General features: G+C 64.0%; 48 protein-coding genes and 1 pseudogene (2 of these 49 only partly in view). 36 read left to right on the top strand and 13 right to left on the bottom strand.

The features are described from left to right. The 11 genes from AC5ZGW_RS20045 to AC5ZGW_RS19995 all read right to left on the bottom strand — a co-directional run. Positions 1–218, bottom strand: partial view of a UvrD-helicase domain-containing protein gene (locus AC5ZGW_RS20045; RefSeq protein ID WP_165435112.1) — the 5' portion only. It extends 1,762 nt beyond the left edge of the window; only the first 218 of its 1,980 coding nucleotides appear in the window; its start codon is at positions 216–218; the stop codon falls past the left edge of the window. Between the two features lie 4 nt (positions 219–222). Continuing rightward, positions 223–2,181, bottom strand: a complete 1,959-nt coding sequence (locus AC5ZGW_RS20040) for an ATP-dependent nuclease (protein ID WP_130224759.1) — start codon at positions 2,179–2,181, stop codon at positions 223–225. Positions 2,182–2,206: 25 nt separating this feature from the next. Beyond that, a complete protein-coding gene (locus AC5ZGW_RS20035; protein WP_130224757.1) occupies positions 2,207–3,223 on the bottom strand; it encodes a nucleotidyl transferase AbiEii/AbiGii toxin family protein in 1,017 nt (338 codons plus the stop codon). Next, entirely contained in the window at positions 3,216–3,809 is a 594-nt protein-coding gene (locus AC5ZGW_RS20030; protein ID WP_130224755.1) for a DUF6088 family protein, read from the bottom strand. Before AC5ZGW_RS20030 ends, AC5ZGW_RS20035 begins: the two co-directional genes overlap by 8 nt. Before the next feature lie 283 nt (positions 3,810–4,092). Continuing rightward, the gene (brxL, locus tag AC5ZGW_RS20025; RefSeq protein ID WP_130224753.1) at positions 4,093–6,177 is read right to left on the bottom strand and encodes a BREX system Lon protease-like protein BrxL; all 2,085 of its coding nucleotides are present in this window, start codon (positions 6,175–6,177) and stop codon (positions 4,093–4,095) included. Between the two features lie 11 nt (positions 6,178–6,188). Beyond that, the gene (gene pglZ, locus AC5ZGW_RS20020) at positions 6,189–8,690 is read right to left on the bottom strand and encodes a BREX-1 system phosphatase PglZ type A (protein ID WP_130224751.1); all 2,502 of its coding nucleotides are present in this window, start codon (positions 8,688–8,690) and stop codon (positions 6,189–6,191) included. A gap of 4 nt (positions 8,691–8,694) precedes the next feature. Next, a complete protein-coding gene (pglX, locus tag AC5ZGW_RS20015; RefSeq protein WP_245474600.1) occupies positions 8,695–12,246 on the bottom strand; it encodes a BREX-1 system adenine-specific DNA-methyltransferase PglX in 3,552 nt (1,183 codons plus the stop codon). Further along, entirely contained in the window at positions 12,246–15,791 is a 3,546-nt protein-coding gene (gene brxC, locus AC5ZGW_RS20010) for a BREX system P-loop protein BrxC (protein ID WP_130224749.1), read from the bottom strand. The genes pglX and brxC overlap by 1 nt, the downstream gene beginning before the upstream one ends. 7 nt (positions 15,792–15,798) lie before the next feature. Continuing rightward, on the bottom strand, positions 15,799–16,392 hold the full coding sequence (locus AC5ZGW_RS20005) for a DUF1788 domain-containing protein (protein ID WP_130224747.1): 594 nt from the start codon (positions 16,390–16,392) through the stop codon (positions 15,799–15,801). A gap of 23 nt (positions 16,393–16,415) precedes the next feature. Then, positions 16,416–17,003 (bottom strand): DUF1819 family protein, encoded by a 588-nt coding sequence (locus AC5ZGW_RS20000; protein ID WP_130224745.1) that lies wholly within the window; start codon positions 17,001–17,003, stop codon positions 16,416–16,418. Positions 17,004–17,032: 29 nt separating this feature from the next. Next, positions 17,033–17,956, bottom strand: a complete 924-nt coding sequence (locus tag AC5ZGW_RS19995) for a BrxR family helix-turn-helix transcriptional regulator (protein WP_207230976.1) — start codon at positions 17,954–17,956, stop codon at positions 17,033–17,035. A gap of 129 nt (positions 17,957–18,085) precedes the next feature. Between AC5ZGW_RS19995 and AC5ZGW_RS19990 the strand changes: the two genes are divergently transcribed. The 31 genes and pseudogenes from AC5ZGW_RS19990 to AC5ZGW_RS19840 all read left to right on the top strand — a co-directional run bounded on the left by AC5ZGW_RS19990 (position 18,086) and on the right by AC5ZGW_RS19840 (position 52,851). Further along, the gene (locus tag AC5ZGW_RS19990; RefSeq protein ID WP_165435110.1) at positions 18,086–18,229 is read left to right on the top strand and encodes a hypothetical protein; all 144 of its coding nucleotides are present in this window, start codon (positions 18,086–18,088) and stop codon (positions 18,227–18,229) included. Between the two features lie 21 nt (positions 18,230–18,250). Next, positions 18,251–20,908 carry a PD-(D/E)XK nuclease family protein gene (locus AC5ZGW_RS19985; RefSeq protein WP_130224743.1) on the top strand — a complete coding sequence of 886 codons (2,658 nt, stop codon included), beginning with the start codon at positions 18,251–18,253 and terminating at the stop codon, positions 20,906–20,908. Continuing rightward, positions 20,908–24,303: a UvrD-helicase domain-containing protein gene (locus AC5ZGW_RS19980; protein WP_496113950.1), complete on the top strand. Its 3,396-nt coding sequence runs from the start codon at positions 20,908–20,910 to the stop codon at positions 24,301–24,303. Before AC5ZGW_RS19985 ends, AC5ZGW_RS19980 begins: the two co-directional genes overlap by 1 nt. Before the next feature lie 13 nt (positions 24,304–24,316). After that, positions 24,317–27,658, top strand: coding sequence for a DEAD/DEAH box helicase (locus AC5ZGW_RS19975; protein WP_130224741.1), 3,342 nt, complete (start codon positions 24,317–24,319; stop codon positions 27,656–27,658). Between the two features lie 75 nt (positions 27,659–27,733). Beyond that, a complete protein-coding gene (locus tag AC5ZGW_RS19970) occupies positions 27,734–28,231 on the top strand; it encodes a hypothetical protein (protein WP_130224739.1) in 498 nt (165 codons plus the stop codon). A 226-nt stretch (positions 28,232–28,457) separates the two neighbouring features. Continuing rightward, the gene (locus AC5ZGW_RS19965) at positions 28,458–29,399 is read left to right on the top strand and encodes an ArdC family protein (RefSeq protein WP_130224737.1); all 942 of its coding nucleotides are present in this window, start codon (positions 28,458–28,460) and stop codon (positions 29,397–29,399) included. Between the two features lie 191 nt (positions 29,400–29,590). Further along, the gene (locus AC5ZGW_RS19960; RefSeq protein WP_130224735.1) at positions 29,591–29,827 is read left to right on the top strand and encodes a hypothetical protein; all 237 of its coding nucleotides are present in this window, start codon (positions 29,591–29,593) and stop codon (positions 29,825–29,827) included. An 81-nt stretch (positions 29,828–29,908) separates the two neighbouring features. Next, positions 29,909–32,059 (top strand): ParB/RepB/Spo0J family partition protein, encoded by a 2,151-nt coding sequence (locus tag AC5ZGW_RS19955; RefSeq protein ID WP_130224733.1) that lies wholly within the window; start codon positions 29,909–29,911, stop codon positions 32,057–32,059. 93 nt (positions 32,060–32,152) lie between these two features. After that, positions 32,153–32,568, top strand: a pseudogene (locus tag AC5ZGW_RS19950) (hypothetical protein). Continuing rightward, the gene (locus AC5ZGW_RS19945; RefSeq protein ID WP_130224731.1) at positions 32,565–32,822 is read left to right on the top strand and encodes a DUF6117 family protein; all 258 of its coding nucleotides are present in this window, start codon (positions 32,565–32,567) and stop codon (positions 32,820–32,822) included. Before AC5ZGW_RS19950 ends, AC5ZGW_RS19945 begins: the two are co-directional and overlap by 4 nt. 180 nt (positions 32,823–33,002) lie before the next feature. Then, positions 33,003–37,322 carry a strawberry notch family protein gene (locus AC5ZGW_RS19940; protein ID WP_130224729.1) on the top strand — a complete coding sequence of 1,440 codons (4,320 nt, stop codon included), beginning with the start codon at positions 33,003–33,005 and terminating at the stop codon, positions 37,320–37,322. Further along, positions 37,322–38,359 carry a DUF7146 domain-containing protein gene (locus AC5ZGW_RS19935; RefSeq protein WP_207230975.1) on the top strand — a complete coding sequence of 346 codons (1,038 nt, stop codon included), beginning with the start codon at positions 37,322–37,324 and terminating at the stop codon, positions 38,357–38,359. Before AC5ZGW_RS19940 ends, AC5ZGW_RS19935 begins: the two co-directional genes overlap by 1 nt. Before the next feature lie 314 nt (positions 38,360–38,673). Continuing rightward, a complete protein-coding gene (locus AC5ZGW_RS19930) occupies positions 38,674–39,597 on the top strand; it encodes a DUF2493 domain-containing protein (RefSeq protein ID WP_130224718.1) in 924 nt (307 codons plus the stop codon). 720 nt (positions 39,598–40,317) lie between these two features. Next, positions 40,318–40,485 carry a hypothetical protein gene (locus AC5ZGW_RS19925; RefSeq protein ID WP_165435109.1) on the top strand — a complete coding sequence of 56 codons (168 nt, stop codon included), beginning with the start codon at positions 40,318–40,320 and terminating at the stop codon, positions 40,483–40,485. A 141-nt stretch (positions 40,486–40,626) separates the two neighbouring features. Continuing rightward, complete coding sequence (locus AC5ZGW_RS19920) at positions 40,627–41,067, top strand: hypothetical protein (protein ID WP_130224793.1); 441 nt, start codon at positions 40,627–40,629, stop codon at positions 41,065–41,067. Between the two features lie 584 nt (positions 41,068–41,651). Continuing rightward, positions 41,652–41,975 (top strand): DUF736 domain-containing protein, encoded by a 324-nt coding sequence (locus AC5ZGW_RS19915; RefSeq protein ID WP_130224716.1) that lies wholly within the window; start codon positions 41,652–41,654, stop codon positions 41,973–41,975. Positions 41,976–42,161: 186 nt separating this feature from the next. Then, on the top strand, positions 42,162–42,416 hold the full coding sequence (locus AC5ZGW_RS19910) for a helix-turn-helix domain-containing protein (RefSeq protein WP_130224714.1): 255 nt from the start codon (positions 42,162–42,164) through the stop codon (positions 42,414–42,416). Positions 42,417–42,518: 102 nt separating this feature from the next. After that, on the top strand, positions 42,519–42,785 hold the full coding sequence (locus tag AC5ZGW_RS19905; RefSeq protein ID WP_130224712.1) for a DNA -binding domain-containing protein: 267 nt from the start codon (positions 42,519–42,521) through the stop codon (positions 42,783–42,785). 111 nt (positions 42,786–42,896) lie between these two features. Continuing rightward, complete coding sequence (locus AC5ZGW_RS19900) at positions 42,897–43,205, top strand: transcriptional regulator domain-containing protein (protein WP_130224710.1); 309 nt, start codon at positions 42,897–42,899, stop codon at positions 43,203–43,205. Continuing rightward, positions 43,105–43,671 carry a DUF2285 domain-containing protein gene (locus AC5ZGW_RS19895; RefSeq protein ID WP_130224708.1) on the top strand — a complete coding sequence of 189 codons (567 nt, stop codon included), beginning with the start codon at positions 43,105–43,107 and terminating at the stop codon, positions 43,669–43,671. Before AC5ZGW_RS19900 ends, AC5ZGW_RS19895 begins: the two co-directional genes overlap by 101 nt. A gap of 139 nt (positions 43,672–43,810) precedes the next feature. After that, positions 43,811–44,092: a helix-turn-helix transcriptional regulator gene (locus tag AC5ZGW_RS19890; protein WP_130224706.1), complete on the top strand. Its 282-nt coding sequence runs from the start codon at positions 43,811–43,813 to the stop codon at positions 44,090–44,092. A gap of 19 nt (positions 44,093–44,111) precedes the next feature. After that, complete coding sequence (locus AC5ZGW_RS19885) at positions 44,112–45,272, top strand: replication initiator protein A (RefSeq protein ID WP_130224704.1); 1,161 nt, start codon at positions 44,112–44,114, stop codon at positions 45,270–45,272. Beyond that, positions 45,269–45,907, top strand: coding sequence for a ParA family partition ATPase (gene parA / locus AC5ZGW_RS19880; protein ID WP_130224702.1), 639 nt, complete (start codon positions 45,269–45,271; stop codon positions 45,905–45,907). Before AC5ZGW_RS19885 ends, parA begins: the two co-directional genes overlap by 4 nt. Beyond that, entirely contained in the window at positions 45,904–46,158 is a 255-nt protein-coding gene (locus AC5ZGW_RS19875; protein ID WP_130224700.1) for a hypothetical protein, read from the top strand. The genes parA and AC5ZGW_RS19875 overlap by 4 nt, the downstream gene beginning before the upstream one ends. Next, a complete protein-coding gene (locus AC5ZGW_RS19870) occupies positions 46,155–46,676 on the top strand; it encodes a DUF2840 domain-containing protein (protein WP_130224698.1) in 522 nt (173 codons plus the stop codon). Before AC5ZGW_RS19875 ends, AC5ZGW_RS19870 begins: the two co-directional genes overlap by 4 nt. Continuing rightward, positions 46,673–47,218 carry a S26 family signal peptidase gene (locus AC5ZGW_RS19865; protein ID WP_130224696.1) on the top strand — a complete coding sequence of 182 codons (546 nt, stop codon included), beginning with the start codon at positions 46,673–46,675 and terminating at the stop codon, positions 47,216–47,218. Before AC5ZGW_RS19870 ends, AC5ZGW_RS19865 begins: the two co-directional genes overlap by 4 nt. A gap of 68 nt (positions 47,219–47,286) precedes the next feature. Beyond that, complete coding sequence (locus AC5ZGW_RS19860) at positions 47,287–47,634, top strand: DUF736 domain-containing protein (RefSeq protein WP_130224694.1); 348 nt, start codon at positions 47,287–47,289, stop codon at positions 47,632–47,634. A 3-nt stretch (positions 47,635–47,637) separates the two neighbouring features. Beyond that, a complete protein-coding gene (locus AC5ZGW_RS19855; RefSeq protein WP_130224692.1) occupies positions 47,638–48,411 on the top strand; it encodes a lytic transglycosylase domain-containing protein in 774 nt (257 codons plus the stop codon). Between the two features lie 244 nt (positions 48,412–48,655). Next, a complete protein-coding gene (locus tag AC5ZGW_RS19850; protein ID WP_130224690.1) occupies positions 48,656–50,395 on the top strand; it encodes a relaxase/mobilization nuclease domain-containing protein in 1,740 nt (579 codons plus the stop codon). A gap of 24 nt (positions 50,396–50,419) precedes the next feature. Then, positions 50,420–52,405 carry a conjugal transfer protein TraG gene (locus AC5ZGW_RS19845; RefSeq protein WP_130224688.1) on the top strand — a complete coding sequence of 662 codons (1,986 nt, stop codon included), beginning with the start codon at positions 50,420–50,422 and terminating at the stop codon, positions 52,403–52,405. An 8-nt stretch (positions 52,406–52,413) separates the two neighbouring features. Continuing rightward, positions 52,414–52,851: a ribbon-helix-helix protein, CopG family gene (locus tag AC5ZGW_RS19840; RefSeq protein ID WP_130224686.1), complete on the top strand. Its 438-nt coding sequence runs from the start codon at positions 52,414–52,416 to the stop codon at positions 52,849–52,851. A gap of 178 nt (positions 52,852–53,029) precedes the next feature. On the opposite strand, the gene AC5ZGW_RS19835 is transcribed toward AC5ZGW_RS19840, so the two are convergent. Further along, the gene (locus tag AC5ZGW_RS19835) at positions 53,030–53,773 is read right to left on the bottom strand and encodes an SDR family oxidoreductase (protein WP_130224684.1); all 744 of its coding nucleotides are present in this window, start codon (positions 53,771–53,773) and stop codon (positions 53,030–53,032) included. 96 nt (positions 53,774–53,869) lie between these two features. Here AC5ZGW_RS19835 and AC5ZGW_RS19830 point away from each other — a divergent pair, with 96 nt between their 5' ends. After that, positions 53,870–54,772: an AraC family transcriptional regulator gene (locus AC5ZGW_RS19830; RefSeq protein ID WP_130224682.1), complete on the top strand. Its 903-nt coding sequence runs from the start codon at positions 53,870–53,872 to the stop codon at positions 54,770–54,772. A gap of 3 nt (positions 54,773–54,775) precedes the next feature. On the opposite strand, the gene AC5ZGW_RS19825 is transcribed toward AC5ZGW_RS19830, so the two are convergent. Then, positions 54,776–55,252, bottom strand: coding sequence for an SRPBCC family protein (locus AC5ZGW_RS19825; RefSeq protein WP_130224680.1), 477 nt, complete (start codon positions 55,250–55,252; stop codon positions 54,776–54,778). A gap of 166 nt (positions 55,253–55,418) precedes the next feature. Between AC5ZGW_RS19825 and trbB the strand changes: the two genes are divergently transcribed. The 4 genes in view from trbB to trbE are tightly spaced (at most 50 nt apart) and all read left to right on the top strand, a layout consistent with a single transcriptional unit that may run on beyond the window. Next, positions 55,419–56,435, top strand: coding sequence for a P-type conjugative transfer ATPase TrbB (trbB, locus tag AC5ZGW_RS19820; protein WP_130224678.1), 1,017 nt, complete (start codon positions 55,419–55,421; stop codon positions 56,433–56,435). 50 nt (positions 56,436–56,485) lie between these two features. Continuing rightward, positions 56,486–56,779, top strand: coding sequence for a TrbC/VirB2 family type IV secretion system protein (locus tag AC5ZGW_RS19815; RefSeq protein ID WP_245474602.1), 294 nt, complete (start codon positions 56,486–56,488; stop codon positions 56,777–56,779). Further along, positions 56,779–57,060, top strand: coding sequence for a VirB3 family type IV secretion system protein (locus tag AC5ZGW_RS19810; protein WP_130224676.1), 282 nt, complete (start codon positions 56,779–56,781; stop codon positions 57,058–57,060). Before AC5ZGW_RS19815 ends, AC5ZGW_RS19810 begins: the two co-directional genes overlap by 1 nt. A gap of 14 nt (positions 57,061–57,074) precedes the next feature. Next, positions 57,075–57,671, top strand: the start of a protein-coding gene (trbE, locus tag AC5ZGW_RS19805; protein WP_130224674.1) for a conjugal transfer protein TrbE. The gene runs 1,842 nt beyond the window's last position; 597 of the gene's 2,439 nt are visible here — the first part of the coding sequence; the start codon lies at positions 57,075–57,077; the stop codon falls past the right edge of the window.

Below are 57,671 nucleotides of genomic sequence, written 5' to 3'. Positions count from 1 at the left end.
ACACAGATGCCCCGCCTGCGGGTCGTCCAGTTGCGCGAAAGCAACGCGAGCTTTGCTGCGAGCAGCGTCGTCTTGCCGTTGCCGGGCGCCGCCTGAACGTCACAGCGGGTGGCCTTCGCCAGGAAGTCGATCTGGCTCGGATCGGTGAAATCGCAGCCCCCCAGCTCGTCGCCAAGTTCGGCGAGCAGTTCGGGTGTGAGCGGCAGGATCTCGAACATCGCGCTACGCCTCCGCCGCCGCGGCGCCTTCCGTGCCGGCAACCCCGATCTCTTCGTCTTCGGCATCCGGCTCGGGGGCGACCGCCGGCGTCCCCGGGACATAGCCGCCAGTTACGTAGTCCATCGCGCGCACCAGATAAGGCGGGAGCCGATCGCGCATCTGTTCCGGAGTATCGTTGCGCTTACGCAGAATGGCGGCGAGTTGCTCGGCGACTTCGGCCTTGGAGGCCTCCTTGTCATGGACGGGCTGATAGATCTTGACGGCAATCTCGGTCGCAGTGAGCCCAGCCGCTTTCCAGCCCGCGTAGGTTTCGCTGGCTTTCTTCACGACCTTCATGAGCCGCTCGGGCTTGCGACTGCTGGTCTTTGCGAGTTGAACCGCCTGGTGAACGCTCTCGGCAAGCTCGGGGCAGAGCGCGAGATCGAACTCGAGCGTCCAACTGTCGGCGATGAATGCATCCACGGGATCCCCGACATCGCGCCGCAGCGTCTTCAGCCGTGCCGCAATCCCGTCTGGGGTGAGCTCGTTCTCGGTCTTGCGTTCTCCGACGAGGCCCTTCGCCTCTGGGGGCGGAATGTCTCTGTCGGGAATCAGCGCCACAGGCACCGCAATCGCGTTCCCGGTCTTGCGCTGCAGGATGCGGCTGTATCGGAACAGTCCGCGGTGGCCGACATTGACGATCGATACGCCATGACGGCTCAGCGGACGGCCGAGCTTTTCGGCGATCGCGGGCAACAACAGATGCTCGCCGTCGCCCTCGACGACAATCAGGGCGCGGGCGAAGAACAGGTTGGCCTTAGTCGCATCGAGGAACCGGCGGAGGAACTCGTAGTCGTCGGATTCAAGCCGGGTATGGGCTGCGCCAAGCGGAAAGGCGCGGTGACCCACGATCATCGTCATGGTCTCAAGCTCTGCGCCGGCCGCGAGCTGCGGGCTATGGGTGGTGAGCAATACCTGGACCTGCTGATGGGTCTCGCCCTTCGCTGAGTCCGGCTTGGCGGCGCGGGCCGCAAGCACCTCCATGAACAGCGTTTGGTGCTGCGGATGCAGATGCGCTTCGGGCTCCTCAATCAGCAGGAACGGGACCTGATCGGGATGCGACTGAAGCAACAGCAGCTCGGCGGCCATGAACAGCAGGTTGTTGTAGCCCAGCCCGCGCTGCACGCGCTCGGTGCCCGCCTTCGCGTTGAGATAGAGCTCGAACCTTTCGAGAATTTGATCGAACGACCCACCCGCGCCAAGGTCCAGCGTTGCGACGAGTCGATCATCCACGAACGACAGCTTATCGAGGAAATCCGTGTTGACGCTGCTGGCGACACCGCCGACCGCCGGATTATTTCGAACGGCCACGTCAGCCGCCGTGAGCGTGTCATGGAGCGTGGCATTGCCTCCTTGCGCCGCTGGCTTGCTCTGAGGCCCCATTGTCGGCATCGCGCCAAGGATGCGCGACAGGCGCGACCGTCGACCCGCGCGCATCTCGCGCTCCGCGTCGCGCAACGGCTTGAGATAGGTCGCCTTTAGATACTCCCGCAGTTCGCCGTCGAGCGGTAAGCCCTCTCCCTCGGCTCCGCCCCGGTGCTGACTGGCGATGATGTTGCCGCCGCCCGGCGAAATCCGCCGAGTACCGCGCATGCACACATGGAGCCGCAACTTACCCTTTTCGTTGGCGCACCATTCGAGAAACCGAGCCTCTTCGTCAGCACTGAGATCGTCGAAGGTGCAGCGAACGATGAAGTCGCTTCCACGCGTGCCGTCTTCGCCGACGTGGAAGTCGTGTTCGTCAGGACGGATATAGTCGTCGCCGCGTGTCCAAAGGACATAGCGGGCAGCATCGATAATCGCGCTCTTGCCGGCGTCGTTCGGCCCGACGAGAATATTGAGGCCGGGCGAGAGTTTTAGTTGCAACGGGGCGGTTGGATCGAAGCACCTGAAGCCGCTCGCATAGATTTCGGAAATGTACACCCGCCGCCTCCCAGCCCCGTTTTTCTTATTCTGCCGCGCTGTTCGCTCGCGCGGCTATGTCTGCGCATCGCTCCATGAGCGTCTCGAAAGGCTCTGCTTCCTCAAGGAGGAGCCCATCGTCGACCATCCGCGCGTAATCTTCTGCGAGAGCTTCGGCGCCGTCGCCGGCTGGGACAAGCTGCAATCCGCCGTTCACGGCTGCGGCGTAGTCAATCTGAGAGCGGTCCGAGGCCTTCTCGGCGAAGAACATCGTCTTGTGACGGGCCACGGCGTTGGCCAGCTCGCGATCCGCGAAGGCAGCGGTCGCAAAGCCGGATTCATCGAGACGCACGACGTCATGCCAGTGCCGCGCGAAGCGGTCGCCGCGCAGTCGTTCCTGCAGGCAGAAGACGTGGATCGCGGTCGCCTTCTCCCAGAACGTCCGCTCGGCATGCATGACCCTTGGCCGAGCGGTTGGAAAGACCACGCTATCCACCATCCCGGCAGCATCGCAGACGACATCACGCAGGCTCGCTGGCTCGCCTGTTGAGCGCGCGCCGAATTCGAGCATGACGCTCGGCGAGACATATCCCGAGCCTGCCGTCGTCGCCTCATAGTCGATAAAGAGCTTCTCACCGCCGACCCGGATCGCCGCAGACAGCGGTCCGGCCGCCAACGCCTCGGCGATGACCGGCTGAACGGCCCCCACCACCCATTGCGGCAGGCGCTCGCGCACTGCGCTCGTCCAGCGCTTTTCCTCGCTTCGTGTCTTCGGCAGCGCTTCGCCATTGTCTCCGACGAGGTCGGGGGCGAGCGCGCGAATGTCGTAGGTCAGGTCCACGTCCTCGGAAAACCGCCGGATGACCCGATAGGCTTTCGAGAGCGAGGTGCCGCCCTTGAAGACGAGATGTTCGCCGAGCGGCGAGCCGTAGAGCGCCGCAAGCGCCCACACCACCCATGCATCCTTCTCGAGAAGGTGCGCCGGTCGGCCCGAGCGGTCGGCGGCGACGCTCAACGCTTCCCGGCGATCCTCGGCCGGAAGGAGCAGGAAGGCGTCAGCCATGCGCGACCTTCCCCACGCTGCGCGCGAGCCAGGTCGGAAGCTGCGGTGCCGCCGCCACCAGCTCGCTGAAAGCGGCGGACGGCAGCTTTCGCTTTAGTGTCCTGAGGGCCGCCTCGGCTTTCTCCGGCCCGAGCCAGGCCAGTGCTCGTACCGCCTGACCCGCCGGCCGATGCGGCATGGCGAGCTGCCAGCGAGGAGCGTGGCGAAGCTCGACGGTCTGCTTGCCAAGGCTCATTTTCCGGGTGCGCCCCGACGTCAGATAGACGGATCGGACCGGCACCTGCGTCGTAAGCCCGAGGCTGTTGGCGGCGGCCGCGCCGCTCGAGACGATAACCTCGCCGCGCTGGGCGGCGAGCGCCTCGACCGCCTGTTCCACGGACGGCGCCCTAGTCCCGAACCGGCTCGTGACCGGCAGGAGGTAAACACCGCGGCCGGCCCGGATCAGTTGCCCCCGCTCGGCAAGGCGAGACAGAGCCTGGTCCACCGCGGCGCGATTGCCAAGGTGAAGCAAGCTCTTAGCCGCGACGGGCGTGCCCTCCGGCAACCGTGTCGCATGCTCTAGGATCTGTTCGGTCAAGCGCTGCATGGCGATTCTCCTGTCAGAAATATACGCAGTTTTCTGACAGTTTTCAACCTGATCCCGGCTAGATGAGCGGGGGCGCCCCTATCGAGGAGGCCGTCCAGGAAGTCCTCGCGGGACGAAATGGGGTCGGTCTGCGTGGCAAGGGTCAGCGCTTCCACGACCTCCCGAGCCACGAGCAGGCCATCACCCCTTCCTCTGTCGAAATGGCTGTCATAGCGCGGCCATGTAGGAAGGCCCTTCGCACGTCGAACACCCTAGGGCTGCGTACGGGCTCTTCGCAGCGCGACTACGCCGATCCAACGCCTGTGCGCAGATAAGTTATTTCGAAGGCCTTGACCTGACGATAAGCCTGCAACCGATTGGCTAGGCTGAAGGCGTCGTTCATCTCGAACTTCTGAAAGATGTCGAGTCCACGATCGAGGCTGATCTTCCAGCCCGCGTCGCTGACAATGTGGCGCGCATGGATGGTGTTGGTCCCGTCAAACTCCCAAGAGAAGTTGATCCCGGCAGCCGCGCTGGCATTCTCAACGGCAATCAGATTGGCCTGCTGCTTGTCAGGGTACGTGTCATCGAGACACGTGATGAGGTGCACCGCGACCTCATCCTCTGGCGCTTTGCGCACGGCGATCATCTCGATGAGCTCCATTAGATTCCGGATCTGATGGAACATACGGATGTATGGGTCGGTGACGACGATCTTCGTGGCCTCCTCGATCCAGGGCCAGAACAGGTCAGCGAAGGTCACGCCCTTCTGGTTCTCGCTGAAAACCCTGTGTCCCTCGCACGGGCCTATGGGCTTGGCCTTTACTTCGGCCGCAGCCGGTGCGGCCGGCGCCGCGGGCATACCAGCGGCATCGGACGCCGGCTTCACCGATGGCTCCGGCTCCTCGAGCCGGGCCGCACGCTTGTGGTAATATTGAGGATATTCCGTTTCCTCGAGCGTCGCGGCGATAATCTTGCGACCGTCACGCGCCGTGAAGGAGAAATCGGTTTCTGGGTAAGTGCTGTCGATCCGAAGCAGCTGGTCCTTGACCCTCTTCCGACCCTCCATTGCCAGATGCAGCATCTCTTCGACTTCGGTCTCAGTCGCATTGTCCGATGGGAATAGCAGCTTCATCATGCCTGAGAAGGTCTTGTTCACACCGTCGCGGTCGCGCGTCGAGATATCCGAGGACAGGGTGAAAAGGCCCTGGTAGCGGTTTGAATAGTCGTCATTGCGCATGTGCCGAAGAATCTCAGCGAGGTAGTCGACGACAAACCCATAACCCAATGCGAACATCTCGCCGCGGATGACGTCGATCTCCCAGCCAGGGACATAGGTGTGGAGGCGATCGATGAATGCCGAGTCGTAATATTTCTCGGGAAGCTCCTCGAACAGATCTGTGTGTTTGAGCATGTAGGGAACAGTATGTTTGGTATTCCCGACAAAGACCATTGAAGCTTCAGCACCGAGCGTTTCCACGCCTCGCGAGAAGCTCTTGTTGGCCATGTAGTTTTTCATGATGTCGACAAGCGCCTTGTCGACTCGCTTCTGGCGACCCGCGAACTCGTCGAAGGCTGCCACGTCCCAGTAGCCAACCAGGCCGATCTTGCCCGAGCTGTTGTTGACGAACAGCTTGGGGACTGTGACCTCGCCGCCGGAAATCAGGATGCCGTGCGGCGAGAATTCCGAGAAGATGTGCGACTTGCCCGTTCCCTTGGGGCCGAGTTCGATCAGGTTGTAGTTGCGCTCGACGAACGGGACGAGGCGCATCAGCTGCAAGAGCTTGCTACGGCGTCCGAACATCTCCGGATCGAAGCCGACTGTCTGGAAAAGCAGATCAATCCATTCGTCGGTCGTGAACCCACCCCGCGCCTCCAGATAAGCGTCGTAGTCGAACTTGGAGAGCTGGATCGGCTTGATGCTGCTGAGGACCCAAGGTGAGACGTTCTTGTCCTCGCTGTGCTCATACTCGACATCAGCGATGCACCAGACGCCGCTAACAAGCAGCTTCGGATGAGCCTTCACTGTACCAGAATCGATGATGACATTCTTGATGCCAAGATTGGAAAAGGTCGCCTCATAGGCGTCCTTGTCGGTGTTCAGATCGACGCTGATCTTGTCGATCACCTTCCACCTGCCCTTTTCGCGGATGTTCGACCGGATCAGGCCCGCCTCGTTGCGGTGCACATAATGCTTGCGCAGGATCTCCTTGACGGTCTCGATCCCCGACTGGATCGAGGCCTCGTCATTGGTGGCGCAGTATTGGCCCAGCAGGAATTCGAGGACGTAGGAAGGGACGATGGCATTGCCCTTCACCGCCTTGACTAGGTCCTTGCGCACCACGAGGCCGGGGAAGCGTTCGTTGATCTTGTCGTCCAGCGCGGTCATCGCTCGCTCCCTCAAAAATCAAAATCGTTGGAGAAGCTGCGCTTCAGCCTGTAGCGAGCTGTGCGGTATTCCCGGAAGTGGGATGTCTCAGCGTGACGCTCTTCGAGTTTCAGGATCACCTCCTGATCGTTGAACGCGTCGGCCTGGCGCGACAGCAGGAACCGGACCGAAACCTCGCGCTCGCGCGGATTGTCCGAACGTAAATCGAACACCAACTCATGGCTGTCAGAAATTAGCTCACCCGATTGAGCGTAGATACCGGCCCGGAGCCGCCGCAGTTGGGTTTTCTCGGTCACCGCGGTGACCTGATAGAAGCGCACCGAAATCTGGCTGGAAGTGATCATCTGATTCGAGCTGCCGATGATCTCGACCTCGACCGCTGAGGTGTCGCTCTGACGCTTCTTGTTGATCTTGATGACCGGCACAACGATTTCCTGCAGTGTCGCCCCGCCATGCACAAACCGGCTGCCCGAGCCCTGCCGGCGCAATCGGTTGATCGATTTTGGGATCAGAATTTCCATCGATCCCTGAAGGTTGGCCTGGTCGGGCGTGAAGCGCCGCAGGCCGTGATTGCCCTTCAGACCATGCCCAAGGATGAAGCGCCGGTCGCGGAACAGGATCGTGTCTCCCACCACCTGGGCCGAGGAGAAGTCGCTCTCCTCAATCGGCCGGTGCTGGTAGATGAAACCGTGGTCGGCGGTGACGATCATGTTGGCGGCGTTGGCGCCGTTGAGCTTTTTCACCAGCCTGACAATCTCTTCGATCGTATCCTCCGCCGCTTCGAAAACGCGCTCCTCGGATATCTGTTTGTCGCCAATTGCGTCGATCAGGTTGTGATAGACGTACACGACGTCATGATCGCGGATGAGCGCGCGCGCCTGATCCTTGTCCATGCCCATCAATTCCTCAGTCTTCAGGGCCATGGCCCGGTCACCCGCCCGACCGGTCAACAGGATCTTCTTGCGGTTCTCGAGCCCCTGTGAACTCTGGCCGTTCACCAGAACGGTAGCAGTGTCATTGTCGGCGATCTGCAAATCGCCATTGGGCAGGAGCGAGGCCATGCCGAGCTGGGTGTAGCTCGGCAGGCTACCGAACATCGCCTCGATCTCGGCCTCGTAGCGGTCGAGGCTCCGGATGCGCCCCAGCAGTTCCTCGGCGATCTCATATCGAAGAGCGTCGGAGATGATGACGCAGATTTTCTGATCTCGCCGTCGGAACTCGCCGACATGTTCGCGGTAAAAGCTCCGCTGCGACGGAATGGGCGGGGCCGACCACGTTTCGGCCGCGTCCACATGCGCCTGCCAGGCGTCGTTCAGGCGCAAGAGATAGCTGTTGACGTAGTGGTTCTCGACCTGCTCTGACAGCTCGCGCATCAGCGTCGCCTGCCCGGACTTCTGCATATGCCAGACGAATTTCCGGTACAGCTGGTCGATCCGGAACCAACTCTTCGCATAGCGTTGCACGCCTTCGGCCAGGCTTGTCATGCCGAGCGTCACCTGCGCCATCGCCTGCTGGAATTCGGCGGCGAAGCCGATCGCCTCATAGAGGTCGCGATAGCTGCCGTACCAGTGGCTCTGCCGGCGCTGGCGGATCCAGGCCAGCACGTCAGCTTGCGCCACAGTCTGGGCGCTGAGCTCATGGACCAGCGCTCGGATGATCGCCCGGTCCACCTCCTCGAAATAGTCGATCTCGATCAGGGTGCGGAAGTCGCGTTTGGCCAGATCCCCCGCGACGTCCAACACCTCGGCGTAGTCGGCCGACAGCTTTGCAAAAGCGTCCCCGGCGTTCCGGTTGTTCTTCCAGCGCCGGAAGAACACCAATGCGTCCGAGGTCAGGATCGGCTCGCCGCCAACGGCTGTTTGGTAGCAGGACTTGAACAGCGTGATCGTGAAATCGCCGACGCTGGGTTTGTCAGCGCGATAGCCAAAAATCCGTGCCATTTGATCCCAAAGGAATCCGTCCAGTCCGACGCGGCCGATCAGACGCAGGCAGTCGTCCCGGCTATCGGCAAGCTCCGCCTGAAGCGCCTCGACCACGGTGTCGAAACCACCGTCCGCGCCCGTGCAGACACTAAGCATCCGTTGCCGCAGAGCGGGCTTGGTGTCGTCTCCGCGGATGACCGCCCTAAGCTTCTCCACGCGGCGGCTGGAGCGGAAGAATTCCTGATGTTCGCGCACCAGGTCCTCGAACTTGAGCGGTAGCCCAAGATCGCTCAGCCAGATCGCCACCTGGTCGGTCTTGAACACCCCGTTCGCCAGCTCAACGTCGAGCAGCCAATTGTCGATGTCGGCCGGCCGCGATCCTTCGCGATAAAGCAAAAACCGCTGTTTCGGTGCCTCGCGCAGGATCCGGTGTTTCACCGCGAATTCGGAGTTGCCGACCTCAATCTTCTCGACGCCGTCCAACGCCAGCCCCTCAAACGCCTCACGGAATTCGCGGGTCGGATCGTACCAGAAGACGACGCGATGCTTATCGAACTGGGTCTCGAGGCCCTTGGTGATCCGGTCAAGCATGGGCTTAGTCGTCCGCGTCGTTCAGGCCCTTAATGGGCTTCAGGGCGGCGCCGAACTTAGGATAGTTGGCCTTCACGCCATCATCGAGGTCGATCTCGATCTTCTGCGTCGCCAGCGGGAACAGAACATCGCGCTCCCACGCGTCGAGCTCCTCGATCTGCTTAGCTGTCGCCTCGATCTCCTTCAGCGCCTTTGTTTTCTGCGTCGGAGAGGCGTCGCCGCTGATGCTCAGCGCCTCCTGTGCGCGGCGGTGCGCCTCCAACTTGGAGCGGAACTCGCGCAGATAGTCGTTCAGCACCACGCTCACCGTGTCGGGGCGGTAGCGGTGCATGTAGATCAGCGCATTGAACGTGCCCTTGGGGCTAGAAAACAGCCAGTAGATGGGACGTTTCTTGTAACGCTTCACATGGTCATTGAAGAAGTCGCGGGTAAAGTATTTGCGGATGTCCTTCCCCAGCTCCTCCTCGATCAAGGCCAGATTCTCCTGGAAATGCTCGTCCCCAAAGGTTACGCGCAGGAACTTGCGGAAGCGGGCAGCGATGTCATCGGCAAACCAGTCGCCGTCGAGCACCGGGATCACATCATCGGCGTCAGGCTCGAAGGCGGGGCTCGGAACCTTGGCAAGATAATCCTGCAGCCCTTCGCCCTGGTTGGCCAAGATCAAGCCTGGCGCATCGAGGCTGTACCGGCCGAACATGCAGCCCACGGCGTAGGAGACAAACTCGCGCATGGTGTCGGCGAGCAACAGCGCCTCCAGCTCCGCCTCGCCCTTCTTGCCGCCATAGCGATAGGACGGGTTGCAGGTGAGCGTGATCTCCTCCAGTGGAACCTCCGCTGTGAGCTCGTCCTGCAGACCATAGGCGTCGATGAAGATGCGGTTGTTCTCCTCCTCGAGCCGCTGCATCTCCTCTGCCATCCGGCGCCAATGAGCGCGCAGGCGGCCATAGCTGTCTTGCAGTGTCTCGGCCCGATGGTCGGGCGAGAGCAGCGGGAGCTTGGTGAAATCCCACGAGATTTCGTAGGCGTTCCAGTCCAGCTCTGATATTTTACGCAGATTCAGCGCAATTCGTTTGTTTTGCTCGCCCCAAACGCCCCTCGCGTACGGGAGTTTCTGATAATAACCAATATGGAAGTGAACCGTCGGATTAAGTATTTTTGAGAATCTATCGGCAAACTTATTGTTACAATAAGCCATTAGGCAAAGCTTCCAATCCTCGTCCCCCGCGAATTCCGAATGGCCAACGGCGTCGTGAATGAAGCCCTTTGGATACATTCTAAATGAGTTAGATGAGATTGTGACATCGCTCCAGCTTACGCTCTCACGAAAATAGAATGAATCATTCCGAACATAAGAGCGCTTCAGAGAGTCTGGCGCTGCCATCTTCCTGACTCGCTCCCCATCGTTCTCCCAATCAACATAATGAGTTTGATTTCCATACCATTTTCGAAACTCGCCACCCTTATTACAAGGAAACCATCGAGCTCCACTTCCTTTGGCGCTATTCAAATCTCGAGCGGTATGGCTGGCTCTGTCTTGAGAAACTTCATGCCAAAATCGGAGGAAACGTTCGTTGTCGCTGGTTTGGAGGCCTACCCGTGCGTCGGAAACGGAGCTAAGAGGCTCCTCCTGCTCAACAATTTCAAACTCGCGATCGCTAACCCAATACGCAATTGGAGCCCCCGGTATCCGCAAAAGATGTTTTTGAGCACAAACATAGCGTCCATAGTCGGCATCTTTGAATAGCGATGCAATTTCTTCTGGGCTCCGAACAATCGATGATCGCTCGAAGAGACGGCGGTAAACTCCGGAGGCTCGGTCCGAGGGGGGCGCATTTTTCACGCAGAACGCGACCGCCCCGAAATCAGCGCCAAAGATCCCTCGGCCAAGATGAACAAGTGATGACACCTCGGTTTGCTTCAAAAATTCCAGGCGCAATGCCTCGAAAGAACTCAGAAACATCCAGGAAGGTAGGTTAATCATTCCCCAGAAGCCATTCGGCTTAGTAAGCTTGCGGCTTCTTTCCATGAAGCAAGTCATCAGGTCCGAGCTTGCCGGCGGATAATTCTCTCTTATCCAGGTTTTGAGCCGAGGATTCATGCCGCCTGCACCCATATACGGCGGATTAGCCACCACCACATGGTATTTCGGGCTCAGATAGTCGACCATGCGCAGCGCAACCTGCACTCGCTCGTGCACATCGCGTAGGAACAGATTGCTGCCAACGTCCTTGCTCTCGATGATCTGTCGCACGCCGGCAACCTCGGTGATTGCCGGCCTGATCAGCGAGCCGAAATTGTCGGCCTCTTCGAACTGGATCAGGGTCTGGCGCAGGGGCGCGGTGAACAGATCGCGCCCAATGGCGTCCATATAGTCATTGAGCTCGCCGGCCTCGAACTTGACCGGCTCCAGCACGCAGACATTGGGCTGAACGCCCCGCCGTAGGAAACGCTTCCGTTGCGCCGCCGCCTTCATCGTGAGAGCGAAGGCCGCCAGCGCCCCGGCGCGCTCGTCGATCTCGATACCGTAGAGATTTTGGGTGAGGATCAGGCGCGGAATCTCGGCCGCGTCGTAGCCCTCCTCCTCATAGATCGCATACAGCAGATCGAAGGCGTAGGTCAGCATGTGCCCCGAACCGCAGGCGGGATCGCAGACCTTGACCTCCTCCGGCGAGGAGAGCCGCAGGAAATCCGTCTCCGGCTCTTCGGGCGCGACGTAATAGTCCATCCGCTCCTTCAGCCGAGAGTTCGGACGATTCAGCATCCACAACCGGCCGAGCGAATTTTCCACCAGGTAGCGCACGATCCAGTGCGGCGTGAACAGCTGGGTGGCGGCGGGAATGTTCTCGGGCGTGATCTTCCTGTTCTTTTTCAGCCCGGCGAACACCTCGTCCTTCTTTTCCGAAATGTAGAACTGATAGAGCCAGCCGATAATCTCGACGTCCTGGCAGGCGTCCTCGGTCATCACCATGCGCAGTTTGGCGAGGATACTGCCCTGCGACAGCAGATCCTCAGGCATCAGCAGCTCGGTATAGTCGGCGATCGTCTCGAACATGAACGGCATCGCCGAATGCCAGTGGTTGCACGTCGCTACCAGCAGCAAGCGATAGGCCTCGCCCTGCGGATCGCGCGACGGCGTGCGGTTGTCGAGCAACGCGCGGACCTGCGCGGCGACGGCTTCCGGAGCTTCGTCGCCGATGACACCCGCCATCGCCTCCGACAGGATCTCGGGACGCGTCTGCCCATCGGCCGGCGTCACGATCCGGACGGCCGTATAGCCATTGGCGTCCATGAAGCGCAGCGCGGTGAAGCGGTTAAACCAGGTGTAGGCGACCCGTTCGATGACGTGATCCCGCGATGTGCGCCTGATCTCACCTTCAAGCTGCTGTACCGCCTTGGGCACCTCGCGCCGCGCCGCGCTGTTTTCAACCAGCACTTCAGCGAGTTTCGCCGACACCTGGTCGCGCAGCACCCGGCGAGCTTCCTGCGCGAACTTCTTCAGCGCGCCGGTGTCCATCGATTTGCGCTGCGGGGTGCTCGTGGAGGTAATCGTATCCATCAGATCGTGATCCTTTTGCCCGCACGGATTTCCGCGATCAGCGTCTCGCGCAGGGTACCGAGATAGGCGTCCACATCCCGCTCGTCAGCGAGGAAGGGCTTGGCGTAGGCGACGCGCAACGCGGTTGCCGCGACGTATTCGGTCGGCGGCGGCGTCGGCGCTGGCGCTGGGCTTTCAGCGTCGCGGAAGCCCTGCAGCTCGTCACCGACGCCAGCGGCCTCGCGCGTGGGCTTCGGCGCCGGCGTAGTCACCCTACTGAGGAGCGCGGGATAGGCGGTCGACTTGAAGCCATTCACACGTTCGCGGATCACCGCGATTAGGCTGCTCTTCTCGATCGTCTCCAGGACGCCTGCGAACCCGGCTTCGATCTGCCGGCGATTGGGATCAGCCAGGACGGAATATTCGGGGAGCGCCCGCAGCTTCTCCCGCAGCGCCTCCACCTCCGAAACCGCCGCCTTGCGTTCCGCTACGATCCGGGCGTCGACCTCGGCCTTCAGAGAATCGAGCGTGCCCCTCATCTGCTGAATGGCGTTGCCCTTGAGGCAGTTCGAATCGTCCAGAACCGCGCGGATGGCGCTTGCCTTATCGTCGCCGCCGTAACCAAAATTGGCGCCCTGATCGGAGAGGTAGGTGCGCGCTTCGTCGTAGATCTTCTTCTGCGACCCGCCCATGAAGCGGCGAATTGGATCGAGGATGCTCTCCTTCAGATCGAGCAGACGGTCTTCATGGCGGCCGAGCTCCTGCACGTACCACGCGTAGGGCTTGCCGGTGACTTCGCGCACCTCCTCCTGCACCTGCGTCAGGGCGGAGAGGAACGGATAGCGCGAAGATTGTGCCTCCAGCACAGCGAGTTCGTTCTTGAGCGCGGCAAAGGCCTCAGCCGTTTCAAGCCCCAGCGCCTTGCCCTCCGACCCGGCCGGCTGCGAGTCGAAGAACTCGCCGTAGAATTCCTTGAGCTTGCGCGTCTGCGCAGGCGTGAACTCTACCTGCAGCTCCAGCACGATGTTGCCGTGCGCATGGGAGTTCTGAAGTACGCGTTGCAAGGCCTCACCCTCCAGCAGGCTGCCGTCCTGGCGCGCTTCGATCTTGCCGCGTCCGATCAGGCTGGCGGTCGTGCACAGGATCGCGGCGTAGGACCAGCCGTAGGGCTTGCGCTCGAACCGTTCGAGGATGGCCTTCACCGTCGTGCGAATGCCGGTGCGGGCATTGGCCTGGGCGTAGTTCAGTATCTCCCGCTCGGCCTCGGTCAGGTTGGCATCGCCGCCCCCGAACATGCCGTCGTTGCCCTGCGCCAGGAACTTCCCGATCTCATTCTCGGAATAGGCGGCGCCTCGCAGCATCCCGAGATTGATATGGACCTTGTCGACGAGGGTCTGGAATGCGCGCTCGATCCTGACCTGGGGGTCCTCCGACCGGACCTCGATCTCCTCGCCACGCACGAACAGGCGCGCGTCCGCCAGCAGCGATCGGGCGCGGAGAGTGAGATCGCGCTGGCGACTGCTGTTCTGCTCGCCCTTTTCGCGGATGATCCGCTCGATGGTCGGCTGTTGCGCCACCGCGCGGGCCTGGCGGACATATTTGTCCGTGCGCTTGAACGTCATCAGGTCGGTGACGAAGCGGGCGTCGGCATTCAGGGCAATGGCAAGCTCATCGCGCGACATAGTGCGCATGGCTATGGCCTCGGCGTTCCCGCTCTGCTCGTGGAACGGTGTGACGACATTGATCGCGAGTTCGTAGTCGCGGCCCAGCGGCCGATCATCGAGATAACGCGCGAAGGAGTACTCCAGGGACGAGGCTTCGTGTCGGAGTTTCCGGCTTTTGATGACTCCGTCGAAGATCAGGATTTCCAGTTCCTTGGCGATCTCGGCGGTATCGACCTCGATCGCCTTAATCTCCTGCTCGACGTCCTTTTCCTCGTCGGTCAAGAATTCGAACAGATCGCCGTTGCGCTGGATATAGGTGTTCTGCTCCAGCAGGCTTAGTGCCTCCTCCACGTTCCGCTTGTGCTTGGTTAGGTCGACATCGAACCGATCCAGCATCAGGATCGAGATATTGCGCGCCGTCGGCTTGAAGGCCTTGACGTATTTGACTAGGAACAGCGCCTTCAGAACCCGCGTGGCGAACTCGTCGCCGAGGTTCTTCTCCGCGATCAGGATCGATTGCTGGACATTCGACTTGAGCGCTGTGCGGATGCCTTCGAACATTTGGTCGAAGGTCGCGATCCCGCCGACCGGAATGTCCGCGAGCCTGACCGCCACCTCCTGGAAGACGCCCAGCATCGAGCGCTCGCCGACCGAGCTATGCTTACCCTCGAAGGCGTTGTGCTGCGATAGGTTCTGGATCGCTAGCTGGAACAGAGGATATTGGTAAGGAACAAACGGATAGCTATGGATGAAATGATCGCGGTCCCTGAAATTTTCCAAGCGGATGGAGCCGTCCGAGAAATCGAACAGTGTCTTCAGATTGTTGGCCTCGCGGTGGTACAGGTCCGATAGGTCCGAGATGCCGGTTTCAGTCTTTTTCAGAAGCCGCTTCTGGATTACCTCCGCCACATCAGCGCTGTTGAGCGGCATGCGGTTCGCGAAGCGCGCCTGGATCTTGGAGAAGTCGTTCTCCTGCCGGTGGTTCATATCGCCGATGACCGCGCCCATGTCCTGCTGCGCCGTCACGATGATCCAGGCTCGACCGCGGCACTTGGTGTTGAGGCTTTCCGCGACCGTCTGAAGATTCGTCATGAGCTTGACGTTGTCGGCGATGTACTGGCCGACCTCATCGACGAAGAAATTGAGCCTGAACTTTGGCTCCTGTGCATCGATATAGGCCTTCACCTTGTCGGCAAAATCCTCGATCGACGACCGAAAATCCTGCCGATAACGCATAAGGATTCCCTGGCCCTCTGACGGATCGGCGCCAGTCGCCTGCGCATAGGCCTTGGCGACGTTCGCGCTTTCCAGCAATGCCTGTTCGCGTCCGCGCTCCCAAGCCTTGCCGGAGATGGCCTGGTAGGCCGTCCGGAATTCCTCAAGAACTCCGCGACTGTCCAGATCGCGCTCGAATTGGGCGATGTGCGGCTGCTTTCCATAATAGCCGCACATCTCGTCGAAGACTTTCTGGAACACCGACAGGAGGGCGTCGATCTGCTCCTTCGAAATCACATCGGCCTTCTGGTCGATGTTGAACAGGATGCTCTTCGAAGGGATCGAGACCGCCTTGCGCAGATCGGCCGCCAGAATCTCGTTGTCTGTGCACTTTTGCTTGAACAGCTCATAGGCCAGAGTGCCCCCCGCGTCCCGATTTTCGAGCACGAGAGCCAGCATCTTCAGCAGATGTGATTTGCCCGATCCGAAGAAGCCCGAGATCCAAACGCCGTTGGCTGTCTCGTAGTTGTTGTAGGCATCGAGGAATCTTTCGAGCTGGCGCTCGATCTCGTTCGTGATGACATATTCTTCGAGTTCGACCCGAAGGCTAGCCTCATCATCAGCCTTGATGACCCCTTCGATCGCGCGATCGACAGGTTTCTCGAAAATATCGCGAAGTTTGGTCATGCCCCCCTCAGATCTCGTAATGCATTATGTTGAATGCTCGGTAATATTTGTCGTCATGCAGAATGCCGAATAGATCGAGCGACGCACCGGTAGCGAGACCATGGGTATAGGTCCCCGGAAAGAACATCACCGTTGGCTTTTCCTTCGCCGTGCTCTGGAGATTATTAAGCACATTGTGCGATCGAATGTAGGGATAGACTTCGCCTACCCCAGACAGAAACAGGACATCGAACTCCTGGCTTGAAAGACGCGCGCCGATTTCCGGGATCAGATGGGTTTCGGGATCCAGAACACCCTGCAGGAGCTCTTTCAGCTCGTCCTTGCTGATGCCGGGCTCGGCCGCTAGAACATCGTCCCAGATGCCCCGTTCGTGCAGCAACGTGATGCTGAGGTCGTAAAGGTTGATCTCGAACGCGCGCACGCCTCGGCTTCCCAACTGATTGACGAGACTCGCACGCATCGCCTCCATGGCGATGGCCTCATCCGCCGGATAGGGGCAGATGAAGAACGGCATCTCGTTGCCGAGACCCAGCTTGTTCAGAAAGCGCTGACTTGCGATCACCCTGAGCAGGTGGTCGAACCGGTCTTTCGGGGCGGCCATCGTCTTTCCCGTCCGTTGCATCGTCAATTCCCCCCCAACTGCCGATCGGCGCCCGGGAAAAGCCGAAGCTCATCGGGATTGCCCGCGCGGATCATAGCCGCCACTCGGGGTGACAGCATCGCGCCGAGGATTCGGTCATCCAGAGACAGTACCTCTGCTTCGCGCATGAGCCGGAAAAGAACGGCCCGCAGCTTGGCCTTGGTGGAACTCGATAGGCCGGCCAGCTTCGGCGACCACTCTTCCTTGGCAGCCATAAACGTATTGAAGTCGTCGTAAGTGAGATGGGTGCGAAGCGACAGGAATCGCTCGTTCAGCACCTCCACCGCGAACTCGCCAATAAATCGGTAGGCGCGGCACGCTGCGAGCCACAGAAGCGCGGCCTGCTCACTCCGCTCGCCATCAACGAGCAATGCGAGTTCGTCGTCGGAGAGCCTTTTCAGTCGATTGACGATCTCGCGGATCGAACGCTGCGCTGAGCTCGCCTTGCGCACAGGAAACGCACCGCTCTGCCGAGCTGTCGCAACTGTCGCATCCCAGTTATCACCCGGGATATGAAGGCGAGCGACGGCCACGCTTTCGTTGATAAAGAGGCCACCAGTCCCGAAGGACATAAGATATGGGCGTTGCGCGGACCTCTCCATCAGGCGCCCCCGCTTCCTCTTGGAGCTTGTTCGGCTTCCCCCAGCTCGAACTCGGCCCGCTTCAGCGCACACTCGGTCTCATGCGCATTCAGCGCTACGATATGCTGCGTACGCGGGTTTTGCTGGCTTGCGTCCCCAAGAAGGCCCAACCGCTTGAGCACATAAAAAAGCATCGCATATCGAACCGTCAGGACGGCACGCTCTTTCACCATGCCGTAGTCCTTTGCGACCACCGCACGCTGGCTCAACGTCAGACGTGGATGCGGTCCGATCTCAATGTTGAAGGTATCATTCCATAGGGCATCTTGTTCACTGCCCGGCCCGGGAACGCCCATATCGCGCGTGCCGAGAATGCGGGGCAGCAGGAAATCTTTGAATTTGTTGTCGATGTGGCAATAGGCGCGAGTGTGCCAGCGAAATCCATCATAGCCGAAAGCATGGGGCGTCATCCGGCGCCACACTGGATCGGCCCGCCTACTATTCATTGACTGGTAGTAGACTTCGATCGAACGGTTCTCACGAACAGCACCGAGAATCGCCTTCAGAACGTCCGCATCGACATCGCGACGTGGCGTCAAGGCAATGTCTGTCTCGGGAGGGTGAGCGATCCAGGACTCCCCTGGATCAGCCAAACCCTCCGCCAGCGATCGCAAGCGTGAGAGGTAGCTGTCCGGATCGGGCTTCAGGAAAATCGGCGAAAATTGCGGGCTAGCGACATAGCGCTTGGCGCTCTTGTCATAGATGGCGTTCTGGGGCGCACGCTCCTGGTAGTGCGTCAGATCCTTCGATGCCTGGGGCACCGATACGTCGAACATCTCAATGATGTCGGAGCGGTTTACCCCGCCCTCCCAGAACAGCCGGAACTCGATGAATTCGAGTCGGCGTTCAACCCCCCATTTCAGCACCGCTGCGGCTTCCGACATCGTCGCTCCAATTTCAATCGCCGATACGGATAAAAACTATATGGACATATCGACGCGATCCGTGTAATTATTATTCCCATCTACGGCGACCGTCAATGGTGATCGGCGCGAAATTCGTGAGGAAGGGCAATGCCAAAGCGAGGTTCGAATCGGGAAGTCACGAGCAAGAAGGCGGCGAGCGCTGCCGCCAAGGTCCTGCGGGACCCGAAAAGCAGCAAGTCTGCCAAGACGGCGGCCGCATCGGCGCTGACCCAGCGTCCGAACACCAAGTAGCGCCCGAAAGGAAGAGCGGCCATGTCCGTCGCGAGTCGATCCACCCTCGTCGTTCACGGTCGTCTCGCCATGCGGGAACGCCGCCTGGCCGCGGCGCGCAACAGCCGTCATGGCCTGCAAGTCATGTCCTTCGAACAGGCGGCCGTGCGACTCGCCGGCGGTTTCGCCCGCCCGATCGACGACGACAGCCTGCGTTCTGCGATCCAGGCCGTTCTGCCTGCAACGCCGATGGGCGAGCTGGAAAGCATTAAGTCGCTCCCCGGCATGATCGACGCGGCCGCCGATACGCTGCACAAAGTCTGGCGCGCCGGCATCGACCTCGCGACGCGTGCGGCCGACCATCCACGAATCGACGCCATCGCTCGGCTTGAGGCGGCGGTCCTCGCGCAACTGCCCATCGGCATGATGCGCCCCGTCGACATTGTCGCCGCAGCCACCGGCCGCATCACCCATGCGCCGGCCGTTCTCGGACGGATGGAGATCACCGGCCTGACCGAACTCTCGCCCTGCTGGCGGCCGCTGCTGAAAGCGCTCACCGCGCACATCCCCGTGCACTGGACGGCTGGGCCGAGGACAGCGCCGGCCTGGCTGGAGGGCACGGGCGTCCGCGTCTCGCACGCGCCGTCGGAGACCCCAGCCGTCACTGCCGTGAGCGCGGCGACGGCCTATCACGAGGCCATCGAGGCCATGCGCTGGGTGCGGTCGCTCCTGGCCTCCGGCCAGGTGGCACCCTCGGACATCGCGATCGCTACCACCTCTCCCGCCGACTATGACGATCACTTCCTGGCCTTGCGTGCGGACGCCAATATCGACCTGCACTTCGTCCACGGCATCAGGACCGTCAGCACCCGAGAGGGGCAGGCGGCGGCGGCGCTTGCCGACATCGTCGTTCGCGGCCTGTCGCAGTCCCGCCTCCGGCGCCTCGCCGCCCTGTGCCGGGATTCGGCGCCGTTCGAGTCCCTGCCCGAAGGCTGGCTTCGCGTCTTGCCGACCGATGCGCCCTTGTCGACGCCCAACGCGTGGAGCCGCCTTCTGGCGCGATTGAAGCCCGAGGACTGGCCCGACGACGCCGATCACACTCCCGGCCTGCGCGCAGTGGCCGAACTGCTCGCGAAGGGACCGGAGGCAGCGTCCGAAATCGGCGATGCCTTCCTCAAGGGCCGGGCACTCGCCATCTGGCGCACGGCGCTGCTCGCAGGGCCTGCCGCCTCGATCGACGTGACCCTCGAAACCTTGAAGCAGGATGACGGGCTGGAAGCCTGTGTGTCTGTCGCCTGGATGCCGGCCAGCGCGCTTGCAGCCTCACCCCGCCGCTTCGCGCGCCTGATCGGCCTCAACTCCTCACGCTGGCCGCGAGGAATCGCCGAGGATCGACTGATCCCGGACCATATCATCCCGACCGCTGAACTCGATCCGCTGCCGGTGAACCTCGCCGATCGCCGCGACTACGAGACGATCCTGGCCACCACGTCCGGCCAAGTCGTTCTCACGCGCTCCCGGCGGGACAGCGATGGGCGCCTTCTGGGACGCAGCCCGCTGCTGGCCGGGCATGGCGAGGAGACGTATCTCCGTCGCAACGCCGTGCCTGGACATGCCTTCAGCGAAACCGACCGCCTCATGGCCCGGCCGCAGGAGTTTGGCAGCCACCCGCAAGCGATCAGCGCGCAAGCTTGCTGGCGCGATTGGCGGCGCGCGGAGATCACGGCCCACGACGGTCTCGTCCGAGCCGATCATCCGCTCGTTCTTGCGATCCTCGCGCGAACCCAATCGGCAAGCTCGCTGAAGACTTTGCTCCGCAGCCCGATGGGCTTCGTGTGGCGGTACGCGTTCGGATGGAAAGCGCCGCAAAGCAGCGCCGAGCCCCTAGTGCTCGACGCACTCGGCGTCGGTGATCTGATCCACATGGTGCTCGACCGCGCCTTGCGCGATCTGGAGGGCGCGGGCGGACTGATGACCGCCGACGTAGCGGCGGTCGAAGCCGCAGTAGACAGAGCAGCAGGAGTTATCGCGACCGATTGGGAGAGCGAACGCCCGGTCCCGCCTACCGTCATCTGGGGACGCACCCTGGAGGACGCTCGGCTCCTGGCAGGGCGAGCCCTCACCTACGGTGACGATCGGCTGCCCGGCGCCCGCTCCTACGGCGAAGTACCGTTCGGCGGGTCCGAACCGAAATCGGAGGCCGAGACGCCCTGGGAGGTAACCGTCCCGGTCACAATTCCCGATACGGGGTTCAACATCGCTGGCTATATCGACCGCCTCGACATTTCGGGCGACGGGAAACGTGCACTCGTGCGCGACTACAAGACCGGTCGCCCGCCGCGAGGCGACATCCGGCTGAATGGCGGTCGCGAGCTTCAGCGTTGCCTCTACGCCTTTGCCGTGAAAGCGCTCCTCGGAGAGGACGTCGCAATCAGCGCGTCTCTGCTCTACCCGCGCGAGCCGGTCGATCTTCAGCTCGACGACCCAGAAGCCGTGCTCGCCGAAATCACAGGGTATCTCCGCGCAGCAAGAGCCAGCCTCGGCAGCGGCGCGGCGCTGCCGGGTCCCGACACGGGCGGCGACCATGACGATCTCGCCTTCGCCCTGCCGGCCAACGCCGCTGCCACTTACTGCAAACGCAAGCAACCAGCCGCAACGGAACGGCTAGGCGAAGTCGCTCTGGTCTGGGAGGCGGAATGATGAGCAGCGTGTCCAAAGTTCTCAAGGATGACGGGGCTCGCCGCGACGCGATCAGCCGCCATGATCGCTCGATCCTGGTCGAGGCCGGCGCAGGTTCGGGAAAGACCGCCGTCATGGCCGGGCGTATCGCCATCATGCTGGCCGAGGGCGTCTCGCCACGCGCTATCGCCGCCGTCACCTTCACCGAGCTGGCGGCGAGCGAGCTTCTCTCGCGTGTCCGCGAATTCGTCGCCGACCTCTCGGCTGGCTATCTCGCGGCCGAACTTCGCGTGGCGCTGCCCAATGGCTTGTCGCAAGCGCAGCGCGACAATCTCGCCACCGCAAGTGCTGCCATCGACGAAATCACCTGTTCTACGATCCACGGCTTCTGCCAGCGGCTGATCAAGCCGTATCCCGCAGAGGCGGACATCGATCCCGGCGCAGGGGTCATGGATCGGAATCAGGCCGATCTCACCTTCCTCGAAATCGTCGATGGCTGGCTGCGCGAGCGTTTGTCCGGCCACCAAGGCGGCATCCTCGCTGAAATGGTGCTGCACAGCCCTGGTGAAACCGTAGGTCTCATGCACAAGATCGCCGAGAATCTGCGTCGCCGCCGTACCCTTGCAGCTCCACCGACGCCGCCTCTCGATGGTCACATGACGGCCTTCCGGCAGGAAGTCGCCGATTTTGCAACCTTCATGTGCAGCGCCGGAGCCAGCGAGCCGGAAACGGAAGCAATCGTCGCGCGGCTGGTCGCAATGGCAGCCGCGCTGGCAGTCGGCCCTGATCCCGCTACGCCCTCGGGTCTGGTTCGGCTTCTGGTCTCGCGTCCGCACCCTGACCTTTGCACCAAGGCCGGCGCTTTCGCCTCCTATCGCAAGAAGGGCAAGTGGACGGCTGCGGCAAAGCAGGCAGGCCTTCCCAAGACCGATGGTGATCGGCTGAACGATGCCGCCCAAGGTCATTACGACGGGTGCTGCGCTGCGTGGACCTCGCTTCTTCAGGCGGCGGCCAGCCAAGTTCTGGCAGCGCTGATTGATGAAGCGCGTCCGATCCTCGAGCGCTATCGCGAACACAAGCGCGCTAGCGCCCAGCTCGACTTCGACGATCTCATCTTCGCCGCGCGTGACCTGCTGCGCGACCATGACGATGTCCGACGCGCGCTGGGACAGCGCTTCGCCCGCGTCCTCGTTGACGAGTTCCAGGACACCGACCCTTTGCAGACGGAGATCTTCTGGCGGCTCTGTGGCGAGCCTGTCGATGCCGATCCCGACTGGACCTCCTTTCGGATTCGGCCGGGTGCGCTCTTCCTGGTGGGCGACCCGAAGCAAGCCATCTATCGCTTCCGCGGCGCCGATGTCGGCGCCTATGTGCAGGCGCGCGACGCCTTTCGGGTGCAGGATGCTGACGGTCTTCTGTCGATCTCGACCAATTTCCGCTCCTGCGCCTCGATCCTCACCTTCGTCAATGAGCGCTTCGAGGCCGTGCTGTCGGCCGACGGGCAACCCGGCTTTACCGCCCTCGACCCGTTTCACGACGATCGCGACGACAGCCTGTGTGTCGCGTCGCTCGACATTGCGGTGGCGGACGAGAACGGCAAGGCCAACGCCGAGCAGCAACGAGATGCCGAAGCCGATGCGGTGGCCGCGCTCTGCGCGCGACTGATCGGCAGCCAGCCTATCCTGGACCGGCGCAGCCGCACTGAACGAGCTTGCCAGCCCGGCGACATCGCCTTGTTGGCGCCGACCGGTGCGGACCTGTGGCGCTATGAGGAGGCACTCGAACGTCGGGGCATCCCCGTGGCGACACAGGCCGGGAAAGGCCTCTTCCGCAGGCAGGAGGTCCAAGACCTGATCGCCCTGACCCGTGTTCTCGCAGACCGGCGCGACACGCTTGCGCTCGGCGCGCTGCTGCGCGGCCCGCTGGTCGGGCTCACCGAAGAAGAACTGCTGGACATCGTCTGGGCGCTTCCGCGCTCCGAGGAGGAGCCAGACCGGATCCCCCGCCTCGACCTCGGCGTTGATCCCGCGACCATCGGACATCCGATGGCGCGCGACGCCCTCGAGAAGCTGCAGGCGCTCTACCGGCGAGGCAACAGCACGACGCCGCATGAACTGCTCTCGCATGCCGTCGACGCCTTGAGGATGCGGCCCCTCCTTCTTGAGCGACATCGTGGCCAGGCCGAGCGCGCGCTCGCCAACGTCGATCTCTATCTCAGCCTGTCGACGGGTTATGCCGTGCGCGGACTCCGCGCTTTCGCCGAAGCAATGACGGCGGCCTGGACCGATGAGGCGCGCGCCGTCGAAGGTCGGCCCGACGCGCAGGAGGAGGCCGTCGCGCTTTTCACCATGCATGCCGCCAAGGGCCTCGAGTGGCCGATCGTCATCCCCGTCAACACCATGACCGGCGTCATGGCGCCCGACAGCGCGGTGATCGATCGTCAGACTGATACGTTCTACTGCCCGGTCCTGGGTGTTGCGCCCAATGGCTATGACGCCGCGCGCCAGGCGGAGAAGGACGAACTGGATCGCGAACGGATCCGGCTCTGGTATGTCGCCGCAACGCGCGCCCGTGAACTTCTTGTCCTTCCTCGGCTCGATGCGACGCCCTCGAAATCGGCTTGGATCGGCCTCGTCGATCTATCGCTCGCCGATCTCCCGGCCTTGGATGTCTCGCATCTCCCGCTCGACGCTGCTACCGCAGCCGCCGGCGCGGGCAATACCCAGACCCGCGACGGCTTCGCAGCCGAAGCGGCCGCTATCGCCGATCGCCAAACGCGCCTGATCTGGCTCGCGCCCAGCCGTGATGAGAATGCCGGCGGCTCCGTGCTGCGGGAGGAAGAAGCCGACATCTGGACCGGCTCAGCCGGCGATCAGCCGCCGGAACTTGAGACGAACATCGTGGTCCAAGGTGGTCGGGAGCGCGGGCTGATCCTTCACAAGTTGATGGAAGAGGTGCTGACCGGCGAAACGGGGGAAGCACCAGCAGCGCTCACAGAGCGCGCAGCCAATCTCATCCGTGCGCTCGGCAAGACCCCGATCGCCGATCCGGCGATGGGTCTGTCCGCCGAGGAACTGGCGGGATGTGTTGCGCGAACTCTCGCTTTGCCTGTGATCGCGGACTTGCGGCCCGGGCTCCTGGCTGAATTTCCCGTCTACGCCGTCCAGGCCGAGAAGGGTGAAGAGATCGCGACCGCCGGCATCGCGGACGCGCTGAAGGTCAGCCCGGATGGCCGCCCAGTCGTTGTCGTCGACTGGAAGAGCGACGTCAGTCCCGCCCCCCAGACTCTGGATCATTATCGATCGCAGGTTCGCGCCTATCTCGACATGACCGGCGCCGAGCAGGGCCTGATCGTCCTCATGACCACCGGCACGGTGATCACAGTCTTGCCGTCTCCGCAGACCATGGCGGCCTGAGGGAGACGTCCAGATGTCTTCCCGCAAGCGGCTCGCCCGTTCTGCCCAGAACGACCTCTTCGACGCGGAGGTCAGCCTGCTGCTTCCGCCGCGCGTTGCCGTCGACGGCAAGGTGCTCGGAAGCCCTGTGCGGCAACTGGCCTTCCCGGCGTTACGCGCAAGCTGCCGTTTGCGGACCTTTTCCATCCGCCGGATGAATGGATACGAGACCACCCTGAAATCCGGGGAGACGCTGAAGATCATCAGCACCAAGAGCGCCACTCAGCTTGAAGCCGATCTGGTGCTCCTCGTCCCCGGTGCGACGGAGCCGGCGAAGATCGCCGAGGCGCTCGAACTGGGCGAAGGCCGGTGGGTGAACATCGTGCCGGCCAATATCGGCTCGCTGGACACCGCAGCGCGCGCGGAGCGGCTGGCGGCCGTCTCCGCCTCCTGGCAGGAGGCGCTTCACTTGCGCGAAGGCCGCTCTGCCGAAAATGGCGTATCCGCGAAGCCCGGGCTCCGCCGTCCACAGATTGGCGCGCTTCATGCCGCGCTTGCGCATGCGACACGCTCGACCGAGCCGGCGACCATCGTCATGCCGACGGGCACCGGCAAGACCGAGACCATGCTCGCGCTCAACGCCCATCGGCGATTCGAGCGGCTGCTGGTGGTGGTTCCCACGGACGCGCTGCGCGAGCAGATCGCAGGCAAGTTCGAGACCTTCGGGGTTCTCAGGCAACAACAGTGTCTCGACGCCTCGGCTGATTTCCCGCTGGTCATGCGGCTTTCTCATATCCCGACGACGCCCGCGGAAGTCGATGAGATCTTCGACAGCGCCAACGTCGTGGTAACGACCATGCAGATCGCCGGCCGCGCCGAGGCGCAGGTCCAGGAGCAGATGGCGGCCCGCGCATCAGCCCTGTTCATCGACGAAGCCCATCATATTGGCGCACCGACCTGGGCTCGTTTTCGTGGCCTGTTCGTCGACCGCGATCCGCCCCTGCCCATCGTCCAGTTCACCGCCACCCCGTTCCGCGAGGACGGCCGGCGGGTCGATGGCGAGTTCATCTATACCTACCCGCTCAAAAAGGCGCAGACCGAGGGCTACTTCAAACCGATCCGCTTCGAGGCCGTCTTCGGCCTCGATCAGGGGGACGCTGACCTCGCGATCGCCGAGAAGCTCGGCGAGGTTCTACAGGCCGATCTGGACGCCGGCCTCAATCATCTCGCCATGGCGCGCTGCTCGACAATCGACCGCGCCAGGGACCTCCATCAACTCTACAGCGCGATGTATCCGGAGTTCCGGCCTGTCATCGTCCACAGCCAACAGCCACTGCGCGATCGCCGAGCAAGCCTCGCGGCTCTACGGCGCTTCGAAAGTCGGATCATCGTCTGCGTCGATATGCTGGGCGAAGGTTTCGATCTCCCGGAACTGAAGATCGCGGGCCTGCATGACCCGCACAAGAGCATCGCCGTGACCATCCAGTTCGTCGGCCGCTTCACACGGCAAGATCCCCGGCTCGGCGACGCCACGGTGATCGCCAACACAGGCGTGGACGACATCGACCGATCGCTGGCCAAGCTCTATGCCGAAGATGCCGACTGGAATGCTCTGGTCGAGGCTTTGAGCACGGCCAAGATCGATCGGCAGGTCCGGCGCGCCGAGATGTTCAAAGGCTTTGTCGGCGAGATCACCGATATTCCCTTGCAGACCCTCGAACCGAAAATGAATGCGGTCGTCTACCGCACCTCCTGCGACGCTTGGGAGCCGTTCCGTGCCGAGGATCTTTACAATGCCGGTGTCTATCTCGGCATGAAGGTCAACCCTCACCAGCGCGTGGCCATCTTCGTCACCCGCTCCGAGGAACAGGCCGGATGGACGACAGCGCAACATGCGACCAACGTCATCTGGGATCTGCATATGATGCACTGGGATCCCAGCAGAGGTCTCCTCTACATCAGCAGTTCGGCGAAAGGCCCCTATGACCGGCTGGCCAAAGCCGTTTGCGGCGACACCGCGCGCCGTGTCGAGGGAGAGGAAGTGTTCCGCAGCCTGCACGGCTTCAATCGCCTGATCCTGCGCAATCTCGGCCTCACCCATCATCAGGGACGTGGCGTGCGGTATTCCATGTATATGGGTGTCGATGTCGCCGACGGTCTGGATACCGCCAAATCCCAGTCCCGGATCAAGAACAATGTCTTCGCGACGGGCTTCCTCGATGGCGTCCCCGCCTCGCGCGGCTGCTCGGCCAAGGGCAAGTTCTGGTCGATCTCTCCTGTCCGCGATCTCACCGACTGGGTCGAATGGTGCGCCGATATCGGCCAGGCAGTGAACGATCCGGGCATCACCACTGACGGCGTCTTCAAAAGTGCGATGCGGCCGCGCCAGATCAGTGAACGGCCAGCCGTTCAGCCGGTCGCGATCCATTGGCCGGAATCGCTGCTGACGCAGATCGAGGACCGCGTCGAAATCAGTTTTGGCGACGAGCCAGTGCTGTTCACCGAATGCGACATCGAGCTTCTCGACCACGAGCGGACGGGGCCGCTGCGGTTCGCGGTTCGCAGTGATGCGCATTTTGCAGAGTTCGAAATCGTGTTCTCCGAAGGCGGCGCGCGCTATCCGCAGCGGTTAGGTCCCAAGACTACCATCAAGGTCGGCGGCAAGGTGAAGAGCTTGTCCGAATCCTTCGGAGACGACTCGCCGCAGATCGATTTTGGAGACGGCTCGCTCCTGATTTACAGTCATCTTTACGCCTTGCCGGATGGTGTTACCGTCGAACCCTATCCCGCTGATCGGATCGAGGCCTGGGATTGGTCGAAGACCAACATCCGGGCCGAAGCGCAAGGTCCTGAAAAGCGCGCGGATTCCGTTCAGCGGCGTGTGATCGACATGCTGCTTGCCGATGGTGACGCCGCCGATCTCGTCTTCGACGATGACGGTGCCGGAGAAATCGCCGATGTCGTTTCGCTTCGCGTGACCGAGGGCCTTGTGCAGGTCACGCTCTATCACTGCAAATATTCGAGCGCAGACACACCGGGCGCCCGCGTCAAGGATCTCTATGAGGTTTGCGGACAAGCGCAGAAATCTGCCCGCTGGCGCGATCGTCCCAATCGGATGTTCACGCATATGCTGAAGCGCGAGAAACTGCGTCTCGACAAAGGGCAAAGCTCTCGCTTCGAGCAAGGCACAGCAGCCTTTCTAAAGAAGCTGAAAGCGAGCTGGCAGGATTACCGCTACGAATACGACGTTCGCATCATTCAACCTGGCCTTTCGCGTGCAGCAATCACGGAAGAAGGCCTGCACTTGTTGGCCGGGGCCGAGACCTACCTGCTGGAGACCCGCGCGATGAAATTGCGGATCATCGCAAGCGCATGACGTCCCTGCTGAGACGAGGCGACGGATGATTGAGAGCTGGCAGAGCGATCAACACGAGCGAGGGGTAGCGCAGGAATGAGCGAGCAATGGCTATCGGAGAGAGCACCCGGCTTCAAGGATCTCCCTTCCCAAGACCGCAGCGCGATCTTTGACTTCGCGTCCCTGTGGAGCCTGTTCGAAGCTCAGGTGATGAACAATTTCGCTCGTGCCGATCGCATCCGCGAGAAGGTGGATGAGTGGACGGCTGCCGGCACGCTTGGAGCTGACCTCTATGATGGTGAGTTGGCCTATTTCCGCAACCGCTACTTCGCCGACGGCGCGTTGACCTACCATTTCCACTATCTCGGCCTTCGCCCCGCGGATCATCCCGACCTGGTGCGCGCGGTGATTGAGGGAGTGAACACCGATCCGCGCGACCGCATTCTGGCCCTCCTGATGATCGTCTGGCGTCTGCGCAACAACCTCTTCCATGGCGCGAAATTGGCATACGAGCTTCGCGGGCAGCTCGACAATTTCACTCACGCGAACAACGTCCTCATGCGCCTGCTGGAACGGCACGGACAGGTCGTATAATCCGACCGTAAGCCTGAAAATCGGCGGTCCTGAATTCCGTATTGTCGTTTCCACGCCTTTAAGGGGAAAGCCTTCCCCTGTGTCCGAGCCCTCCGGTCTCGGCCAACCCCTTCTGCGGGGCCGGCTGCCCCGCAACGCCCCGCCGAGAGTAGGAGTGCGGACGGGTTTGCCGTGACGGGTTGAGGACTGGGAGAGAGGCTCCCGGCGCCCGTCGCGGAGACCCGCGATGACCAAGCACCACCGCCAGGCCGCCCCCGAACGGGCGAGCCTCTACGACGACATCACCAACAAGATCATCGCCGAACTGGAGGACGGCCGGCTGCCCTGGGTTCAGCCCTGGGACACAGCGGCGGCGAAGGCGCCGCTGGCCATGCCCAGGAACGCCTCGTCGAGGCGCGGCTATTCCGGGATCAACGTCCTGATCCTCTGGAGCGCCGTCATCGAGCATGGCTTTCCCGGGCAGAGCTGGCTGACCTTTCGCCAGGCGCTCTCGCTGGGCGGCAATGTGCGCAAGGGCGAGCGTGGCACGACCGTCGTCTACGCCGACCGCTTCATTCCGGACAACGAGAAGAAGCGCGCCCGCGAGACCGGCGAAGACGCCCAGGCCATTCCGTTCCTGAAGCGCTTCACCGTCTTCAACACCGCCCAGTGCGAGAGCCTCCCCGAGGAGCTCACCGTTCATGTTCCGCTGCCGGCGCCGGACCTGATCGAGCCGCGCTTAGAAGCGCTCATCAAGGCGACCGGCATCGACTTTCGCATTGGCGGCAATCGCGCCTTCTATGCGCCCGAGCCTGATTTTGTGCAGGTCCCGCCGCCGCAGGCATATTTCGAGCCGATCAACTGGCACCGCACGGTGCTGCACGAACTCGGCCACGCCACTGGCCATCCCTCGCGTGTCGGCCGCGATCTCTCAGGGTCCTTCGGCACCAAGAAATACGCCTTTGAAGAGTTAGTCGCCGAGATCAACGCAGCCTTCTGCTGCGCCTCGCTCGGCATCGTGCCGACTGTGCGGCACGCCGACTACATCGGCTCGTGGCTTGAGGTGCTGCGGGAAGATAACCGCGCCATCGTCCGCGCAGCCTCCCAGGCGAGCAAGGCGGCCGACTGGCTGCTCGGCCATCTGGCAGAGGAGATCGGCGTCGGCCGCCCAAACCGCGAGGCGGCCTGATAGGGTTCAGGCCTTGATCGGCGCGTTATGGAACCTATCTCTTTCTATGCTTCGCATGGCGGCTTCGCCGTCAGCCCCGATTCCGATCGGGGCCCCGTCCTCCCCATGGAGGTTAACCGGCGCAGCCCCACGGAGGGGCGCGTCATGTGCGGCAATTTCTCCGAGGGTCATTTTCAACCTTGGAGAACATCATGCCACGTAAGTCAGCCCCCTATACCGATGCAGAAATTGCGCTCGCGAAACGCCTTTTCGCGCAAGCGCAGGCCAGTGGGACGCTAAAGCCCCCGCGCGGCCTCATCGCGATCGCGCTGAGCAACGGCTATCGTCAATCCATCTCGCAGGCCGTGACCTATCGCGACTACCTGCGTGACGCGCGGCAGAAGCTTTCGCCTCGCATCGGCGTCGGTGGTGCGCGGCGCCGGAAGTAGAGGGAGAGAGTGGACGGGATTTCGTGACGGGTTGGAGGTTGAGAGAGAGGCTCTCGGCCGCCCGTCGCGGAGTAAATCCCGATGGCTACTGCCGTTCAGAAGATCACCCTGTCGTCCTCGCGCGACATCCCCTTCAACAAGCTGGTGCTCAGCCAGTCCAACGTCCGGCGCGTCAAGGCCGGCGTCTCGATCGAGGATCTGGCCGCGTCGATCGCGCGGCGCGGCCTTATCCAGAGCCTGCACGTCCGCGCCGTGCTCGACGGCGAAGGCCAGGAGACCGGCATGTTCGAGGTGCCCGCCGGCGGCCGCCGGTATCGGGCGTTGGAGATGCTGGTGAAGCAGAAGCGCCTCAATAAAACCGCGCCGGTCCCCTGTGTTGTCGGCACGACCGACAGCGGCATCCTGATGGAGGAAATCTCGCTCGCGGAGAACGACGAGCGTGTGCCGGCGCATCCGCTCGACCAGTATCGCGCATTCCAGTCCATGCGCGACAAGGGCATGGCCGAGGAGGACATCGCCGCGGCGTTCTTCGTCGATGTCAACGTCGTCAAGCAGCGGCTGCGCCTCGCTTCGGTCTCGCCCGCGCTGCTCGACATCTATGCCGAAGACGGCATGGAGCTGAAGCACCTCATGGCCTTCACAGTGTCGCAGGACCATGCCCGCCAGGAACAGGTCTGGGACACGATCCGCAATAGCTGGCAGAAGGAGCCCTATCACATCCGCCGCATGTTGACCGAAACGACGGTTCGCGCCTCGGACAAGCGCGCCGTGTTCGTCGGCGTCGACGCCTACGAGGCCGCCGGCGGCATCGTCATGCGCGACCTATTCGAGTCCGACGATGGCGGTTGGCTTCAGGACATCGGGCTTCTCGACCGCCTTGTGTCCGCAAAGCTGACGACGATCGCCGATGAGATCGCCACCCATGGCTGGAAATGGGTCGAAGCCGGAGTCAGCATTCCCTACGGCGTCACGCACGGCCTGCGCGCGATCAAGGGCGTTCCTCTCGACATCACCGCGCAGGAGCAGGCGACCCGCGACGCGCTGCAGGAGGAACTCGACCGCCTGACCGCCGAATACGAGGACGCGGATGAGCTGCCCGACGAGATCGACCAGCGCCTGGGCGAGATCGAGGTAGCGATCGATGCGCTCGACCAGCGCCCGGTCCGATACGATCCCGATGAGATCGCGATTGCCGGGGTCTTCGTCAGCATCGACTCCGACGGCTCGCTCTGCATCGATCGCGGCTATGTCCGTCCCGAGGACGAACGCCCGGTGGAAGCTGCAGACGGTGACGCCCCGGAGGAGGAGGTCGATCCCGAAACCGGCGAAGTTCGCTCGCCCGCCGTCCAGCGCGCCGTCATCACCATCGGCGGCGAGCCCGTGCGGACCGAGGAGGATGAGGAGGACGACGGGCTGAAGCCGTTGCCCGAACGCCTGATCATCGAGCTGACCGCACACCGCACGCTCGCGCTGCGCGACGCCCTGGCTACCAACCCGCAGGTCGCTTTGACCATGTTGCTGCACAAGCTGGCCAGCGACACGTTCCGGCACACGGCTCCAACCGGCTGCCTCGAGGCGAGTGTGCGACACCTCTATCTCTCCGGCCAGCCCGAGGAGATGAAGGCCAGCGCCGCGGCTCAGTCGGAGAATGATCGGCATGATCGCTGGGGCGACCATGTTCCGGCCGACGACCAGGCCCTCTGGGATTGGCTGGAACAGCTCGACGACGGCACCCGTCTCGACCTGCTGGCCCATTGCGTGAGCTTCGGGATCAACGCCCTCTTCGAGCGGCCGAATCCGCATGCTGCCTCCGGCATCAGCCGCCACGGCCTCGACGTGCGCTTGGCGCAGGCCGATCGGCTCGCGGTTGCTACCGGGCTCGATATGGTTGCCGCCGGCTGGAAGCCGACCGTCGGCAACTATCTCGGGCGGGTGACGAAGGGCCGCATCCTCGAAGCCGTCCGCGAAGGCGCCGGCGAACGGGCCGCGCAACTCATCGGCCACCTGAAGAAGGGCGACATGGCCAAGGAGGCCGAGCGCCTGCTGGCCGATACCGGCTGGCTGCCGGAGCCGCTGCGCATGTCCGACGGCGTGGCCGGCGACGATGCGCAGCCTGTTTCGCAGGACGGCGGTGACGCCGACCTCCCGGCATTCCTGGCCGACGATAGCGAGGATGACGAGTTGTCCGAGCCCGAAGACGAAGAGCACGTCGCACTGGTCGCCGCCGAATAACGCGCTGATGCGGGGCGGTTCGCCGCCTCGCATCATTCCTATCCGATCCTCCGCCCGGCCTCGTGCCGGGCATTTTCGTTTCTGGAGCCTGTCATGGCCGACTACTTCACCCATTTCTCGTGCCTTCTCGATGTCGGCACCCCCGAAAACGCCGCCCGCGCCCTGACCTCTACAACGCGCTGTCCGCTGAAGGCGCGTCCGAGGAACCACCCTCCGAGGGGTTCCAGCTTTCGATCCAGCCTGAGCACGGCGGCACGAAGCTCTGGATGCGCGATGAAATCACCGGCGATCCCGAGCGGTTGATCCAGTTCGTGAAACGCTGCGCCGAAGCGTTCGGGCTGACGGGACGCTGGGGATTCCAATACGCCAGCACATGCTCGCGCCCGCGTCTCGACGGCTTTGGCGGTGGCGCACACGCCCTCGATCTCGCCACAGGCGAGACGGTCGGCTGGACCTATACCGACGGCTGGCTCGCCGAAATCCTCTCCGACGAGGGAACACGGACATGAGCATTCCCGACCACGCCCGGAACAACTTCCAGACGCTGCTGCGCGCAGCAGCGGACGGAAACCTCGCGCTCATGGAATGTCTCGACGCCGAGACCGGCACCCAGCGCTATGTCATCTGCGCCGTCGGCCGCGATGGCGGAGATTCCGCCTTCACCCCCTTCGGCCATCTCGCGGACGGTAATCCTTATGACGCCTATCTGCCGCCGGACCCTAGCGACCCCGGCGGCTTCGTGCGTCCCGAGATGCAATCATAGTCGCGGCCGCCTTCGGCCGTCCGTTCCAAATCCAAAGCGCCCCGCCTCGCGGCCGGGCGCTTTTTTCATGCCAGCCTCTGAGAGTGAGAGGTCCGCCGGGACGGAATGAGTCCGGGCGGTTCGAGAGAGAGCGCCGGCCGGGCTTGTCCGTTCCGTTCCCGCTCTCCCGAGGATCTCCCGATGACCGTGTTGTTGCCCGTGGCCGCTCCGGCCGCGCCCGTCACGTATGCTCCCGCCGTCCTGTCGGCCGCCCAGGGCCTGCTCTCGCACCTCGAACGCGGCGAGCGCATCGAAACCCCGATGCTGCGCGCCGCGATGGAGGCCGCATTCTTCGCCTCCGATTCCGCTGGCGCATGGGACTGGAAGGCCGCCTACGAGGCCTGCGAAGTCGCCACCGTCCTGTTCCTGCGGAAATACGGACGGGCGCTTTTCCGTAAATCCGCATCTCCGGCAGCGCGGCTTTCCACCCTGTCGAAGGTCGCCGGGCTCCTGCCGACCCATACCCGTCGCTCGGAGCAGAGCCAGGCGCTCCAGCAGTTCTCGACGCCGATCCCGCTGGCCTTGGCCGTCGCAGCCGCTGGCGCCATCTCGCCGGATGACATCGTGCTGGAACCGTCGGCAGGGACAGGTCTGCTCGCCATTCTGGCGTCGACGGCTGGTGGCTCGCTGATCCTCAACGAGCTCGCCGAAACCCGCGCCGATCTCCTCTCTTCCCTCTTTCCGGCAATCGCGGTCATGCGCTTCGACGCCGCGCAGATCGACGACCATCTCGATCCTGCCGCCGTCCCCTCTGTCGTGCTGATGAATCCGCCATTCTCGGCCATGGCCCGTGTCTCCGGCCGCGTTGCCGACGCCGGCTTCCGCCATCTCGCCTCGGCCCTGAACCGGCTCGCGCCTGGCGGCCGGCTGGTGGCAATCACGGGCGCCAATGTCGGGCCGGACCTGCCGGATTGGCGTGATGTTTTCGCGCGCCTGCAGGACCGCGGCACCATCGTCTTCAGCGCGGCGATCGCCGGCTCGGTCTATGCCAAGCACGGCACCACATTCCCGACGCGCCTGACCGTCATCGACAAGGCCCCCGCCGCCGATCCGTCCACGCTGCCGCCATCGACAGGCATGGCGCCCGACGTCGCGACGCTGCTCGACTGGATCGCGCGGGGCGTTCCGCCGCGTCTCCCGGTCACGTTGCGCACCGCGCCGACGATCCCTGCGATCGCGGCCCCGAAAACGGTGCGCGGGTATCTCGCGCGCTCGGCGGCCGTTCGACCCGCGCCCGTGATCGACCCCGAGGGTGTCGAACTTCCGTACAGCACGATCGACTGGACGCCCGCCGATGGCGCTCATCTGACCGACGCGATCTACGAGGAATACGGATTGCAGTCGATCCGCATTCCCGGCGCCCAGGCGCACCTGACTAAGCTCGTGCAATCCGCCGCCATGGCGAGCGTCGCGCCGCCGAAGCCGAGCTATCGGCCCATGCTCCCCGCCGACATCTGCGATCTGCTGTCGGACGCCCAGCTCGAAACGGTGATTTACGCCGGCGAGGCGCACAGCGACTATCTCGCCGGCGCGTGGACAGTCGATGAGACCTTCGATCTCGTAAAGGCCGCGCCCGTCGATGCCGTCGGCACGGTTCGCTTCCGCCGCGGCTTCATGCTCGGCGATGGCACCGGCTCCGGCAAAGGCCGCCAGTCTGCCGGAATCATCCTCGACAACTGGCTCCAGGGGCGCCGCAAGGCGGTCTGGATTTCGATGTCCGACAAGTTAATCGAGGACGCGCAGCGCGATTGGTCCGCGCTCGGTATGGAGCGCCTGCTGGTCACACCGCTTTCGCGGTTCCCGCAGGGCAAGCCCACTACGCTGTCGGAAGGCGTCCTATTTGCAACCTATGCCACGCTGCGCTCCGACGACCGTGGCGAGAAGGTTTCGCGCGTTCGGCAGATCGTCGAATGGTTGGGCTCCGACTTCGACGGAGTGATCATTTTCGACGAGAGCCATGCCATGGCCAACGCGGCAGGAGGAAAGGGAGAACGGGGTGATGTCTCCGCTTCGCAACAAGGCCGCGCCGGCCTTCGGCTTCAGCACGCACTCCCGAATGCCCGCGTCGTCTATGTCTCCGCCACCGGCGCGACCACGGTTCACAATCTCGCCTATGCCCAGCGGCTCGGCCTCTGGGGCGGCGAGGATTTCCCCTTCGCCACCCGTGCCGAATTCGTCGAGGCGATCGAGGATGGCGGCGTCGCGGCGATGGAGGTGCTGGCCCGCGACCTGCGCTCGCTCGGGCTCTACACCGCCCGCTCGCTCTCCTACGACGGCGTGGAGTACGAGCTGGTCGAGCACGCGCTGACCGATGAACAGCGCCGCATCTATGATGCCTATGCCGGCGCCTTCGCCATCATCCACAATCACCTCGACGCGGCGATGGAAGCCGCCAACATCACCGGCTCGACCGGGACGTTGAACCGACAGGCGAAGTCGGCCGCGCGCTCGGCATTCGAATCCGCGAAGCAGCGCTTCTTCGGGCATCTGCTGACCTCGATGAAGACGCCGACCCTGATCCGCTCGATCGAGCACGATTTGGAGGCTGGGCACGCAGCCGTCGTGCAGATCGTCTCGACCGGCGAGGCGCTGATGGAGCGTCGTCTGGCCGAGATTCCGACGGAGGAATGGGGTGACGTTCGCGTCGACATCACGCCGCGCGAATACGTCCTCGACTATCTCGCCCATTCCTTCCCGGTGCAGCTCTACGAACCGTTCACGACAAGCGATGGCAATCTGTCGTCGCGTCCGGCTTATCGCGATGGCCAGCCCGTCGAGAGCCGTGAAGCCGTCGCGCGCCGCGACGAGCTGATCGAGCGTCTCGCATCGCTCCCGCCGGTGCCCGGCGCCCTCGATCAGATCGTGCAGCGGTTCGGCACCGACATGGTGGCCGAGGTGACGGGCCGCTCCCGGCGGATCGTCCGCATGCCGGGTGCCGGCGCCACGGGCGACCGCCTGGCCGTCGAGAACCGCGCGCCGTCGGCGAATCTCGCCGAAACGGCCGCCTTCATGGACGACCTTAAGCGCGTTCTCGTCTTCAGCGATGCCGGGGGAACAGGCCGCAGCTACCACGCCGAGCTGTTGGCGAAGAACCAGCGGCTCCGGGTGCATTACCTGCTCGAACCCGGCTGGAAGGCCGACGCCGCCATCCAGGGCCTCGGCCGCACCAACCGGACGAACCAGGCCCAACCGCCGCTCTTCCGCCCGATCGCAACCGACGTAAAGGCGGAGAAGCGCTTTCTCAGCACGATCGCGCGGCGACTCGACACGCTCGGCGCGATCACGCGCGGGCAGCGTCAGACCGGCGGCCAGGGCCTGTTCCGGCCCGAGGACAATCTGGAATCCTCCTACGCGCGCGACGCGCTGCGCCAGCTCTACCTCCTGCTCGTGCGCGGCAAGATCGACGGCTGCTCGCTCCATCGCTTCGAGTCCTCGACCGGCCTGAAGCTGATGGATGACAACGGCATCAAGGACGAGCTGCCGCCTATCACCACCTTCCTGAACAGGTTGCTCGCCCTCACCATCGACCTGCAGGGCATCCTGTTCACGGCGTTCGAGCAGCTGCTCGATGCCAAGGTGGCCGGCGCGATCGCGAGCGGCGTCTATGACGTCGGGCTGGAAACGCTGACGGCGGAGAGCTTCGTCGTCACCGACCGCAGCGTCATCTACACCCATCCGGCGTCGGGCGCCGAAACGCGCTTGCTCACTATCACCCAGCGCGAGCGCAACAGGCCGCTGTCGCTCGACGACGCCCTCGGCTGGCTCGATGATCGCGGCGTGAAGCTGCTGGTGAACGAGCGCTCGGGTCGCGCCGCCGTGCAGGTTCCAGCACCATCGCTCATGCTCGACGATGGCGAGATCGAGCGCCGCGTTCGGCTGCTCCGGCCGATGGAGGCCCACCATGCTTCGTTGAAGTCGATGGCGGAAAGCCATTGGCAGGAGGCCGACCGGAATACCTTCGCGGCGGCCTGGTCCCGCGAACTCGGCGACGTGCCCGCTTTCAGCGAAAGCACGATCCATATCGTCGCTGGCCTGTTGCTGCCGGTGTGGAAACGCCTGCCGAACGAGTCGACCCGCGTCTACCGGCTCCAGACGGACGATGGCGAGCGCATCATCGGCCGTAGCGTCTCGCCGGCATGGGCCGCGAATGCGGCATCGACCGATGCGGCCAGCCTCGGCGCCGACGATGCCTATGCCGCGCTGATCGACGGGCGGACGATCCTCGACCTGGCCGAGGGCCTTCAGCTTCGTCGCGTACGTGTCATGGGCGCGAACCGGATCGAGCTTTCCGGCTTCACCGAAGCCATGCGCGACCGCCTCCGCGCCTATGGCCTGTTTACCGAGATCATCTCCTGGTCGCTGCGGTTCTTCGTGCCGATCGACACGAGCGGACCGGCGGTACTCAGCAAGCTGCTGGACACCTATCCGGTGGCCCGCATCGGCGAGCGGGAGGCTGCGTGATGGCCTGTCGCGACGCTTCCGATCTCGCATCCCGCCTCGGCCGTCAGGCCGAGGCGGTGTGCAAACGCTATCTCGGCGCCGGCCGCCGACAGGGCAACTATTGGCAGGTTGGCGATGTTCGCAACACGCCCGGCCGATCCATGTTCGTGCGCCTGAAGGACACCGTGAAAGGCCCCGCTGGCAAATGGACAGACGCAGCAACCGGCGAGCATGGCGATCTGCTCGACGTCATCCGTGAATCACTGGGCCTCATCGACTTCGCCGACGTTGCCGAGGAGGCCCGTCTGTTCCTCAGCATGCCGCCCGATACCGAACCGCAACTGAGGCAGCACGCTCGCACGCCTGCACCGTCGGGGTCGGCCGAGGCAGCATTCCGGCTGGTTGTCATGTGTCAGCCGATCGGCGGCACGCTCGTAGAAGCGTATTTGCGCGGACGCGGAATTACGGCTTTGCACGGATGCGTAAACCTGCGTTTCCATCCCCGCTGCTATTATCGGCCTGACGAGCACAGCCCGACCGAGACGTGGCCGGCAATGATCGGCGTCGTCACCAATCTTTCCGACAGTATAACCGGCGCGCATCGGACCTGGCTGGCCCCGGACGGCTCCGGCAAGGCGCCGATCGACATCCAGCGGAAAGCGATGGGCGACCTTCTCGGGCACGCGGTCCGCTTCGGACTCTCCGGCGACGTGCTGGCGGCAGGTGAAGGCATCGAAAGCGTGCTCTCCGCCCGTGAGGTGATGCCCGGCATGTCTACAGCGGCCGCCCTTTCGGCAGCACATCTCGCGGCCATCGACTTCCACGACGCGCTGCGCCGGCTCTACGTCGTGCGTGATAATGATCGCGCCGGGGACGGTGCGCGGAACACGCTGATCGAGCGGGCGAACGCGGCGGGGATCGAGGCGATTGCCCTGTCTCCCGTGCTTGGGGACTTCAACGAGGATCTCCGCACATTCGGCCGTGATGCGCTGATGGCGCAGATCCGGGTGCAGCTCGCACCGCAGGACGTCGCCCGCTTCATGCTGCTGGCGGCCTAGACCAAGGGCTGAACGGTGACAGCGTCCACGCCGCCACCATGCACGCATGGATGCCCGATCCTTCTGCGAGGACCGCGCCTCGGCCTTCAAGAGGGCGATCGGCCCACAGGCGGTTCGGACAGGCAATGCCTGCGGCCGACTATTTTCCGGCGGCGCGTGCCGCGCCTTTCCATCGCGAAGCAAAATAGCCGGCCTCCGGCATCCTCCGCTCTCGCTTCGGCCCGGCGCATGGCGCCGGGTGCAGGTCCGCTCCGCCCGTGGGCTCCGTCGCCGTGAAGGCCGCGGAGGTCGCGGTCCAGCCAAAGGAGCAAACCATGCGCGAGCATGATGACTACGAGCCTCACCACGAATCGTCGCCCACCGATCACGTCCTCAACGAATTGCAGCTCCACGGCTACCGGCCCTTCGCCGACGAACCCGACCAGCGGCTCCTCCCCGACGGCAATCAAGTCGCAGGCGCAGTCGCCGACATCTTCGACGCCCTGATCTCGACCCTGGAGGACACCCGCCTCGAACCCGACCTCGACGATCTCCTCTGGTCGACCGTCAACGTCTTCCACCGCGCCGCCGAGCGGATCGCCCGCGAACTCGACGACAATGAGCAGGCGCAGAAGCGCTCGCAGCGGCAGCAGGATGGCAGCGAGGTGAAGTCGGTCGAACTCGAGCGCCAGATTGCCGAGGGCAAGACACTCATCGAACGGCAGAACGCCTTCGAATTGATGCGCGACCAGGCCGCCGAACATTACGAACGCCAGATCGGCAAACCCTGGCTCCCTCGCACCGGCTCAAAGGTCAACCACCGCAACCTGACCTCAGCGATGATCGACAGTCGTGACTTCCTGATGGCCAAGAAGCGCGCGGAACAGGAAGTGCTTCTGCCTCCGGGACCGAAGATCGTCGTCACCGGCGGACTGGACTTCAATGACCACCGTCTGATCTGGGCCAAACTCGATCAGGTCCACGAGAAGCACCCTGACATGGTGCTGATCCACGGCAAATCCCCGAAAGGCGCCGAAAAGATCGCGTCGCTCTGGGCCAAAAATCGCAATGTCCCGCAGATCGGCTTCGCACCCGACTGGACGAAACACGGCCGCGCTGCACCGTTCAAACGCAACGACGAGATGCTCGACATCGTGCCGAAGGGCGTGATGCACTTCCCCGGCACGGGCATCAACGACAACCTCGCCGACAAGGCCAAGAAGCTCGGCATCCCGGTGTGGAAGTTTGGCGGCGCGTAAGCGCCGCCTCATCAATTCGCCATCTACAGCGGAGCCGCGCGCATGGCATAATGCAATTCATGCAGCGATTGACGCCACTTCCGGTACCCGCACGTTCGGACGCATCACTTGCCGAGGTCTTCCTGGGAAATGCAGCCGTGAAAGTCGAAACCGCTGATTGGGCGGCGAGCCGCGGATTGGACAATGAGGCCCTTCATGCGATTGCCATCGCCATCGAGCTGCTCCTGAAATCATATCTCCTCAATGTCGCGACCGATGACGATTGGAACCGCGCCAACATTGGGCACGATCTCGCCAAAGCACTCTATTATTCGACCCAAGCCGGCTTGGTCCCGCCTCCGCGCGTCGAATGGATTATCAGCTACCTCCATCCGCACTTTCAACGTGGCGGATTTCAGCGAGAGGCGTCCAGATCATGGCCCCCTGGTCTCGCACGCGACGCATGCGAGGTCGGGCGTCACCTCGTTCAGGCAATACGGCTACACGTTCTTCACGCCTGAAACGTCCCGGCTCCTCGCTTGGACATGACCATAACCCGCTGAATAGCGCTGATCCTTGGTCCAGCCGCTGGCCTGACGCCATCAACCCATGAAGGGTCGGACTACGCTTGCGCGTGCCGCCGCTACGGCTTGGCCTACGCGGTGATTGCGGCCAGCGGCCGAACACATCGAGCGCCTGTCAGCGGGGGATGGTCCCCCGCTCCATACAGGAGCCGGATCGATGTCCCTCAACGACGCCCACGCCTTCGCCTTCAGCCTCGCCGCCACCCTTATGGTCGCCATCGTGATCTTTCGCGCGGGCGACGGCACGCTCTCGGTGACACCCGCGAACGAATACGACGGCGACTTCTCGGAGATCGTCCACGAGGTCGATCCCTTCGCACCATGACGGCGCGGCTCCCCTCCGGGCACGCGGAGACCCCCGCGGTTTCCGCTCCCGCCGGAGCACAGCTTTCGCTATGCTCCCGAGCGCGCCGTGGTGGTGGTGGAAGGCGCGACCGTCAGATTTTGCTCTTTCGGAGACACCACCATGATTATCCTCGGCATCATCCTGTCCTTCGCAGCCATCGGCGTCTTGTGCTGGTTGCTGTTCACACTCGCCGTCTTCGCACTGCCATTTTTTGCCGGTGTGACCGTCGGCACTTGGGCTTATCAATCTGGAGCTGGCTGGCTGGGCGCGATCCTCGTCGGCATGGTCGGCGCGGGCCTCACGCTCGGCGTGGGGCAGATCCTGCTCGGAATTGTCCGCCCGCTCTGGGTGCGCCTGTTGATTGCCCTCGCATTCGTCGCGCCTGCGGCGATCGCCGGCTACCACGCCACGCATGGCATCGTGAAACACACGATGCCGTCCGAGAGTTGGCAGCTCGTGTTCTCCGTCATCGGTGCAGCGGCGGTCGGCGTCACGGCGTTCGCGCGCGTCGCAGGCATGGCGGCCACCGGCCCGTCCAGCCAGGGCATTGCACGAGCCTGACACCGTTACGGAGCCGTCAGAGCAGGACCAGAGCGCGGAGGTCAGCCACCTCATCATTGCGCGCTGGAAATGGAGCAGCGTCACGCGGATCAGTGTGAGGCGCTATGCGACCATCCTCGCTGAGTTCGCGTGGGCCTGGTTCCGCCCCTCTGTGCCCTGGGGCGGGTCCACACCGCAATCGCTGGTGTTCTCTCCGATGGCCGGCCCGGAAACGAAGGCTCAAACTCGCCTGTCCGAGGGAAGAGCCGTTCCCGGTGAGCATCGGCCTGGACCTCTTGCGGTTACGAGCAGGTCGCCATGATCGTCCGTTCCTGATTGTCCCCAGACCGCCCCAAACGGCCTCTTCAATGGCCTGATCTGACCGAAGGACGGCTGCGCCTCGACCGCCTATGCCGCAACGACGCGTCCCGACTTTCTTCCCCTGCCGGCCAAGGCCGTCATTCCTCGCGAAGCAACAAAGTCGTTCCTGCGCCGTCCTCCGCTGTGCTCCGGTCGCAAGCGATGCGGCGTCGGTCGCCTCCGGCCTGTCGATCGCCATCGAGGCCGCAATGGAGCGGTCCCGAAAACGAAAACGGAGACTTACAATGGCGACCATCGGCACCTTCAAGAAGACCGGCTCGAACGAGTTCACCGGCGAAATCGTCACCCTCAGCGTCCAGGCCAAGGGCGTGCGCATCGTCCCCGACCAGCGCGCCACCGGCGAGAACGCCCCAAGCCACCGGGTTCTGGTCGGCCGCGCGGAAATCGGCGCGGCCTGGTCCAAGCGCTCCAACGAGGGCCGCGACTATCTGGGCCTCAAGCTCGACGATCCGAGCTTCAACGCTCCCATCTACGCCAACCTCTTCGACGACGAGGACGGCGACACCCATTCGCTGATCTGGTCCCGCCCGACCCGCCGCGGCGACTGAGCCCGAGCAAGGCCCCGGCCGAACAGGCCGGGGCCTTGCCCTTGTTTCAGACGCGAATCACCTCTGATGGCCAACTAGGGCTGGGCAGACCCTTCAAAGTCGAATTTCCTCGCAGCGGGCGCCAAGAACGACTATTATAGTCGTAGTTCTGGCAAACGTGTGGCCGTCGGTGGGAGGTGATCATGCATGATCACCGCCCGACAATCGCGGGCCGCACGCGCGTTGCTGGGGTGGACACAGGAGACGCTCGCTGACAAGGCCCGCACATCGCTGACCGCGCTCAAGCGCCTCGAGTCCGATAACGGGCTGGAGGTGTACGAGTCGACGCGCGATCAGGTGCGAAGGGCGCTTGAAACAGCCGGTATCGTCCTGCTTTCCACCGACAAGGGCGAAGGAGTGCTGCTGCTCCATGAGCGGGACGACCGGCCAACGAGGCGTTAGCGGCGCGGTGATCGCGTGGTGCACACCCGTCCATCGCACGTTGTCACAGCAATGCCGGGCACGAGTGTTAACGAATGCTTTCCGCGCGAATATAGTCGCCTGATGGAATCCGTGATGCCGCCGTTTCTCGACGCACCCCCGATCAGCCAGACCCTCACGGCCTATGACCGCGAGCATATGGTTCTCTATCTGCGCCTGCTCGATTCCTCGCGCGACGGAGCTGATTGGCGCGAAGCCGTCCAGATCCTCTTTGGCCTCGATCCGGCACGTGAACCGCAGCGGTGCCGCCAGGTCCATGACACGCATCTCGCCCGCGCGCAGTGGATGACCGAGCATGGCTATCGAGACTTGGTCCGCTCCGCACAGTGATCGCCGCGATGCCGTTTCGGCACCACCCTTTGCCGGCCTTCCGACTTCCGCTGAACAACCCAGCCGGGAATCCTGACCCTCCCACAAATTCAAAGACTAGGGAGGATCGCGATGACACCAGATGCTTCCGGCTGGCGCTCCTCGGAACGCTATGCGCACTTCGCCGACATGACCGCGTCCGACGTCGCGTGGGAATGGCTGCGTCGCAACGAATCCTACGACAGGGATTTTCAAGCGCTCGGCGACAGCGAAAGTGATCTGCGCACGCTGACCGACAGGATCGGGCAGCGGTGGGGGTTACGATTTCCCCGTAGACCCGATGCAGGCACCTCCCGAAGCGCAGGTGATCTGGCTTCCCCAGGAAGACACAAGCACCATCGTTCTTGGCGCACCTCCGGATATTCCATCCGCAAGCGCTGATCCCCAACCGACGATCGACGCCGCCGTCAGCGTCGACGTCGGCAGCGAGACCCATCTGGTTCTCGATCTTGGAAACGGGCAGCGCGTAGCGCTTGTTCATCCCTCCGCTACACGACCCGCCAAACCTCTCGGCGCCTTCATCCCGCTCGGCCTGGAAGGCTTCGACCGACTTGAATCCGTCGGCCGCTTGCTCTCCGCCCTCCATGCCCGCGCCATACCGCCCGACACCCGACTGACACGGCAGCAACGTGCTCGGCTATGCCGGATGCTGCAAGCATTCGACGGTCATCGTGCTGGAGCCACGCAGCAGGAAATCGCTCAGGTGGTACTCCGGACCGCCGCCCTCGATCGCGACGACTGGCAGGCGTCTTCCGCCCGCCACGCCATCAAATCGCTCCTTCGAGACGCTCGCGCCATGATCGCCGGCGGCTATCGCGCACTGCTTCGACATCGCCGACAATCCTAAGCGGACTCCCACCGGCTGGCGGTGGGCGAATTTGATACCCCCCAAATTCGCCCTGCATCTCGCCGGCCCTGCTTCGCCAACGTGGCCTTCGTTACCCGCCGCTTCCCGGCGGCCCCAATGAACCCACGGAGGCCCTCCCATGCGACCTGATCTCGCCGTTCTCCCGCCGCGCTACCTGCGTACCAAGGAAGCCGCCGAATTCCTCAGCCTGTCGGCCCGCACCCTCGAAAAGCATCGGACTTACGGAACGGGTCCGGCCTATCGCAAGCTCGGCGGCCGCGTCGTCTATGCGGTCAACGATCTTGAGGCCTGGGCCGAGCGCGGCGCCGTCACCTCCACCTCCGATCCGCGCGGCAGCGTGCTTCCGGCCAAGCGCCATACGCCTGCGCCGCCGGCACATGCCGGACGATACGCGCGCTGACCGCCCCCGGGATTCCCGAATGGCGGCGCGACACCACTCCCTCTCGGAGCGCGGGCAGCTCGATCTGTTCCGTGCGCTCCCCGGCGAGTTCGCAGCCCGAGACGCGCAGGATCTCATGGCCTATCCGTTTTTCTCCCTCTCCAAATCGCACCGCGTCGCGCCGATCGACTTCGCCGCCGGCGATGTATCGATCCGCGTCGAGGCCGTGCCCGATCACGGCATGGCGACTATCTGGGACGCCGACATCCTCATCTGGGCGGCGAGCCAGATCGTCGAGGCGCGTGACGCCGGCCTGCGCACGTCGCGCCTGATGGTCGCCACGCCCTATGAAATTCTCAAGTTCATCGGCCGCGGCACATCCTTGCGCGACTATCAGCGCCTGAAGGCCGCGCTCGACCGCCTGCAATCGACGACGGTCTGCACCTCGATCCGCCAGCCCGCTGAAGGGCGGCGTCACCGCTTCTCGTGGATCAACGAGTGGAAGGAACGCGCCAACCGCAACGGCAAGCCGGACGGCATCGAGATGATAGTGCCCGACTGGTTTTACCAGGCCGTTCTCGACGACGCGCTCGTGTTGACGATCGACCGGGCCTATTTTGATCTGACGGGCGGGCTCGATCGCTGGCTCTATCGCCTGGTGCGCAAGCACGGCGGGCGCCAGCGCAATGGCTGGCGATTCGACTTTCGCCACCTCCATCAGAAGTCCGGCGCGTTGTCGCCGTTCAAACGCTTCGCCTTCGAGCTGCGCGACATCATCCGTTGCCAGCCGCTTCCCGGCTACACGCTGTTCCTGGAGATCGAGGCTGGCGGCCGGACGTTGCTCGCTTTCGAGCGGACGCCGCCCTGTGGAAAAGCTGTGAAAGGCTTCGTGCCACCGGGAACCCGAAGGCGCGTGCCATCAGGAACCGGCCGCTCGTGCCAACGGGAACCGAAACACGGCCTAACCCACGACAGCAGAACCGAAAATCGCGCCCCTAACTTAGAATCTAACAGAGAATCTAACTTTGAAGAGCGCGCGCGCGAGGTGGAAAACCTCGTCCGGCAGGCTGCGAACGCACTCAGCGCCACCGGCAAACGGCGCACCAGCAGCACCGATCTCACCAACGCTGACGCAGCGAGAAACGGGACTTCCGGCGCCCCGCAGCTTCCCTTCGGTCCACGCTCGGGAGGCCGCCGATGATCGTGGCCCTCCTCAACCAGAAGGGCGGCGTCGGCAAGACGACGCTGGCGTTGCACCTCGCCGGCGAATGGGCCGGTAGGGGAAAGCGGGTCACGCTGGTCGATGCGGACCCGCAGGGCTCGGCGCTCGACTGGTCGCAGCAACGCGCCCGCGAGCACGCGCCGCGCCTGTTCGGCGTCGTCGGGCTGGCGCGCGATACGCTCCATCGTGAAGCGCCCGAACTGGCGCGCGATGTCGATCATGTCGTCATTGACGGGCCGCCGCGCGTCGCCGGGTTGATGCGTTCCGCGCTGCTTGCGGCCGATCTCGTGCTGATCCCGGTCCAACCGTCACCGCTCGACGGCTGGGCCTCGGCCGAGATGCTGGCGCTCCTGTCGGAGGCGCGCATCTATCGGCCCGAGCTTCGCGCCCGTTTCGTCCTCAATCGCTGCGGTGCGCGCACCGTGATCGCCCGCGAGACGGCCGAGACGCTCGCCGACCACGATCCGCCCCTGCTGCGCACGACGATCGGACAGCGCGTCATCTACGCCGACGCCGCGCAATCGGGCCGGCTCGCTTTCGAGATCGACGACGACGGTCCCGCCGCGCGCGAGATCGCGGCGCTCGTCACCGAGATCGAAAGGATCGCGCCATGAGCGAGCGATCCGAACGGCGCGGCTTCGCATCGCGCCCGACCAATCCGGACGCCTGGATCAAGGCTGCCGATGCCCCAGCGACCCGTGCGGCGGACGGTGAAGCCTTCACAGCTCGCCTAACGATCGACGTTACGCCGGAGCTGCGCGGACGCATCAAGATCGCCGCTTTCCGGCGCGGCGTCACCGTCGCCGACATGCTGCGCGATCTGCTCGCGCGCGAATTCCTACCCATCGAAGGAGACCCCTCATGACCGGCATCGCGGCCTTCCGCATGCGCGGCGGCCCGTCGCCGACCGCGCTCCCGCACGACAATCTCACCCATGTCGAGCTGACTTGGGTGGAGAAGAAGATCGAGAACTGGATCCGCTTCGGCACACACGCCCACGAACAGATCCTCGATCGACGGCGACGCGTCCTGTCGTACCGCCCCGGCGCGGTCTTCGCCTTCGTCCGCTGGGCGTCAAACGACTTCGGCACGATCATCTCGCGCATCGACATTGTGCGCGCCGTCGCGCGGGGCGAAACCTATCAGACGCTGCCGTTCGTCCGCCCCGGCGGCGACATTCTGCTGAAGATCGAGAGCTGGCCCAAGGTCGAGCGCGTGCTGCAGGTGATCGACGTCATCGAGCGCATCGGCATCGATCCCGAAGCGGTCTCGCCCGATCATTGGCGTCACGTCCACAACCGGCTGACCGCCGGACATGAGCCGCGCACCTACACGCTCGACCATCATCGCGCGTTCTTGGCTCGCCGGAGGGCGGAGCCATGAGTCGCGCCGGACTGCTCCTCGCAACGGCGCTCGCAGCGCTTGGTGTTGGCTATCCCGGTCTCACGCCGATGCCGACCAAGCTGGTGTGGAACGCATCGGCGAGCGCGCCGATCGGCCTCTATTCGATCGACTTCGACGGCCCCTTCGAGGTCACCGATCTCGTTGCGGTCGATGCGCCCGAGCCGCTCGCGCCCTTTCTCGCCGAGCGCGGCTATCTGCCCAAGGGCGTGCCGCTGATGAAGCGCATCCTTGCCGTTTCCGGGCAGACCGTTTGCCGCTCGAACCTCACCATCACAGTGGATGGTGTCGAGGTCGGCGCTGCCCTCGAACGCGACCGCGCCGGTCGTGATCTTCCCGTCTGGCAGGGCTGCCGCCGCGTCCATACCGGCGAAATCTTCCTGATGAACTGGCAGGTCCGCGACAGTTTCGATGGCCGCTACTTCGGCCTCGTCTCGACCGACCAGATCATCGGCCGCGCGATTCCATTGTGGACCGACGAAGACGGCAGCGGCCGCTTCGAATGGCGTGCCCCGACACGCTGACCGCTTCCCCATCGACGGGAGCGGTGCTCGCCGATGGCCTTCCCAACCTCACCGCCAAGGAGACTCTCATGCCCCAGATTGGCGAATTCACGCGCGACGAGGCCGGCTTCATCGGACACCTCGGGACGCTCTTACTGCATCCGGACATCATCATCGTCGCGGCAGAACCGTCCGACGCGGAGAACGCACCCGATTATCGCGTTCATCTCTTCGACGGCATGAATAACGAGCCGGGCCCGGAGATCGGCGCGGGATGGAAACGCACCGGCGAGAAGGCCGGCGAATACGTCGCGCTGCTGATCGACGATCCGACATTCCCGTATCCGGTCCGCGCCAACCTGTTTCGTGATGACGATGCCGGCAACGCCTGGTCGCTGCACTGGTCGCGCCAGCGCGATCGCGGCGAGAAGGATTGAGCGATGCTTGGCTCTCGCCAAACGCCGAGCCATCCGAGTGCGTCCGGGTCGCTTCGCGCTGCCCGGCGCATGGCTCTCCTTCTCCTTTCCGGCCTTATCTTCGCGAGCGTCATGCCTGCCATCACGTTGGCTCAGGGCTTGGCCGTCGCCCGACCGTCGCCCCGCGATGCCTATGCCGATCACATTGCCGAGGCGTCGCGGCGCTTCGGCGTTCCGATCGCATGGATCAGGGCGGTGATGCGTGCCGAAAGCGCCGGCGATCCGCGCGCGCTTTCGCGGAAGGGCGCGATGGGTCTGATGCAGATCATGCCGGAGACATGGGCGGGCTTGCGCCTTCGCCACCGTCTCGGCGCCGATCCCTATGATCCGCATGACAACATCATCGCCGGCGCTGGCTATATCCGCGAGCTGTTCGACCGCTACGGATCGCCCGGTTGGATCGCCGCCTACAACGCCGGTCCTGGCCGCTACGAGGACTCGCTGAAGGGCCGCGTGCTGCCTGCGGAAACGCGCGCCTATGTCGCCATGGTCGCGCCTTCCGCGGACGGCGGCGATGCGGCCGGCCCGATCGTGGTCGCCACGGCCGATCCCTTGGCCTGGACACGCGCGCCGTTGTTCATCGCGCAGTTGGACCGCAGACCGGCCGCCGATCCCGTGCCGGCCGCGCGCACTTCCGATGCCGGGGTGACGACATCAACCGTGCGCGATGTTTCCGCAATCGTGCCGCAGTCAGGCGGTCTGTTCGTCGCCCGTGCTGGTGAAGGGACCGCACGATGAGCGGCCCGGTTCCCGATCGCACGATAGCGGGCTCCAGCGTGTCATGGGGTGCGTTGAGGGCGGAGACAGGCAACACAACCGGACGATGGCGAGATAAAAAGCCGCGAGGTGCGGCGTCGGTCGGTTGTGCTGTTTCAATAGGTTATGGCCCGCTTTCGCGAGGTACGGGATTTCCGCGCACCTCGCGACGACGCCTGTTCCTCCGCGATTTCATGCGCTTGACGCGATGTGCGGGCTCTCGGCCATGAGCGGCGAGGACGATTTCCGCATCCGGCCTGGTCGCATCCGCTCATCCAGCGCGCAACGCGCCCGCCCCTTCATCGCGCAGGCGCTCGCCGCCGCGCAGAAGGCCGGTGCGCGTGTGTCGCGCTCCGGCCGGATCACCTCCGGCAACCGCTCGACCTTCGGGCGCGGCCGCACGGCGAGCGTGCGCGCCAATCGTCTGCTGACCGGCCGCTCGCGCATCGTCGTCATCAAGACGCGGCTCGTTCGCCATCACGCGCGCGCCGCGCCACTTGCCGCCCATCTGAGCTATCTGCGCCGCGAGGGCGTCACCCGTGACGGGGAGAAGGCCCGGCTGTTCGGGCCGGAGACCGATGACGTCGATGGTCGCGGCTTCGCCGAGCGATGCCAGGAAGACCGGCATCACTTCCGCTTCATCGTCTCGCCGGAGGACGCGGTCGACATGGCGGACCTCAAATCCTTCGCCCGCGATCTGATGGGGCAGATGGAAAAGGATCTCGGCACCAAGCTCGATTGGGCCGCGGTCGATCACTGGAACACCGACAACCCGCACGTCCACATCATCCTGCGCGGCCGCGCCGATGACGGGCAGGACCTCGTCATCGCGCGCGACTACATCAAGGAAGGGATGCGCGCCCGCGCGGCCGATCTGGTCACGCAGGAATTGGGGCCGCGCACCGACCTCGACATCCGTCGCAATCTGGAGCGTCAGGTCGAGGCGGAGCGCTGGACCCAGCTCGATCGGCAGCTTGTTCGCGACGGCCGCGACGGAGGCGTCATCGACATGGCGCCCGATCCGAGCATCCGGCCTGACGAGTATCACGCTCTGAAGGTTGGCCGGCTTCGCAAGCTGGAAAACCTTGGCCTCGCCGAGCAGGTCGGTCCCGGCCAATGGAGGATCGACGGCAGGGCCGAGGCGACGCTGCGCGAGCTCGGCGAGCGCGGCGACATCATCAAGCGGATGCACCGGGCGCTGACCGAGCGCGGCATCGAACGCGGCTCGGCCAGCTATGTTCTTGCTGCCGAAGGTCTCGACACGCCGATCATCGGCCGGCTGATCGATCGCGGCCTCGACGACGAGCTGAAGGGCACTGCCTATGCCGTGGTCGATGGTGTCGATGGCCGCACCCATCATATCAAGCTTCCCGACCTCGATGCGGCCGGCGACGGTGCGCCGGGTTCGGTCGTCGAGCTGCGCAGGTTTGATGACGCGCAGGGGCAGCGGCGCGTCGCGATCGCCGTGCGCTCCGATCTCGATATCGACCGCCAGATCACGGCGTCAGGCGCGACCTGGCTCGACCGGCAGAATATCGCCCGCGAGCCGGCTGCGCTGTCCGAGGGTGGGTTCGGCGCCGAGGTTCGGCAAGCCTTGGAGCGCCGGGCCGATCATCTGGTCGAACAGGGCTTCGGCGAGCGTCATGGCCAGCGCGTCACTTTTACACGCAACCTGATCGACACGCTGCGTCGCCGCGAGTTGGAGGCGCTTGGTGAGAAGCTCGCCGCCGAGACCGGCCAGCCGTTCAATCGCGCGGCCAGCGGCGAATATGTCGCCGGGTCCTACCGCCAGCGCTTCACGCTCGCGTCGGGACGGTTCGCCATGTTGGATGACGGTCTCGGCTTCCAGCTCGTGCCGTGGACGCCCTCCCTCGAAAAGCAACTCGGCAAGCACGTCTCCGGCGTCGCCCGCGATGACGGCGGCATCGACTGGAGCTTCGGCCGCAAGCGCGGCCTCGGCCTCTGATCCCTCGCAGAAAGACCCATCGGTATGTCCGCTACGAAAATTCTCTGGGGCCAGATCCTCACCGTTTTCGCCATCGTGCTCATCACGACCTGGGGCGCGACCGAGTGGGTCGCCTGGCGGCTCGCCTTCCAGCCCGAGCTGGGGCAACCATGGTTCCGGCTGCTCGGGTTTCCCTTCTATCTGCCGCCCTCCTTCTTCTGGTGGTGGTACGGCTTCGATGCCTATGCGCCGGCGATCTTTGTCGAGGGCGCCTACATCGCGGCGTCGGGCGGCTTCATCTCGATCGCGGTCGCCATCGGCATGTCGGTCTGGCGGGCGCGCGAAGCCAAGAAGGTGGAGACCTATGGCTCGGCGCGATGGGCCGAACGGCAAGAGGTGCAGGCCGCCGGTCTGCTCGGCGCCGACGGCGTCGTGCTCGGCCGATATGATCGCGACTATCTCCGCCACAACGGGCCGGAGCATGTGCTGTGCTTCGCGCCTACCCGCAGCGGCAAGGGCGTCGGACTGGTGGTGCCGTCGCTGTTGACCTGGCCCGGCTCGGCCATCGTCCACGACATCAAGGGCGAGAACTGGACGCTCACCGCCGGCTTCCGCGCCAAGCATGGCTGCGTGCTACTGTTCAATCCGACCAACGCCAAATCGTCGGCCTACAATCCGCTGCTCGAGGTGCGCCGCGGTGAATGGGAAGTCCGAGACGTTCAGAACATCGCTGACATCCTGGTCGATCCCGAAGGCTCATTGGAGAAGCGCAACCACTGGGAAAAGACCAGCCATGCGTTGCTGGTCGGCGCGATCCTCCACGTCCTCTATGCAGAGGACGACAAGACACTCGCCGGCGTCGCGGCATTTCTGTCGGACCCGAAGCGCCCGATCGAGTCCACCCTCGCGGCGATGATGAAGACGGCACATCTCGGTGAAGCCGGCCCGCATCCCGTCATCGCCAGCGCGGCGCGCGAGCTGCTCAACAAGAGCGACAACGAGCGATCGGGCGTGCTGAGCACCGCCATGTCGTTCCTCGGCCTCTACCGTGATCCCGTCGTCGCCAAGGTGACGCGGCGCTGCGACTGGCGCATCACCGACATCGTGGGCGGCAAACATCCGACGACGCTCTACCTTGTCGTGCCGCCCTCCGACATCAATCGCACCAAACCGCTGATCCGCCTGATCCTCAATCAGGTCGGCCGCCGCCTGACGGAGGATCTGCAGGCGAAGGCCGGCCGCCATCGGCTGCTGCTGATGCTGGACGAGTTTCCGGCCCTTGGGCGGCTCGACTTCTTCGAGTCCGCGCTGGCCTTCATGGCGGGCTATGGCCTCAAGAGCTTCCTGATCGCCCAGAGCCTGAACCAGATCGAGAAGGCCTACGGAGCGAACAATTCGATCCTCGACAACTGCCATGTGCGCGTCAGCTTCGCCACGAACGACGAACGCACTGCCAAGCGCGTGTCAGACGCGCTCGGCACCGCGACCGAGATGAAGGCGATGCGGAACTATGCCGGACATCGGCTCTCGCCCTGGCTCGGGCACCTCATGGTCTCGCGCTCGGAGACGGCCCGCCAGTTGCTCACACCCGGTGAGATCATGCAGCTCCCGCCGACCGACGAGATCGTCATGGTCGCGGGCACGCCACCGATCCGAGCGAAGAAGGCGCGCTACTACGAGGACGCCCGCTTCAAAGAGCGCATCCTGCCGCCGCCAGCGCTCGCGCAAGCGAAACAAGGTCATACTGACGATTGGACCGCGCTCCCGCTCCCGGCTCGACCTGTGATCGCCGAAGCGAAGCCGGGGACGGAGACGGGCGACGAAGATCCGACCGAGTCCGAGCGTCGCCAGCAGCCCGAATTGGACCGCGTGAAGCCTGTCGAGAAGAAGGCGCCGATCGAGAATGAGTTCGAGATCGGCCTTGCCGACGAGGCCGAGGATGACGCCGCCCGCAACAGCCGGATGAACCGACTGATGCAGGGTGTCGCGCGTCAGGTCTCGCTCGATCCCGGTGATGGGATGGAGCTGTGAGGGTCGTCATGACGAAATCCGCGAAGAAACAGCGATTGTCCGTCTATCTCGAGCCCTCCGTGATGCGCCGCCTCGCCGAGCATGCCGCGCGCCGCGATCATTCGCGATCGCTGATCGCGGAAGCCGCCATCGAATCCTTCCTCTCCCCGGATGCGGCTGAACGACAGGAGGCGGCGATTACCAAGCGCCTCGACCAGCTCGATCGCCGCATGACGCGGATGGAACGCGATGTCGGCATCTCCGTCGAGATGCTGGCGGTGTTCGTGCGGTTTTGGGTCGCGACGACGCCGGCCTTGCCGGAACCTGCCGCGCAAGCTGCACGTGCAAAGGCCGGCGAGCGCTACGATCAATTCGTCACCGCGCTCGGCCGTCGCCTCGCAAAGGGGCCGAAGCTACGGCAGGAGATTTCCGAAGACGTCGGTGACGATGACGCCGCTCGCGATTGAGGGAGAATGCTTCGCGCTGCATTCTGGTGGATGGTAAGATGCCCGGTGATCCTGTGTTCCGAGGTCGCGGCATAGTCGCCCGCCACGGCTTCGAGCGCTTCGGGCGCGAGCCTGTCAGCCTCGTACAGGATGAACGGATCGGCCCATCCTTGGCGAAGTCCTGCGCTGAGGGGATACCTCAGCGCTGCTGCGCCAACGCCATCGCGTCGGGTCCGGCCGGAAAGCGGAGTTGCCCGGAGGTGTCGTTGGCCGCGCGCCATACGGCGTCGGCGACATCGGATTCCGTCGTCACCATGGCGGGCTTCGCGAAGGCCGCGAAGATCGGCGCCGCGAATGCGGCATAGGCTTCGGGGATCAGATCCTCCACACGCACCTCGGTATTCGCGGTGAACCGGGTGCTCGGCGCATAGCCAGGCTCTACCAACTTGGCGCGCACGTCGAATGCGCCGAGTTCATGCGCCAACGAGCCGGTGAAACCCTCGATCGCCATCTTGCTGGCGGTATAGGCCGCCGCGAGCGGCATCGGCGCGAGCGTCACGCTGGAGGTGACATTGACGATGACACCCGATTTGCGGGCACGAAATTGCGGGATGACGGCCTGGGTCATCGCCATGACGCCGAAGGTATTGGTCTCGAACACCTTGCGGACGTGCGACATGGGTGTGGCCTCGAACGCGCCGACGATGCCGATCCCGGCATTGTTTACCAGCGCGTCGATCGGCCCGGCTGCCTCAAGGCAGGCGGCAATGCTGTCGGGCCGAGTGACGTCGAGCGGCAGGACGCGCAGGCGGTCGGACTTCGGCAAGATATCTGCGCGCGGGGTCCGCATGGTGGCGATGACGGTCCAGCCTTCGTCATGGAAATGGCGGGCGGTTTGCAGGCCGTAGCCTGACGAAGCGCCGGTGATGAGCACGGTGGTCATGGGAGTGTTCCTCTTTCGTGTTGACGAAAGAGGGATAGCGGGCAATATCAGGACTATCATCAATCTTTAATCCGAATTAAGTTTGCGATAGTCCAAATGTCCGATCCGCTCACTCAGGTTATAGAACTACTGCGCCCGCGCGCGATCTTCTCGAAAGGCATCAGCGGCGCCGGCCGATGGGCCGTGCGTTACTCCGCGTTCGGCCATCCTGGCTTTTGCGCCGTTCTGGAAGGACGTTGTCGCCTGATGGTCGATGGCGAAGAGCCCGCCACGCTGGAACAAGGCGATTTCGTGCTGCTGCCGGCAACACCTGCCTTCACCATGGCCGGGTTCGAGCCGGCGATCCCGGCGCTTGTTGATCCCGTGGCGATGCCAGTTCCGTCCGAGGAGGTGCGGCACGGCCGCGCCGATGGCCCGCCTGACGTCCAACTCCTTGGCGGCTACTTTGCGTTCGACACGCCGGACGCGGAACAGTTGGTCCCCCTGTTGCCGAGCATGATTCATATTCGCGGCATCGAGCGGTTGACGACGCTGGTGCGGCTGGTCGCCGAGGAAGCACAGGCGGAAAATGTCGGCCGTGAGCTCGTTCTGACGCGCCTCGTGGAAATCTTGCTCGTCGAAGCGCTGCGAACATCGCGCGACAAGGATACGCCGCCCGGCCTGCTGCGCGGGCTTTCGGATCAGCGCGTCGCCAAGGCGTTGCGTGACATGCACGCCGATCCACGACGCGCCTGGACCGTGGTAGAACTCGCGGACGCGGCCGGCATGTCGCGCTCATCCTTCTTCGACCGTTTCACCCGCGTGGTCGGCTTACGCCCGATGGAATATCTAATGGCCTGGCGGATGGCCCTTGCCAAGGACATGCTCCGCCATGAGGACATGGCGCTCGATGAGGTCGCGCGTCGCGTCGGTTACGGGTCGGCAAGCACTTTCAGCACCGCCTTCAGCCGTCATGTCGGACAGCCGCCGGGGCGATACGCACGCGCGGCGCTGAACTGAAGACTACTCGACGAACTGAGCCAGATTTTCGAGCGTCGAACGCAGGCCGATGTCGTGGTCAGCCTCGCTGATCCCCGCCGGCACGTTCTCGGCCACGATCGAAACATTGGTTCCGCCCGGCGCTGGGGAAAGGCTCCATGTCATCCGCATTTCGCCGGCGAAGGCCGGATCGTCCGACTGAAACGTCACGATCTGAACGACGCGATGATTTGGGATCAACTCAGCGAAGCGACCTTCGACGACATCAGTGTCGTCGGAGGTTTTGCCTGCGCTAGCATGATCCCTGCGATAGGTCAGCGCCATCCTGTAGGTACCACCTGGCCGGGCGTCGAACTCGTAGATGTGGCCGGTCATGCCATCTGGCGGAAGCCACTGCGGCCATGCCGTGGGGTCAATAAACGCACGATAGATCACGTCCGCGCTGGCGGCGATGAAGCGCGTCGCTGAGTCGGTTCTTCCATGGTCGATATTCGCCGTCATTGATCGCTCGCCTCGCGCTACCCGATATCCCGCACCGCCGTTCTCCTGTATTTGCACGCTACACTACTACGCCGATGAATCTTTGTTGAATCGGCCCAAAATCAGGCCCTTTTAATCATCCCCGTCCGGGGAAGGACTGTCTCGACCCCGATGGAACGGGGGTCATGTGGCGGCTTCACATCAACATGCGGAAGGTATCGCGCGCGGCGCACGGATGCTGCGTACTGCGCTCGGGCCTGCGATCGCCCGCTATCTCGACGACCCCAGCATCGTTGAAGTGATGCTCAACCCCGATGGGCGGCTCTGGATCGACCGCCTGTCCGAAGGTCTTTCCGACACAGGTGAGCGTCTGTCGGCGGCGGACGGCGAACGCATCGTTCGCTTGGTCGCGCACCATGTCGGCGCCGAAGTTCACGCCGGCGCACCGCGCGTCTCGGCCGAGTTGCCGGAAACGGGAGAGCGATTCGAGGGCCTGCTGCCGCCAGTTGTCGCAGCGCCGGCCTTCGCGATCCGCAAGCCTGCTGTCGCTGTCTTCACGCTCGACGACTACGTCCGCGCCGGGATCATGTCGGCCGGACAGGCCGAGACGCTGCGCCAGGGCGTGGCCTCTCGCGCCAACGTCCTCGTCGCCGGCGGGACATCTACCGGCAAGACGACGCTCACCAACGCGCTGCTCGCCGAGGTCGCGAAGACCACCGATCGTGTCGTCATCATCGAGGATACGCGCGAGCTACAATGCGCCGCGCCGAACCTCGTGGCGATGCGCACCAAAGACGGCGTCGCCTCGCTCTCCGATCTCGTTCGCTCGTCGCTGCGCCTGCGCCCCGATCGCATTCCGGTCGGCGAGGTGCGCGGAGCCGAGGCGCTGGAACTGCTCAAGGCGTGGGGCACCGGCCACCCAGGCGGCGTCGGCACGATCCACGCCGGCAGCGCGATTGGTGCGCTGCGCCGGATGGAGCAGCTCATCCAGGAGGCTGTGGTCACTGTCCCGCGCGCGCTGATCGCCGAGACGATCGACATCGTTGCCGTCCTCTCCGGCCGCGGCTCCGCGCGCCGACTCTCCGAACTCGCACGCGTCGAGGGCCTCGGCCCCGACGGCGACTACCGCGTCGAGCCAGCCGTCATCGAGGGCGACGGCGGCACGACCTCGCTCACTCGAAGCCCTGAAGGAGAAAGCCTGTGATCCAACGCTTGCGCCCAATGCGCCTGCATCAAGTGCGCCAACGTCTCGCCATGACCGTTTCCGTCGCCACGGTGTCGGTCGTGACGGCCGCGCCCGCCCACGCCTCCGGCTCGTCGATGCCGTGGGAGCAACCACTGCAGCAGATCCTGCAGTCGATCGAAGGCCCCGTGTCCAAGATCATCGCGGTGATCATCATCATCGTCACCGGCCTGACGCTCGCCTTCGGCGACACGTCCGGCGGCTTCCGACGGCTGATCCAGATAGTGTTCGGTCTCTCGATCGCCTTCGCCGCGTCGAGCTTCTTCCTGTCGTTCTTCTCGTTCGGCGGCGGGGCGCTGGTCTGATGACGGGCGTTGTAGAACAGAGCGGTGAGGTCCCGGGTTACGCGGTCCCCGTTCACCGGGCGCTGACCGAGCCGATCCTGCTCGGCGGCGCCCCGCGCGCCATCGCCATCATGAACGGGACGCTCGCTGGCGCCGTCGGCCTGGGGCTGCGCCTCTGGCTGGTCGGCATCGCCATCTGGGCGATCGGCCATGTCGCGGCGGTTTGGGCGGCGAAGCGCGACCCGCTCTTCGTCGACGTGGTGCGCCGCCATCTGCGCGTCCCCGCTTACCTCTCGGTCTGACGGGGAACGCGCCGATGATGAACCTCGCCGAATATCGCAACCGCAACAGCCGGCTCGCCGACTTCCTGCCCTGGGTGGCATTGGTCGGCGCGGGCATCGTCCTCAACAAGGACGGCAGTTTCCAGCGGACCGCCCGGTTTCGCGGCCCCGATCTCGACAGCGCCGTCCCGGCCGAGTTGGTCGCCGTCGCCGGCCGCCTTAACAATGCCTTCCGCCGTCTCGGCACCGGCTGGGCGATCTTCGTCGAGGCCCAGCGCCATGCCTCGAACCTCTATCCCGACAGCCGCTTTCCCGATCCCGCCTCGGCACTGGTCGATGCCGAGCGCAGGGCGGACTTCGAAGAGGCCGGCGCGCATTTCGAGTCGAGCTACTCCCTGACCTTCACCTATCTGCCGCCGGCCGAAGACGCTGCACGCGCGGAATCCTGGCTCTATGAAGGCCGGGAAAAGTCAGGCGTCGACCCCAACGAGGTGATGACCGGGTTCGCCGATCGCACCGATCGCATCCTGCGCTTGGTCGAAGCCTTCATGCCCGAATGCCGCTGGCTCGATGACGCGGAGACGCTCACCTATCTCCACGGCTGCGTCTCGACCAATCGCCATCGGGTCCGC

The sequence above is a fragment of the Bradyrhizobium sp. Crot121 genome (assembly GCF_059512385.1).
This window is presented reverse-complemented; position numbering and strand designations above follow the sequence as displayed.

Excerpts from the sequence above, each read along its gene's own strand:
- AC5ZGW_RS19930 (WP_130224718.1), top strand. The coding sequence starts at position 38,674 with ATGCGCGAGCATGATGACTACGAGCCTCACCACGAATCGTCGCCCACC.
- AC5ZGW_RS19970 (WP_130224739.1), top strand. The coding sequence starts at position 27,734 with ATGAGCGAGCAATGGCTATCGGAGAGAGCACCCGGCTTCAAGGATCTC.
- AC5ZGW_RS19845 (WP_130224688.1), top strand. The coding sequence starts at position 50,420 with ATGTCCGCTACGAAAATTCTCTGGGGCCAGATCCTCACCGTTTTCGCC.
- AC5ZGW_RS19935 (WP_207230975.1), top strand. The coding sequence starts at position 37,322 with ATGGCCTGTCGCGACGCTTCCGATCTCGCATCCCGCCTCGGCCGTCAG.
- AC5ZGW_RS19990 (WP_165435110.1), top strand. The coding sequence starts at position 18,086 with ATGCCAAAGCGAGGTTCGAATCGGGAAGTCACGAGCAAGAAGGCGGCG.
- AC5ZGW_RS19995 (WP_207230976.1), bottom strand. The coding sequence starts at position 17,956 with ATGTCGGAAGCCGCAGCGGTGCTGAAATGGGGGGTTGAACGCCGACTC.
- AC5ZGW_RS19965 (WP_130224737.1), top strand. The coding sequence starts at position 28,458 with ATGACCAAGCACCACCGCCAGGCCGCCCCCGAACGGGCGAGCCTCTAC.
- AC5ZGW_RS19945 (WP_130224731.1), top strand. The coding sequence starts at position 32,565 with ATGAGCATTCCCGACCACGCCCGGAACAACTTCCAGACGCTGCTGCGC.
- AC5ZGW_RS20035 (WP_130224757.1), bottom strand. The coding sequence starts at position 3,223 with ATGGCTGACGCCTTCCTGCTCCTTCCGGCCGAGGATCGCCGGGAAGCG.
- AC5ZGW_RS19815 (WP_245474602.1), top strand. The coding sequence starts at position 56,486 with ATGACCGTTTCCGTCGCCACGGTGTCGGTCGTGACGGCCGCGCCCGCC.
- AC5ZGW_RS19860 (WP_130224694.1), top strand. The coding sequence starts at position 47,287 with ATGCCCCAGATTGGCGAATTCACGCGCGACGAGGCCGGCTTCATCGGA.
- AC5ZGW_RS19940 (WP_130224729.1), top strand. The coding sequence starts at position 33,003 with ATGACCGTGTTGTTGCCCGTGGCCGCTCCGGCCGCGCCCGTCACGTAT.
- AC5ZGW_RS20005 (WP_130224747.1), bottom strand. The coding sequence starts at position 16,392 with ATGGCCGCCCCGAAAGACCGGTTCGACCACCTGCTCAGGGTGATCGCA.
- AC5ZGW_RS19890 (WP_130224706.1), top strand. The coding sequence starts at position 43,811 with ATGCGACCTGATCTCGCCGTTCTCCCGCCGCGCTACCTGCGTACCAAG.
- AC5ZGW_RS19910 (WP_130224714.1), top strand. The coding sequence starts at position 42,162 with ATGATCACCGCCCGACAATCGCGGGCCGCACGCGCGTTGCTGGGGTGG.
- AC5ZGW_RS19830 (WP_130224682.1), top strand. The coding sequence starts at position 53,870 with ATGTCCGATCCGCTCACTCAGGTTATAGAACTACTGCGCCCGCGCGCG.
- AC5ZGW_RS19870 (WP_130224698.1), top strand. The coding sequence starts at position 46,155 with ATGACCGGCATCGCGGCCTTCCGCATGCGCGGCGGCCCGTCGCCGACC.
- AC5ZGW_RS19865 (WP_130224696.1), top strand. The coding sequence starts at position 46,673 with ATGAGTCGCGCCGGACTGCTCCTCGCAACGGCGCTCGCAGCGCTTGGT.
- AC5ZGW_RS19825 (WP_130224680.1), bottom strand. The coding sequence starts at position 55,252 with ATGACGGCGAATATCGACCATGGAAGAACCGACTCAGCGACGCGCTTC.
- AC5ZGW_RS19895 (WP_130224708.1), top strand. The coding sequence starts at position 43,105 with ATGCAGGCACCTCCCGAAGCGCAGGTGATCTGGCTTCCCCAGGAAGAC.
- AC5ZGW_RS19985 (WP_130224743.1), top strand. The coding sequence starts at position 18,251 with ATGTCCGTCGCGAGTCGATCCACCCTCGTCGTTCACGGTCGTCTCGCC.
- brxL (WP_130224753.1), bottom strand. The coding sequence starts at position 6,177 with ATGACCGCGCTGGACGACAAGATCAACGAACGCTTCCCCGGCCTCGTG.
- AC5ZGW_RS19920 (WP_130224793.1), top strand. The coding sequence starts at position 40,627 with ATGATTATCCTCGGCATCATCCTGTCCTTCGCAGCCATCGGCGTCTTG.
- AC5ZGW_RS19925 (WP_165435109.1), top strand. The coding sequence starts at position 40,318 with ATGTCCCTCAACGACGCCCACGCCTTCGCCTTCAGCCTCGCCGCCACC.
- AC5ZGW_RS19855 (WP_130224692.1), top strand. The coding sequence starts at position 47,638 with ATGCTTGGCTCTCGCCAAACGCCGAGCCATCCGAGTGCGTCCGGGTCG.
- AC5ZGW_RS19810 (WP_130224676.1), top strand. The coding sequence starts at position 56,779 with ATGACGGGCGTTGTAGAACAGAGCGGTGAGGTCCCGGGTTACGCGGTC.
- AC5ZGW_RS19905 (WP_130224712.1), top strand. The coding sequence starts at position 42,519 with ATGGAATCCGTGATGCCGCCGTTTCTCGACGCACCCCCGATCAGCCAG.
- AC5ZGW_RS19835 (WP_130224684.1), bottom strand. The coding sequence starts at position 53,773 with ATGACCACCGTGCTCATCACCGGCGCTTCGTCAGGCTACGGCCTGCAA.
- brxC (WP_130224749.1), bottom strand. The coding sequence starts at position 15,791 with ATGACCAAACTTCGCGATATTTTCGAGAAACCTGTCGATCGCGCGATC.
- pglX (WP_245474600.1), bottom strand. The coding sequence starts at position 12,246 with ATGGATACGATTACCTCCACGAGCACCCCGCAGCGCAAATCGATGGAC.
- AC5ZGW_RS19960 (WP_130224735.1), top strand. The coding sequence starts at position 29,591 with ATGCCACGTAAGTCAGCCCCCTATACCGATGCAGAAATTGCGCTCGCG.
- AC5ZGW_RS19975 (WP_130224741.1), top strand. The coding sequence starts at position 24,317 with ATGTCTTCCCGCAAGCGGCTCGCCCGTTCTGCCCAGAACGACCTCTTC.
- AC5ZGW_RS19850 (WP_130224690.1), top strand. The coding sequence starts at position 48,656 with ATGAGCGGCGAGGACGATTTCCGCATCCGGCCTGGTCGCATCCGCTCA.
- parA (WP_130224702.1), top strand. The coding sequence starts at position 45,269 with ATGATCGTGGCCCTCCTCAACCAGAAGGGCGGCGTCGGCAAGACGACG.
- AC5ZGW_RS19900 (WP_130224710.1), top strand. The coding sequence starts at position 42,897 with ATGACACCAGATGCTTCCGGCTGGCGCTCCTCGGAACGCTATGCGCAC.
- AC5ZGW_RS20030 (WP_130224755.1), bottom strand. The coding sequence starts at position 3,809 with ATGCAGCGCTTGACCGAACAGATCCTAGAGCATGCGACACGGTTGCCG.
- AC5ZGW_RS19885 (WP_130224704.1), top strand. The coding sequence starts at position 44,112 with ATGGCGGCGCGACACCACTCCCTCTCGGAGCGCGGGCAGCTCGATCTG.
- AC5ZGW_RS19840 (WP_130224686.1), top strand. The coding sequence starts at position 52,414 with ATGACGAAATCCGCGAAGAAACAGCGATTGTCCGTCTATCTCGAGCCC.
- AC5ZGW_RS19980 (WP_496113950.1), top strand. The coding sequence starts at position 20,908 with ATGAGCAGCGTGTCCAAAGTTCTCAAGGATGACGGGGCTCGCCGCGAC.
- AC5ZGW_RS20000 (WP_130224745.1), bottom strand. The coding sequence starts at position 17,003 with ATGTCCTTCGGGACTGGTGGCCTCTTTATCAACGAAAGCGTGGCCGTC.
- AC5ZGW_RS19955 (WP_130224733.1), top strand. The coding sequence starts at position 29,909 with ATGGCTACTGCCGTTCAGAAGATCACCCTGTCGTCCTCGCGCGACATC.
- AC5ZGW_RS19915 (WP_130224716.1), top strand. The coding sequence starts at position 41,652 with ATGGCGACCATCGGCACCTTCAAGAAGACCGGCTCGAACGAGTTCACC.
- pglZ (WP_130224751.1), bottom strand. The coding sequence starts at position 8,690 with ATGCTTGACCGGATCACCAAGGGCCTCGAGACCCAGTTCGATAAGCAT.
- AC5ZGW_RS19875 (WP_130224700.1), top strand. The coding sequence starts at position 45,904 with ATGAGCGAGCGATCCGAACGGCGCGGCTTCGCATCGCGCCCGACCAAT.